Genomic DNA, 46,416 nt, shown 5'->3' on the forward strand with positions numbered 1-46,416 from the left:
TTCTAATTGATTATTAAACACTTTTAAGGCCTCGGTTAAATCCTTGTTTTGCATTCGTACAATTGTATGACGAATCAGTACAAATACAAAAGCAATACAATTTCCCGTAATCAATGTAGCTGAAGAAGTTTGTTCTTTCAAAGTAAAGCCAATTAAGACTGCAACTGCAAGATAAGGAAATATGACAAGAAGTTTCTCTCCAAATGTTGGATTGACAATAAAATAATTTCTTTTAGAAGAAGTATTCTTTGGAATTGTAGCAGCAATAGCGATAAATAATAGGAAAACTCTATACAAACACCTTAATAATATAACTGAACGATCTGACAAATCATCTTGTAAGTAAAAATATAAGTAGTCCGTAATAGCCAATCCAGTTAATACTAGGATAAAAATAAACAATTTACTTTTTGCATTGAAAATAGCAGGTCGAAAGATTAGTGTAACTCCAAGTAATAGAAGCAATAAATCTATAATCGGAAAAATAAATGAAAGAAAAACATCTCCAATTGAAAAGAATAAGATATTTGCAGAAGGTTTATTAAATAGGTACCACTCTAATGTAAAAATAGCAGTAACAACAATGCATAAATCACAAAGTAAATACGCTTTCTCCCATTTGTTACATTCCATCATAATTTTATAAAAAAACGCAAAGAGAAAGAAAAATAAGAAAAACAACAAAAATACATCAGAGATACTAAAATTTTGTATTGGTAATTCTACATTAAGTACTTGAAAAGCAGATATGAAATTTCCTATCAGGAAACACCCTATCGCAATAATTATGCAAATCCAGAATACTCCTAACTTAATTTTTCTGGATAATATAGAATACAGTAATGAAATAAATACAGTAGTTTCAACAACTAAAGATGATAGCCGGATATTAAAATCTGATACGAAATAATGATTCGGAAGAACAAATAAAAATATACAGCAAAAGCTTATATAAGCTATTAAAGCCAATATCAATACATAAAATTGCACATATGCATGTTTACGCAATGGACTCACCTTCTTGAGTTTTTTCTATACTTTTATTAAGAAATGTCTTGATAGTGGCACAACTCCTACTAATTAAAATGTGTGCTACCTATTATCCATATTATGACCTTTTTAAAAGATTTTTTTCTACATACAACAGTCTTATTAACTTTTTGTAGATTTTTACAATTTCCAATACTGAGGATTCCAAAAAGGATCAGTTAAAAAATGTAGTTTTTCAAGTATTTGTGCATCGTAAATTTGGATTGTACAACTTATCTACTCTTTAAATATGAGATAAAATCTAATCCTCTATTGAATTATAGTTAGTTGCTAACTGTCACACTTAAAAAGGAATGAAAATATACTATCTTTAACATAGAAATTCGAATTAGTTTTCGAAACCAACTGTAACAATTATAGTTACAACTTAGATTGATGTCAATTTCATCTTTCCTCCTTACTCAAAGAATTATAAATAATCTAGGATTAGGTGAAGCTGATATTGCATCTCTCTAAAAAGAATGTTACTCTAAAAATAGAATTATGAAAGGAATGATGGATGAATAATGATTAACTAATTTATATTTTAAGTTGAATTTTATAACTTCAAACTACAAAATATAGGGTTAGTCTATCCATTTTTAAAATTCAGTTCATACTTTATTTGTCATGATTCAAATGATTAATAAGTACTTATTAAGTATAGACGAAAGACTAATCCTTCCGATTACAATTGGGGGATTTTTTTATTCCCGTTTATGTTAGTTGGAACTTATTAATTGTTAAATGTACCTAACAAATAAAGGAGCGAGAAAAATGAGTACTTCAGACACTATTGTTACACATGTAATGCTCTATATAAGTCGTTAATATCCATCAAACTTATATAGAGCAATTAAAAAATGGATGGATGTTCCGACTTTATACGAAACGTTTCGATATATAAAGGAGGAATTATTATGTCAATGATAAAAGTCCAAGATTTAACTTTTTCATACCCAGGTAGCTTTGATAATATTTTTGAAAGTGTAAACTTCCAAATAGATACGGATTGGAAGCTAGGATTTATCGGTAGAAACGGACGAGGTAAAACGACATTCTTTAATTTATTGTTAGGGAATTATGAGTATGGTGGGAAAATCCTTGCTTCGGTAGAATTCAATTACTTCCCCTACTCTGTTGCAGATAAGAACAAATTCACTCATGAAATCCTTGAAGAAATTTGTCCCCAAGCAGAAGATTGGGAATTTCTGCGTGAGATATCCTATTTAAATGTTGATGCTGAGGTCATATACAGACCATTTAAAACATTATCAAATGGGGAACAAACAAGGTGTTGCTTGCTGCACTGTTTTTAAATGAGGGCCAATTCCTATTAATTGATGAACCAACAAATCATTTAGATACTGATGCACGAAAGATAGTCTCTGATTATCTAAGGAAGAAAAAAGGATTTATTTTAATTTCACATGACAGAATCTTTTTAGATGGGTGCGTTGACCATATCCTATCTATAAATAGAGCAAATATTGAAGTTCAGAGTGGTAACTATTCTTCTTGGAAGTTAAATTTTGATAGACAGCAAGAGCACGAAGAGGCTACAAATGAGCGTCTACAAAAAGACATAGGGAGATTAAAACAGTCTTCCAAGCGTTCAGCAAGTTGGTCTCATGATGTGGAAGCTTCAAAAAATGGAACGAGGAATTCAGGCTCTAAGTTGGATAAGGGGTTTGTAGGTCATAAAGCAGCCAAGATGATGAAAAGAGCAAAAAACCTTGAATCAAGACAACAAAAAGCTATTGAAGAAAAGTCAAAATTACTAAAAAATGTGGAGAAAACTGAGTCCTTAAAATTGGAACAATTACAATTTAAATCAAATGAATTGATTACTTTGGTTGATGTGTCCGTTAAGTACGATAACCAAATTGTGAATGATTCGATTAGCTTCATAGTTGAACAAGGTGACCGAATTGTACTTGATGGAACGAATGGGAGCGGAAAAAGTAGTATCCTAAAACTAATTCTAGGACATCCGATACAGCATACAGGCTTAGTTATTTTAGGTACAGGACTCATCATTTCCTATGTCCAACAAGATACTTCTCATTTAAGGGGATCGCTATCAGACTTTATTGAACAGCACAAGATTGATGAGACCTTATTTAAATCCATCCTACGTAAGATGGACTTTGACCGAATTCAATTTGAGAAAGATATATCTCATTATTCTGGTGGACAAAAGAAAAAACTGCTTATCGCTAAAAGCTTATGTGAAAAAGCTCATATATATATATGGGATGAACCACTAAATTTTATAGATATCTATTCCCGTATGCAAATCGAAGAGCTTATTCAACAATTTAATCCCACAATGGTTATTGTTGAGCATGATAAAGCATTTCAACAAACAGTTGCAACAAAAACTATATCTATGTAGCTCAAAACGAATATTTGAAAATATAATCAGCAAATTGAGTCATTGAATTATAAATACTTTAATGACGTGTTGAAAAAAGCCTAATTTCTCTACAATACATTGAGAAATTAGGCTTTAAATAGTAATAATAGAATTCATATACACTGAATAATTTACACGTTAGGTTTATCTGTTAATGCAGTAACAATCCTGTTCACTAAGTCTTCTGGCATCCATTCATGATTTGTATCATTCGTTTCATTTGGCCCTAAAGAATCAATAAACTTTTTAAACTTTGGAAATAAAACAATAGAAGTGATCCAATGTATCGTATGATTTATGGAGAAGAAATGAAAAACTCCTTGCTTTTCACCCTCCTGTAATATTTCTTTTAACTGTTCAAAATTACCTATGAAATACGGTTTAATCTTTTCTAATCGTGCACTTTCCTTAATAATCTCCTCATATGCCAATGATCCAATTTCAGGGTTCTCTTTTATATGTGTAGTAAAAACCGTTAAATATTCTCTAAGGGCATTGATAGGATCAAATTGATTCTTCTCAAGAAAATTGGGTAGCTCATTAGCAAGACCATATTTCTTAAACACCTCATAATATAGGTTTTCTTTCCCATTAAAATAGTAAGAGGCCATAGCAACATTCACTTTCGCTTCTTTTGCAATTTCTTGTATGCTCGTACCTTCGTAGCCACGCTCTCCAAATTTTTTCTTAGCAGCCTTTAAGATATTTTCCATCGTCTGCTCTCGAGATTTCCCCATTTCACACACCTCAAATAGTATATATTTCACTTCAAAAACCCAATAAGGACTTTGAATAGAGTATCTTTTTAATGAAATTTAATTATATATTTAAAGTGATAACTTAACAACCGATGAGGTTCTGATTACTTTAAACAATATCCCCTTGCGTAGCATCAATAGCTTTCAACTACTTTACGCTCTTTTCTAATTGAGTAAAAGAATAGACAAAAAACATCTAATTTCATCTTAATTTCGTGCGCGAATAAAAACATAATAAGGACCAAAGTTTATTTATTTTATAGATAAACTTTGGTCCTTTCGTTACATTATACAGATTTAAAATAAAGTGAAACTTTAATCAGTGGGGGTTTTGTTCATCCCCCACTGATTATTAGGTGAACCAATCGGGCTGCCCGTTAATGCGGGATAAACTAGTATACTCGTATCTTGATGAGATAATTATCCATCAATCGTCCATCATTTTCTGACTAAATCTGTTTAATCTCGATATAAGGTCCTTTAATGTTTAATTTGTTAATATCATTAGATATATTGCCTACAGTTGATTTTTCATTAAAAGTATAGACCTTTTCACCATTTACAAAGATACCCCAATTTTTATCTTCGTAACTGATACCATAACCAGCATTGCTAGACGTAGCTTTGAGTTGATTTCCATTCATTGAAAGAGATAATTTCCCTTTTCCTTTGTTAAGTTTATCATTCACGCTGTTGATACTATTCATTTGTTCTTCAAGGGCTTTTTGGTTATCAAGAGTAACTTGATGATTTTTCCAGTCTAATTTATAGTGGTTCGTAAAGAATTCATTATATGTATCTTTATTATTTGTTCCCCACCATTTTGAACTTACCCATTCGATATTGTACTGATCTGAAATTCTACGATTTGTTATTTTTAAATCTGATGTAGTTTCTGTTTTATCAGCAGTAATAACCGCTACTACGTTTGGAGAAAAACCATATCCTGTTAAAGCTGGTACTGTATCTTTTGAAACAAAATTATTCGTTCCTTCATTATAACTACGTGATTTCATAAATAGTTGATTACCATAGAAAGTATTGAATGAATCACGATTATAAATTCCCCACTCTGGGAAATTAAATGATTGGAATCCTACTTTCCAATTTAATTTTTTATCTGTGTGAGTCTCTAATACCGTTTTATAATCTACTTGATCATAAGATACACTTTCTTTCCAAGCAAAGCTACCTGTGATACTTGCATCGGCATTTGGCCCTTTATCATTTACTCCTACTTTAACACTTCCACCAAGTGTATACCCTACCTCAGAAGTGACCTTTGCTGAAGTCATTGTATTAACTGGGGCAGCTTTATGGAATTGAGCACTATCACCACTTGTTATTTCTGCTTCAGTATGATAGGCTGATGGCCATTTTAAACCTGCGTTATAGTATCCGCTATTAATTGTATATTTAGCATCTATATTACTACCATCAGTGGTAACAATTGCAATCTTTTTATCTGCGTAAGGATCCTCAATAAAAGAAACTTTTATTGAATTTTTGATATTCTGCTTCATGTCATAAGTAGTTTTAAAACTATTATAGACCTTCCCACCATTTTGAAGATTTTCCACAGTTCCTTTAGAATCTGCAAATGCAGATGTTGCTTGTAAACCAAATGATCCAGACATAATAACGGACACTACCGCAACGCATTTAGCTATTTCTTTTGCTTTTTTCATACAGACAGCCACTCCTTCTTAAACATTTAAAAGATATAAATATATTATTTCTAGTTCACAAAAATAGAGATAGATTCATAGCCATACAATATAGAAATTCATTAACTTTTATGACACTAACTAAAAACACATGTTTCACTAATCTTCCTCTCACTATTATTGATAACTATTATCAACATTATTAAAACATAAAATAACGATTTAAACAACAATTTTAAATACAAATTTAAAATTGTTGTTTGAAAAACTGCAAAAAAATTATAGAATTCTTCATTTCGAGAATTACTATATTTTCAATTACTTATTACAGCCTATATTCAGATACATTATTTCCTTTCCATTCATAATAATCTAAAATTCCTTCATAAATGGCTTCTGCTGCAATTTGTCTGCCATTTTCCGTAGATAATTTACTGTAATCAATACCATTATCTATAAACGCCAGTTCCGTCAACACAGCTGGCATGTCATTTTCTCTTATAACATGAAGGTCTCCATGTTTAACTCCTCTATCTCGTGTTTGAAGTGCCTCTACTAAACGTGTTTGAATTTTTTCCGCTAAAACACGACTTTCTTCCACATGAGGATTTGTTTTTTCGGATTTAGAAGATTTATAGTAATATGTTTCTGTCCCTTTTGCATTACCATTAAAAGCATTTGCATGTACGCTTATAAAGATATCACCCTGATTTTTCTTAGCAAATTTAACACGTTCCTGTAAAGAACTTTTTTGATCATGTCCTGGTCTATTATCAGATTGACGAGTTAATAAAACTGTAAATGGTGTATGCTTTTCAAGTAATTGTTGTAGACGTAAAGAAGTGTCTAGTACAATCTTACTTTCAGGTAATCCCTTTGTGGATTTCCCAGGATCTTCGCCACCATGTCCAGGATCAATAATGATTATTTTGCTTTCTAATGGGTTTTTTGGACGATGTTGCATCATATCTGTTTTTGCAGTAAGTTGAGCAGCTTCAGCACGTGTTATAAATCTATTTGGTTGCCAACCGTTCTCAGTACCATTAGAAATTTTCAAACCGATTAAAATATTGGCATATTTTTCTCCCCAATGGCCTTTTAAATCTTCAAATTTAACCTGCTCGTTATGATTTGGTGTGCTTTGTAGTTTATATGCATTTACTAGCATCGTAGCCATAGCAGCGCGAGTTACTTTTCCGGATGGATTGAAGATTCCATTACCCTCACCTTTAACAATACCAGCTTTTTCAGCAGCAGCAATATACGGAGTAGCCCAGTGGTTTTGTGAATCTGTAAATGATGGTTTTGCATTAGAGTCAATTTGTATACCTAAAACTTTTGTCATAATTTTTGTAGCTGAAGCTCTGTCTAATGAGTCATTTGAACCGAAAGTTCCGTCTGGATAGCCATTCAATACCTGTTTATCAACTAAATAATTAACGGATTTGTCCGCCCATGCAGGAACATCTGGGAACTTATGAATATTTGCAAATGTATTAGATGAGTAGGATAATAAACTTCCAGCAAGAATTCCTGTAGCAATTAATTTGTATTTCAAAATGAACACCTCTATCAAGTTATTACAATTTGGTAAATATATCATTTATAATTAATCTTTAAATAATACGACCTTGAATAAAGAATAGATTAATTCGTTAATATTAATATATAACGGATAACGAATTTAAAATCGAACTATTACTCTAAAAATAATCCTCGGACATACACTTATAGATAGAGATTATTAAATATACTCACCAACATCGTGTAACCAGTATAGTTACTTATACATACGAGTGTCAATTAAAATAACCTTACAATTTTGTAAGATAACCACCTTAATAGTAAACCAAGTAATTATTAAATATTATAAATAGTTACTAGATATAATAAAATAACAATCTTAAATTTTGAACAAAGACTAATTATTTTAATAGGAAAATAACTTATAACCACCGCATTTTCAACAATGCTTTTGAATCCTACTTTACTCTATAATTCTCTGTTATATCCCAACGTGAATGCTCCTATAATATAGGCGATTGCTGCAATGAATACTAGTATTTCCTAAAAAAACATCTCTAGAAGCCACCTAAAGTAGCCTTTATTAATACACTCACACAATCCATCTTTTCACTCCCTTAAGACATCCTCAAATTTTACAAGGACTGAAAAAAGAAGAGGGATACCTTCCCTCTTCACCAAAAAATTAAAAAACACCTTAATTTATATCCCCTGCCTTTTACAATCTCACGTCTATTGATAGCCAGTTTAATTCTTCAATTCTATTTTCATAGATTCATGTATTCTTCTAAAGTCTGCTTTTGTTTATATATATTTTCAGCAATATCTCCTACATAGCGAATATGCCAAGGTTCATAGGCATAACCTGTAATACTTTCCTTTCCCTTAGGATAACGAATGATAAACCCTGCGCGATGCGCGTTTTCTTTCAGCCATTTTCCTTCCTTCGTATTAGCAAAGGATAACTCTAGTTCATTGTTCGCACTTTTAGAAGAAACGTCCATTGTTAACCCTGTTTGATGTTCGCTATGTCCTGGTTTTGCCGAGAAGCGATCCGTATGCTCTTGTCCTTTTCTTTTCACATTGTTTGCATACAGTCGTTGTTGATAGTCATAGGAACGAAATCCCGAAACAGCATTTAACTGAATCCCCTCCTGCTTTGCTAAATCAAATAACTTTTCCAGTGCTTCTGCCGCCTCTTTACGGAGGTGGCTCTTTTCTACCGTTCCACTAAATGAGAATGGTACATTTGGTACAACTAAATCCTCTGGTTTATAGTCTTCGGGTAATCCATATTCCTTATTAACTACAGCCTGTATACTAGCAAAAGAACTTTCATTGTATTTTGATTGCCCTTTTCCTCTACTATCTTTCTCTTTATTTATGGAGTTTTCACGAGATTCATAGTTCGTCTTATCTGGTTCTTTACCAATAGATTGATTGGTGTAAATTATAAAGATACCTAACATCATAATTACACAAATGAAAATCCCTACTAATTTAAGTCTCATTATTCATTTCCTTCCTGCAACTCTTACTATTTCTCGTTCATAATATCTCAACCATATCAAATTCATATTAATTTGAAGTGAACTTTTGTTCTTACCATATTTCTTAATAGAAAGACTGTATATCCTTCTATTTGTTTGACATCATTAAGATGCTCACAAATATAAATAAATTCTATTCCTACATATAGATAAAAAATCTAAAAATTTATATAATAAGATTAGAAGTGTAGCGTATTATTATTGAAGGGTCTTGGTATAATGCTAGGCATTAATGTAAAAAAAACAAATGAAGAGTTAATTATTTCATGGCAATTGGCGGAGATTACAATTCCATTACGTGATGTGATTGAGATTACCGAAGATGCTACCTATGCTGGTGTTGAGGAAGTAGATGTCATACGTATTGGAACAGCTTATGGAACAACAGACCGTATTTTAATTAAAACAGTAAAACAAAATTATGTATTATTTACTACAAATAAATTTGCTATTTTAAATGCCATTCACGCTTAAATATAGGAGTCTTCTTGGCTAAAATGATAAAAATAAGCACATCTTGTTATAAAAACAGATGTGCTTATTTTTTAATTTCTATGCATTTTTACGTTTTAAGAAAATCACTCCACCAACAATTAACAGTAATGCGCCTGCAGCCATAGAGATCCAACTTGTAAGATTAGTACCTGTTTGCGGTAACCATCCAATTTTAGATTGAATTTCTTGCTTAGGTTGTGGTTGTTCTTTTACTTGCTCGTTAGGCTGCTCTGGTGTTGGAGTATTTTTATCTGAATTTGGCTGTTCTGGTTTAGGTTGTTCCGGCTTTACCTCTTTAAATTTCACTGTTTGTCCCTTATCTTCAATTTCAGCGTGGATAGCTACTAATATATTATCTTGATACAGTTCTTCAAACACTACTACTTCTTTACCTTGTAATGCAGAAGCATTAAATGTGAAATCTAGTGTGATAGAACCATTCTTCTCTTTAGCAATAAACTTAGATTCTACTGTTACTTCTTTACCATCAACTAATAATGGCTTGTTTGTTGCTTTATCCATTAGTTTACCTTTTACAACATACTCTTTACCCACGATTAAGTCTTTGTATTCCACTTTATCTTGGATTGTTACAGATTTAGAAGCGTCTAACTCTTTAGAACCATCAGCTTTGTTTATAGCTGTCGTTTTAATAGAAGGTTCTACAAATCGAACTGTTTGACCTACATCGTTAATGTCAGCATGCATTGTAATTACTTGCCCTTCATGTAATAAGTCTTCAAACACGACTACTTCTCTTCCTTGCTGTTCAGCACCAACAAAAGTAAAGTCTAATGTTACAAAACCGTTCTTTTCTTTTGCAGTAAACTTCGTTTCAGCTGTTACTTCTTTTCCATCAATTAATAATGGTTTGTTAATAGCTTTGTTCATTAGTTTACCTTTTACAGTGTACTCTTTACCTACAACTAAGTTAGTATACTCCACTTTGTCTTGAATAGTGATAGAATCCTTTGAATGAATCTCTTTTCCACCATCAGCTTTGTTTGTTGCTGTCGTTTTTACTGATGGCTTAACGAACTTAACTGTTTGACCTTTATCATTGATATCAGCATGTGTTGTAACAGTTTTTCCTTCTTTCAATAACTCTTCGAATACTACTACCTCTTTTTCTTCTAAACCAGTTGCATCAAATGTGAAGTCTAATGTAATAGAGCCATTTGCTTCTTTTGGTGTAAACTTCGTTTCAGCTGTTACTTCTTTACCATTTACAACTAATGGTTTATTAGTCTCTTTATTCATTAATTTACCTTTTAAAGTGTATTCTTTACCTACTTGTAGGTCTTTGTATTCCACTTTATCTTGGATTGTTACAGACTTAGACGTGTGCATTTCTTTTGTGCCATCTGTTTTATCAGTAGCTGTTGTTTTTATTGAAGGAATCTTTTCATCTTTGACAATGTGTTTAATGATTTGACCATTCTCTTTAATTTCAAAAGAGAACGTTTCTTCATTTAATACATAACCTTTTGGTGCAACAGTTTCTTTATATGTGTATTTTCCAAATGGTAATTTTTCAAATTTAGCGATTCCTTTATCGTCTGTTTTTCCTTTTACTACTTCTTTTCCTGTTTCGTTATAAATCGTAAATTCTGCATTTGGAAGCTTGTTATTTCCATCAGCTACATCTACCTTTGTAATTTCTAGATCACCTTTGATAAGATGATTAACTGCCAATAACTCAATAATCTTCCCATGTTCCTTTATTTCGAACATAATTGGTTCTTTAACAAGAACGTAACCATGTGGAGAAGCCTTTTCTACAAATGAATATTTACCATACGCTAAATCTTTGACGTTAATCTCGCCATTTTTATCTGTCTTATATTCCCCAACTACTTTTCCACTTTCATCTTTCAATTCAAATACTGCACCTTCTAATTTTTTGCTAATATCTTCATTATCTACTTTTAGTAATTTTACACTACCTTTCACTTCGGTATTTTCCACTGTAAAAGTAAGTGTTTTATTGTGCTCTTTAATTTCAAAAGGATACTTTGTTTTATTTCCAATATATCCATTAGGTGTTTTTGTCTCTAAGAAATAATACTTACCATACGTAAGACCTTCAACGTTTGCAATTCCATTTTCTTTTGTTACTACTTTTTGCACTTCTTTTCCATCTTCAGTAAAGACTGTGAATTCAACATTTGGTAAAACCTTTCCTGAATCACTGAGCTTTTTAATTTCGATGTTACCTTTTACTTTGTTATTTACTATTTGGACAGCTCCTGTTTCTCCTGTCTTAACTTCAATAGTTTGTGGTTTATCATCTGAAACATAGCCTGTTGGTGCTTTAATTTCTTTTAATGTGTAAGTACCAATTGGTAAGTTGTTTAATTCTGCCATACCATCAGCACCAGTCGTAATTTTTCCAACTGATTCATTATTTGCATTAAAGACCTCAAATACTGCACCAGCTAAAACTTCTCCACTTTCTCCAACCTTTTTAATTTTTAAAGAACCAGCTGCTTCCCAATTTACTGCAAGATCACTACTAAGCTTTTCTTCATTTCTTTCTAATAATACTGTAGCGTTCTGAACAGTATCCGTACCACGGTAAGCAATTGCTTGAACTTTAGTTAAATTAGCAGCTACACTTAAATTAAATTCACCCGTTTTTGTATTCTTAGGAATTTGGATACGAAATTTTTCTCCAACTGAAAGCTGATCTTTCACTTCTCCATTTTCACTAACAATTCTAACTCCATTAGGTGCATTTTTCGCTACTACCTTATAAGAACCACTCTTAGCATTTGTTTGTACTGAATATAGATTTGTTTCGAAGAATTCACCCTTTAATTCTGCTTTTTGCTTTTCAGCAGGAATCACATTCATAAAAACATCTTGAGTCTCTTCACTATTGTTAGCATTACTAATAATAGCCTTAGCTGCTTTTTCAACATTTTTATTCTCATGTTTTAATTCATTTACATCGAGTTGACCTAATGCATTCCAAACCGCAAGTTGCGTTGCATAATGCGCTTCATTTTTATTAGCTACTCCCAGCTGTTCAGCACTTTTTTGTGGGAAACCATTTAATAAGACTCTATATACTACATTATCTGTTTTCCCCATTTCAGGAAGATCTTCACCATTTGGTGATTTTAATCCAAGAGTTAAGCAATAAGCAATTTGACCACTTGAATTTTTAATCATTTCAGTGCGAATGTACTTACCTAGACTATTACTATAACTCCAGTCCATTGAATATTTCTCATGCGTCATAACCTCTGCACTAGCCCTAGGTAAAAATACATTAAGGAATAATGCCAGTACTGATAATAATGTAAAAACTCTTATAATGACTCTCTTACCCAATTTTGTAACCTCCCTAGAATAAATTAATCCGAGTATATATCGCAATATCTAAAACATTCACGATCGACCCGATTATCATTATAAAACAATAAATTACAAATATTAAATAATTTTAATGAAATAGTCAAAAAATTTACACATTTTATTATTTATCAAGTTTTTTAACGAATTTACTATATACAAATTCTAAAACACGCCTACAAGTTAAAAGACAAATATGTATGTTAAATATATAAATAGCAATTCCTTCACTTCAGTTATTAAGCTTTCCCACTATTAAAAATAGCCTTTTCATTTTCTGGTTAATCCGAGTAATTTATACACCTCTTTTAATCTATTAATTCTCTATTACGCTCCTTCATTGAGATATAAGGGTGACTCCTCATTTTAAGAATAAAGTAAAACTTTATTCAGCTCGATCCCCATCTAACTTCTTTACTTTCATTGAATTTTTGGGCGTGAGTCTTACTGCCCACAAATAGCGGGATACATTATGCAACATTGCATTTGATAATCATTTTCAATGTAACTATAATGATTACAGGGTTACTGTTAATCCAATATTCTACATGGAGGTTTTATTATGTTTAAAAAAATTATTGTATCTTCTATGGCGCTTACTATGTTCGGTGGAGCTGCAACTATGCTAGAGGTACCTACTGCTCAAGCAGCTTCTTATAACTCAACATCATCCTCTTACTTTGATGTTACTCCTGAAGAGGCCGTGGCTTTCTATCAATCTCAAGACTATAAAAAATTAAAAGTATTTTTGGATGACTTTGAAGCTAGAAACCCTTATACTCCTGGTGGAGGCTACGCTCAAGGTAGTGTACGTATGCAAAAATTCAACGATGCTCTTAGAGATGCCAAATTAACAAATGTCTACCAAGAATTTATTAGAATCTCATACTACAATCATTATCCAGAACCAAAATAATAACAACGGATAAAGTGAAACTTTAATCAGTGGGGGTTTTGTTCATCCCCACTGATTATTAGTTGAACCAATCGGGCGTTTACTGGCAGTTGATGCGGGATTAAATGTTTATTATTTCTATAACTTAGCCTAATTTTAAATGTATAATCTAAAAATAATTACTAAAAACCACTCATATAAGGGTGGTTTTTCTATTTCCCCATATCATTTAGCGGAATGTTACATCATCTTTATTTTGATATCTTTTATAGTAGACATTCTCTCGTTGACACAATCTAGTAGGTTAGCAATGGAAATATCAAAATGTATTTATAATTGTTTTCTGTTTAATAGCAAAAAACGAACACCCTCTCACAATTAGATAAGGTGCTCGTTTTCATTTTTATCGGTAATTCTCAATTCACTTTAGCTTCTTTCCAATAAGTAAAGATTAAATTAACTTAAAAACAAAGCGTTTTAAATTTAATTCATAGATCTTACTGAAACTTGGAATTGCCCCTTAGAACCATCATCATTTGAAACGTAAATTTTATATGTTCCATTCGGTAATGGAGATAAAGCATTCCGTACATTTGTAACATTAATTTGTTGTTCTCCAGGTTTTATATAACCACCAACAATTAGCTCTGTATTTGGACCTTTTACACTATATCCCATTGTATTTTGACCATTATTTTTCATAGAGAAGCTTAAGTCAGTACTCCCATCATATACGAAAGAAGTTTCAGCCTCGCCACTATAATCCATTGTTTGGGTTAATAATAAGTCTGCAGAAACATGTTCAACTACATCAATTGGATCATTCGTTTTGTGTACTTCTTCAGCATAAGTATTATTCCCTAACACACCAAGTGTTAATGCTGAAACTACTCCACAACTAAGCACTAGTTTATTTAACTTCATTTTAAGTTCCCCCTTGATGTTTGTATTCTATTACCATCATACATCCTTTTCCAAGTGCGTTTTTATGTAATAATTCATATCTATAAACCTATATATCTTAACTTCTCATCTTAATAGTTATTAAGAAACCCACATAGATAAAGCTACAATATTACGCTTCATAAAAAACATGTAAATTTTAAAGTCTTTTTCTAACAAAGTTTTATACGAGTAAGTACTAAAATACTCACATAAATAGCATTTCTATTTCAGATAAAATGTACTAATAAAATTTTTCTAAAATTTCACTTTGTAATTTGATATATTCCATGTTAATATAACGAAGGCTACAAAACAGGAGTCACCACGCATATCATTTTCACAGAATATTCATACTTAAAAAACCTTATTTTATCAGTAACTCAATCCAAATTTTACCTATACAAAAGTTAGTTTATAATTTCATATGTACATAAATTTAAATAGATTTTTTCTATTTTCCTTATCAATTTTAATACGAGTAATATAACAGCATGTTTTTCAAGTACCCTTCCTTTTTTAGATAAAAAGTCTACTAATACTAAACATCTATGTCCAACTCATACATAATTCTACTTACAAACTATCGGAGATGCAAAACTATGGGAATTTCTACTCTTTTATTAAATACCTTTATTATAATAATTTGTATCCTTAGCTATCACGTATTTTGGCTAGAGTTTAAAGAAAAAACAACATGTAATAATATGTTATTTTCTATCCTTTCCTCCATTGCTATTATTTTTTGTATGACTTTTCCTTTTCATTTACATGTGGGATTTATTTATGATTTACGTTTTATTCCTATAATATTAGTTTTTCTATATGGAAATACAAAAAACATTGTTTTTATAGGAATTTTATATCTTTCTTATCGGTTTTACTTAGGCGGAAATGGCGTTCTTCCATCATTTATTATCTTCACTATTATTTTTGGTATAACAATGCTCTTTCGTTACTTATTACCTATGTATGTTAAAGAAAAAAAAGTATTATTAAGCTTATTCCTTATTTTAGTATGTACAACTTCCCTTTCTATTTGCGGTATTGTAACTCAAATAAATACAGGAGGGAAAATAGACTCTACTCTCATAGAATTTTTATTAAATTACATAATCATTAATATTTTCACAGTATTATTATCAGTTTATTTAATAGAGGGAATGATCGAGAAATATAAAATGAAAGAAAAGCTACAACGGGCTGAAAAATTTTATATAGCTAGCGAACTAGCAGCGTCAATTGCACACGAAATCCACAATCCACTAACCACAGTACATGGATTCACTCAATTATTAAATGAAAAACATGCCTCAAAGCTATCTCAGGATCAATACTTAGAAATCATGTTAATTGAAATGCAGCAAATACAATCTACTATTAATAACTATTTATCTTTAACCAAACCACAGAACACCCTAAAAGAGAAAATAGATATTAATCACATTTTAAATCAGGTGAAAGATACTATTTCGCCACTCGCTCTATCATACAAAGTTGAAATCAAACAAAATAGTACAGATTCCTTTTATATAAACGGGGACCCCGAAAAATTCAAACTCTGTCTAAACAACATCATCCAAAACGGAATTGAGGCTATGAAAAATGGTGGATTATTACAAATAAATATACAAAAAGTAAAAGGAAATATCATAATTGATATTATTGATTCAGGAATTGGGATGTCATCTCAACAAATAAAACGAATTGCTTTGCCATTCTATTCAACAACAGAAAAAGGAACTGGACTTGGTACTATGATTGCTTATAGTATTATTAAAGAATTAAACGGAGATATAGAGATAGAGAGTAACTTAGGTAAAGGGACACGCTTTTCTATTAGTATCCCTTACTAATGCGATAAAAATTTTCTGTTTAGTTAATTACATAAATGAATTTTAAGAATCCCGCTAGCGCTAGCTTACTTATTAATTATCTTAAATTCATGTGTGTTAATTAAAAATAATAAGGATCAGGGCTTATCTATTGTTACAGATATACTCTGATCCTTTAGTTTAATTCAATTAAAAACACTTAATATTTATAACTTTTCTTACATCGTGATGAAATACTAGTTCATCGACTTTATCTCATTTACTGATTAGATTTGTTTAATGTAAATATAACATCTCTCGACACTTAATTTGTTATTATCATTATAGACATTTCCTACAGTTGTTTTTCCATTAAAGTACAGACCTTGTGCCATTCATTGAAAAAGACAACTCCCTTTTTACTACTTCACTTCCACCGTATAATTCCCTGTCCCCCCGCCATACTGATACACATGTAAATAATACTTCCCTGGATACGTGTAGTAACTACCTACTAGTTTATTCCCTTGCTGCTGAGCATACGTAACATAATTATTTAAATCTGCTTCAGAATAAAGTACCCAGTTCATTCCGATATTATTTTCATTCGTTACGTTAATTTGAAGGTTTTTAGCAGTCTCCACATTAATTTCAAAGAAATCACTTGTATCGCCATTTCCTAAACTAGCACGTAAGACTTGATTTAACTGCAGTTTGTTTGCTGTTTGGAATGAGTTATTCGGTTCTTTTTCTACACTGTTATCTTCTTTCTTTTGAACAGTTACAGTCGCTGTAGCAGTATTAGTTGCTCCTTTATCGTCTGTTACCGTTAATTTCGCCGTATACGTTCCTTCTTTTATATATACGTGAGTTGGATTTTGCTCATTACTTACAGTACCGTCTCCAAACTCCCATTTATATGAAATAATTTTCCCGTCTTCATCTTTTGATCCGTCGCTTTTAAATGAAATTGCTTCATTTACATTTCCACTATACGGACCGTTTATAACCGCAACTGGCGCTTTATTCTCTGCACCTTCTTCTGTATTAATACCGTGGAACACAACATCATATTCAAATTGTCCTGATGCATTCACGCGATAATTTACGAAGTATGCTGTTACTGTTTTATAACCTGTCCATTCTTTTGCACTTAAACGTTTTAACGTATCATTAACGTTTTGTGTAATTGTTTTCCAGTCTTCATATTCTCCTTTTGCTGCAGTTCCTGTATATGTTCCTTGTAGTGTGAATGTATTAAAGAACTGTGATTTATTTTTCTTCACTGATACATTTTTCAATTTTGCTTCCGCCGTTATTTCTGCCGCAATATCTGAAACTGGTTTCGGTGCATGATTTGCTAAATAATCGTCTGATACTAATGGCACGTTATATTTCTCACGATTATCAACTAGCATTTGCATATAGTCTTGATATTCTTTATTTAAATTCGCATCTTTACTTAATGTAGAGCGATATGCATCATATGCTGTTACATCATTTTTCCTAATAAGATCATGTATTTTATCAAACATATCATATCTCTTATTGTACATATAAGATTGTAAAGCAAAGGAATAATTATAGAAATCCCACGTTCCATACTTTGCATTTAACGTTCGCTCTGCCGTATAACGCTCTGCTGGATTTGAAGATAATCCTCCTATAATACTCTTTCTCGGTACAACATTATCCGTTCTCGTTGCCCCTGCAAAAAATTCAGCATTCCCTTCTTCAAACCAAGATAATCTTTCATTTTCATATATTTTTCCTTGTCCCCATAACCCTGGTACTTCATATCTACCTTGTAAATAATGTGTGAACTCGTGTCGGAATAATTCTTCTAAACTATAAATACTTTCTTCTGGCGTACGCTCATAAGTAAAGAACGTACCTATTCCTTCTATATAAAGACCACCGTTATTCGTTTCATATCCGTACAATTGACGATTAAATTGATATTCTGCTGGGCTATTATAAATAACCATCGTTAATACATCATCAGGATTTCCTTTTTCTAAAGGTTGATCACTTTCAACCGTACGATGGAATTGTGCCTTCACTTCTTTTGCCGCCCAATATAAACGTTTTACTTTTTCTTCTGTCACTTTATCTCCAGCTTTTAAAACAATTGCCCCATCATCAAACGTATACGTTTTTGGCAAATATTTTTTCTTTCCATCTTCTCTTATTTGATCTAAATTCACCACTTTACCATTTGCATCTTTTCCGCCATAATTCGTTGCGATTTGCTCAGCAGCTACGAAATATTGCTCCCCTAAATACGGATAAATTTTCATCGCATCTGTTACAACTTGTAACCCTTTCGTTCCTGTACTATGGAACGTACCGAGTCTACCTGTATAATAAATGCCATTATTAATAAGCCAACCGTTTTTTGCTGTAATCGTTCCCATTAATGCAAAACGACTTAATTCATTAATATAACTATCTATTTTCTGATACCATACTGTATCTTTCGGTGCTTTCCTCGTATCGTACAAATACGATTGAATGTCGTAGTCAACACCTTGCATAATATCGTAAATAGCATTTCCAGCTGAAAGATTATCTACTAATGTAGAAAAATTATCATTATATTGTTTAAAAATTTTTGCAGCTGATGTTATCGTTTCCACATCACTCGAAGCGTTTCCTATTAACTTTCCGTATGATGATACCACTCTATTTTGCTCTAATGTACCCAGCTTGAAATTTGAATTGTTAGCCATCGCTTTTAATGCAGGTAAGCATTTATCATGATAACTTCGTTCATTTAATTTACTAAGTTCCGAATTATAAAATCCTAAATAAAATCCTGAACGTAATACCTCTACTAATGTCTCAATCCCTTTTGAATCATCCTTCGTATAGGCTTGTCCTTGCTGCTTCAATTTATCAATAATCGCCTGCATTCTACTATCATTTTGATAGAATGCTAGACTGTCTGTATTAAACTGAAATAACCCCGTAATCTGCTCCCAATCAATTGTTACAAGTAAATCTACTAACTGCTGATTGCTTAATTGATTTAACTCAGCAATTGTATAAGTTTTCGCTACAGCTAATTGCTTACTTTCCTTTTTTACCTCAGGCGGTCTTTGTGATAAATCGGCAAATTGTAGCCTTTTCTCAAAAGACTTGCTTTCGAGCACTTTCGATGAATGAGCTAATTCTTGTACTGGTAGTTGTACACCGACTGGCTCCATTTTGAGCACATTTCGATAAGAAACTTGCTCTCCCTTAGTATCTTCTGCCAAACTTACCCCTTGAAAACTCCCTAACATTAAACTAGCAAAACTTACCCCTACTAACATTTTTTTTAAATAGCCTTTCATACTCTCCCCTACCTTACATTTTCAGTGTCCCGCTCCATTATTTTACTATTTTTACTTTTTGTCCTGTATTGAGAAAAAATAAGGTAACGTTCACACATGTATCCATTCCATGTAAAATTAACGCTTGACTTTCCGTGCATTTTATATCAAAAAAAGATAGATAATAGCAAAATTCCTGCTACATCTATCCTCGTTTTCAACACTATGATTTTAACTTTATAAACGTAACTTCCGGTAATGTTTGCATATACTGAATAAACTCATTCTTTTCTTCTGACGATATATTTTTCAGTTGCATCCCTACCTTATAAACAGTTTCTGTACCTTGCTGTGAAGCTTCTACTTCATATGAAAGTATTGGAATACCTTTCACCTGTAGTGTTTCTAATATTTGTTGTACTGCTTCATGTTTATTTACAAACATTTGCACTGTTATATTTTGTGGAAATAAAAATTGCACTTTAAAAATACGACTTACAATTTCTAAACCAATTAAAACGAGAATCGTCGCTCCAATCCCTACTACATACATGCCAGCCCCAATTGCTAATCCAATTCCTGCTGTGGCCCATAAACCAGCCGCTGTCGTTAATCCTTTCACCGCCTGCTTTTGAATAATAATTGTGCCTGCACCTAAAAAGCCAACTCCACTAACGACTTGTGCTGCAATACGACTTGGGTCTAGAGACATATGCTCTTCAAACACAATATCTGAAAAGGCATATTTCGAAACAACCATTATTAACGCACTTCCTACCGCTACGAGGAAATGAGTCTTTAATCCAGCTTCTTTCGATCGAATTTCTCTTTCAATACCAATCATTGCTCCTAACAAGCCAGCAACACCGATTCGTATAATAAAATCAAAATCTACACTCACGGGCACTTCCCCCTTTCATTCATTATAGATAGATAAAACAAAAATTATCACAAACATCCATTTATCGATACGAAAGAATACCACTAAAACAAACTTAATACTCCGACCGTTTTATGTTAATATTTTAAATATTAACATAAAATAAATAACTTCTAATTTTAAACCTCCACTAATTTTCTAAAAAAACAAAGGTGAATTACATGAAATTAGGTTGAGAAAGTTTAGAAAACGCTTTCATTTTGTGTCATAATTTTTTTATAAAAACTACATAACTAAAGGAGCTTACTAACAATGAACGTCTCGTTACTTACACCTACTACTGATTTACAAGAAGAATACTTAGATTTCTATAACGAATGGAAAGATAGCGGTGAAACAATGATCCCGTGGGTTATCACAAAAAATCCTGCCAACTTCCCAGCTATGGTTCAAGAACTTCTCGATGCGCATAACGGAATAAATATCCCTGAAACTTGGGTACCAGATTCTACATATTGGCTCGTTACAGATAATAATAGAATTGTCGGAGCTGTTAATATACGTCATCGTTTAACTGAACATCTATTTAACGCTGGCGGTCATATTGGTTATGGCATTCGCCCTTCTGAAAGAAGAAAAGGTTATGCTACGAAATTACTAGCATTATCATTAGAAAAAACGAAGGAATTAAACATCACGAAAGTACTTGTCGTTTGCGACGCAGTGAATACCGCTTCTGAAAAAACAATTTTACATAACGGCGGGATTCGTGATGATGATTTCACTGAGGAAGATGGGAATATAGTAAGAAGATATTGGATTGAGCTATGAATGATCAAAAAGAAGCGAGAAAGTGATTATACACTTTCTCGCTTCTTTTACACTGTTTCTATTTCAAACTGCACTGTAATACCACTTGGATCTACTACCGCAAACCCATTTGTAGTTTCATTTATTTCATGTTGTTTTTCTATTAATCTTTCTTTCACTTCATCTAATGCTTCTTTATGCGGTAGTACAATCGCATATACCTTTAGTCCAGTTGCATGTACTGGTGGGTGTGGATTGTTTACTCCGTTCCACGTATTTGCACCAATATGGTGATGATATCCCCCTGCTGAAATAAATAAGCAATCCTCTTCACGCTGTTGTACTTCAAAACCTACTGTTTCCACATAAAATTCATGTAATTTCTCTACATCAGCTATTCGTAAATGTACGTGCCCAACGACAGTATTAGCAGGCAAACCAGCAAACTCATAATCAACGAGTGTTGCCAATTCTTTTAAATCAAGTGGTGTACTTCCTCCTGGCCCTTCTCCCCATTGATCGCGCGGACGGTCTGCATAAATTTCAATACCATTCCCCTCTAAATCTTGCAAATAAAAAGCTTCGCTATATGTATGATCACTTGCACTATTAAACCTTGAAATTGGTAAAATTTCATTTGAATATGTATAACGCCCTTCTTGCTCAGCCGGGCTGTCAATTACATTCTTATTACGAAGAACCCCAAATAGCGTAGAAGCAAAAGCTTCACGAGTCGGAACTAAAAAGGCTACATGATATATACCAGTCGTACGCGGTTCTTGCAGTACCCCGTCCTCTAACTTTTCAAGAACAAGTAACGCGTTCTTTCCACCTTTTCCAGATAAATATGCTTTATTTCCCTCTTGCTTAATTACCTCTAAGCCTACAACATTTTCATAAAAAGCAATTTGACGCTCTAAATCTTTCACTTTAAATTCAACATGACCAATACGTGTTTTCGGATGAATTTGTACCATGAATAACTTCCTCTCTAGTTTCCTTTAATTTTTTATATCAGTTGATAGGCGATAACTCCATTCAACGAATACACCTTAATTTTGTTTTTTCGTAGCATCAACTTTTAGCCATTTTTTCGATATATCACTTAATGTGCCATCTTGCTCTAATTCTTTCAACGCTTTATTTATATCTTCTAACTTTTCACTCTTTTTTGCAAATGGAAATGCAATCTCTCCCCATTCAAGTGGACCAAATCCTATTTTGACGTTGTCCAATTTCGCCTTTGTTATAGTTGTTTCTACTTGAACTTTATCATTATAATAGGCATCGACGCGTCCAAGTCCTACTTCATTCAATTCCGCTGTCGGATCCTCTGAGAACGTTTTAATTGTAAAAGCATTATTTTTATTTAATGCTTTTAATTCTTGCTCTCCAGCTGTACCAAGCCCGACACCTACAGTCTTACCTTTTAAATCTTCTAGCGATTTAATGGTATGATTATCTTTCTTCACCGCGAATACAGAACCAGAATACACGTACGGAATTGAAAAATCATATTTCTTTTTTCTTTCCGGAGAAACTGATAGTTCATTTGCAATTGTATCAATTCGTCCTGAATCTAATAAGCCAAATAATCCCTCAAAATCAGAAACATTCCATTCTACTTTATACCCAGCCTTTTTAGCAGCCGCTTCAATAATTTCAGCATCAAAGCCTTTTACTTTCTCACCTTCTTTAAAAATAAATGGACTACGACCTGCAGATGTCCCAACTTTTACTACTTTTTCATTTGTTGTTTCGCTTGCTGTATTTGAACCACAAGCTGATAAAACTCCAACTGATACTGTTAATGCTAATGTTAGTAATAATGATGATTTCCTCACAATTCTTCCTCCTAAATAACGAAATGATTGCCTTCTTCTGAAGCATTCAATTGTCGTAAAAACTTTTTCGTACGTTCATTTTGTGGGTTTCGGAAAATTTCTTCTGGTGTTCCCTGCTCTACAATAATGCCATCAGCCATAAATATAACGCGATCCGCCACCTCTTTTGCAAAATTCATTTCATGTGTAACAACAACCATCGTTATGTGCTGTCTTGCCAAGTCTTTAATAACTTGCAATACCTCATTCACCAATTCTGGATCAAGTGCGGAAGTCGGTTCATCAAACAATAATACTGCGGGATTTAAAGCCATTGCCCTAGCAATACCTATCCTTTGCTGTTGCCCTCCTGATAACATTGTTGGATAAAAATCTTCTTTATCAGCTAAGCCTACTTGTTTTAATATTTTTCTCGATATTCCCTTTGCCTCTTCTTCACTTTTTTTCTGTACAACCGTTAATGCCGTTGTAATATTTTGCAATGCTGTTTTATTTTTAAATAAATTATAATTTTGAAAAACCATTGCCGTTTTTTGACGCAATTGTATTATTTCTTTTTTATAAAGTCTCTTCGCATAAATCTCTAAATCTTCAATTCTAATACTGCCATCATTCGGTTGTTCTAATAAGTTTAAACACCTTAATAATGTCGATTTACCCGAACCAGAAGGTCCAATAATGACTACTACTTCTCCCTTATTTACAGTAAGTGAAATTCCTTTTAGTACTTCATTATGTTTGTAAGACTTATACAAATCTCTTATCTCAATCATATATATCACCTCATTTCTGTTACAAATATGGTGCATCCAGTTTCTTTTCTAACTTTTTCTGTCCCCAGCTAATTACGATTGTAATAATCCAATATACTATCGCTACCGCTAAATAACTTTCCATATAACGATATGATTGTGCCGCTAGCATTTTCGCTTGTGCTAAAATTTCAGCCACCCCAAGTGCAAAAGATAACGAAGATTCTTTTAACAATCCAACAAAATTATTTCCAAGTGACGGTACTGCGACACGAATAGCTTGCGGAAAAATAATTTGTCGCATCGCTTGCGCCTTTGTCATTCCAACTGATAAACAGGCATCCATTTGCCCTGATTCCACAGCATTTAATGAACCTCGAATAATCTCTGATAAATAAGCAGCATTATTTAAACTTAGGCCAATTAAAGTTGCTTGCATAGCTGTAAGCACTGTAAATGTTGGAAAGATTTGTGGTAATCCGAAATATAAAACAAACAATTGAACTAATAACGGGGTTCCTCTAAAGAAAGAGATATACACTCTTGCAATTGAATATAAATATTTCGTTTTATTTTTCGTTATGATCGCCAAGCCGATCCCTATAACGAAGGAAATAATCATTGAAACTACAGTAATCCCTAAAGTTATGTATACATATTTAAATAATTGCGGAAAACTTTCTAAAAAATACGTTACATCAAACTTCACTCTATCCCCCCTCTCTAAACAAAAAACTCTTCTTACGCATATAAGAAGAGTTAAATGTGAATCCATTTCTCCTCATCTTTCAAACGCCTATTGCGTTCGCTGGAGTTAGCACAGTACTTTGATACAGCCTGTTGCTGAGATTTCATCGGGCCAGTCCCTCCATCTCTCTTGATAAGAAAACCAATAAATTTTTCCATTTATTTAGTTGTTATTATGAAGAATACACCCCATTACTAATAATGTCAATAAGAAAACTATGAATTAAATTTAATGCTTTTTTTAGACTGTCTTACTCCTATTAAATTTCCTCCTGTTCATTATATCTTGAGGTGTAATATTGATTGCACAAAAAAGCCATTAATTCTATCAAACTTAGAAATAATGGCTTTTTTATAAAGGTATTATACTTATCTCATTTTATGTACTTCAGCAACTAGCTTTCCACCCTGAATGCCCATATAAAGCTTCACAGGTGCATCATTCGTATTTTCAAATACTAAATCTAAATATGGATATGCAATTGTAGCATCTCTTCCTTGTGGAACATAACCTACCGTTTTAGAATGTGTAGTTCTCTCCACCATTTTCAGGCCAGCTTGATCTGCTGCATTGTATAAAGTTGAAGATGTTTGACAAACACCACCGCCATATCCATCTACTAATTTACCATCAACTATTTCTTTCCCTAATTGATATCCTTTATCTGGTGTTGTATCACCGATTAATGAATTAAAAGAGAAACGGTCTCCTTTTGCTAACACAACTCCATTTATGCTCGCTGCTGACAAACGAATATTCTCAATACGGCCACCTGTTGAACCACCTAAGTTCGTTTCATATCTACCAATTACCGCACCATTTCCTTGCGCATCACTTAATGTTGCGACTGGTTTTTTCTCCACGATCGGCAACTGATACGTAGCATCCCACATACCAACATTTAACAATTTATCTACTAATTCTTTTTCCATTAATTCATAAGAAGGTTTTCCTTCTTGCCAACTTCCATCAGGTGCTATACGTGAAGGAACCATTTTTTTGTCGACGCTTTTTCCAACCTCACCAACAACCTTTGTTACAGACTTTTTAAATTTCGCTTCATCTTCGAAATAGCCTAAACCAGATAAATCTAATTTTTTCACTTCAGTACCAGTTCGGCCATCAACTAAACTAATAGTATCCTGCACTTCTGCTTTAGCCTCTACAGTGTGCCCACCAATATCACTTACCAATGCAACATCACTTACTTTTGCACCACAGCCACTCACTACAGCTACACATAACACCCCAACTAATATACCCTTTACTTTACGGAACAATATACTCTCTCCCTTTCCCCAACATCACTATTATGTATTTATTTCATTTTTATGTATGTTTTGTTACAATCATTTTACAATATGTTTATAAAATGTTACAAGTTATTTTTCACTCTATATAAATTACTCTTTTCTTTTATAAATGTCTATACATATTTACATAAAAGTTTGAGTTTGATAGAATTGTAACTTTTATGTAAACTCTCCCCTTTATCCAGTATATACCATTAAGCAAAAGAAATTCAAATCAAAAACCTTCAAGCTATTTTTTATAAAGTGAAACTTTAATTAGTGGGGGTCTTACTGCCCGTTAATGCGGGATAAAGAGAAATCTCATCAACATAAATAGGTATTTGCCGTGCCACCGCTCCGCTTTTGCACATACATTATGGTGAATTCAACCTATTTTAAAGAAATGGAGGATGTTATTATGTATCCCTACAATCCATATGATCCATATAATCAATATGCATACCAACAACCACAGTATGACTTACAAGCACAATATCAATCTTATATAGATCAAGCAGAGCAAACGAATCCATATGACCAAAATAGACAATTCCAACTTCCAATCTCTTTTCCTGGCACTGGAAATCGTCAATTAGAAAGACGCGTAAATGAGCTTGAACAAAGAGTACGTCAACTAGAAAATACAGTTGAGCGCCATACACGTAGACTAAACCGCTTAAACCAACGTTTACGTACGGTAGAAAACAGACTAAACATTCCATTCGCAGCATTAGAAGACGGATTTTAATCAGAAAAATAAAATTTATATAAGGAAGGGGCTCCCCCTTTCTTATATAAATTGACGAAAGTTTTTTCCATCTCTATACTGATAAGAGTTAATGAAATGAAACAAGGTGATAAATATGGATTTTGAAATAAATTATCTTTCCTTTTATGTTGTACAAGTAGAAGGAAAAGGTGAAGCAGTTGATAAACGCTACAAACATTTTCAAACTTTAGACGCTGAAGAATATGAAGATAGCTCCTTAAAAGAATTTTTGAATGGTGAGTTATTAAAAATATCGAAGCGAAAAGTAGAACGTCATGCAAAAACAGAACAAGCCCCAACAAAAATTGGTCGCTTTATTGTAGAGGAGGGGCACGAACTTGATTCAAACCCTCATTACAACCTTTTTAATCGTATTCGCTTTGCAGAAACAAAGGACAACTTTAAAGATATGAGCGAACCTCTCGTTTATACATATCTTGACACAAGCGCTGTACGCGGTGGTGTATTTTTAATTGCTCAGGCAAAACTACGCAAATACTTTGATGACCCATTCGTATTCGTAATGAAATGCGACTTCGAACCAAAGGTTGCTTCTATTTCTGATGAATCAACACTGATTCGTAACGTTGAAATGGCCATCACAACAAAGAATATGAAATCTATCCAGTATCCATACATGCCTGAAGAAGGTATGGTTGAAGTAGGCGAACTAAAAATACACCAAGCATCACATGCCCGCTACTTTGAAGACTTCTTAAAATTCGTCGAATATGAACGCTCTATGCCTGAAATTATGAAAACACAGGTAATGGACATGGTATACGACCAAATTGAAGATGTATTTGAAGAAGGTACGGAAGAACGCGAACAATTCGACCAAGCGATGGAAGTATGGGCTGCCAGTCCGAAACGCGAAATTATGGAACAATTTTCAACCGAAGAAGTAATGGAAGCAACTGCCCAAATCGTCGAGCACGCTCCTGAAGTGGAATTAAAACTAAAAGCAGATCATATCTCTGTGAAGGCTTTACTTGCTGATTTCGGGGATCAAATACATATTGCGAAGGTAAATGACCGATATGTACTTATGATTGAAGCAGACACACTTACGTTTGAAAAGGGCTTCTCTCCTATTGAGTTTCTGAAGCCAGATGAGCTGCAAGATGTGATTGAGCGAATTGAGAATAAGCAACAGTATTCTTATGATCCGAACGGGATTGAATAAATCCTTCCATATATCTGTCTTTACTGGGCGCTTTTAATAAGCGCTCTTTTATTTTGAGCTTAGTTGATGTTTATATTAAAAAACGATTCTTAATAGAATCGTTTTTCCTGATTTATAACAAAAACATGCTTATTTTTAAAAATTATTATTGATCCAAGATATCAATTGTCGCAGAATCAAGTAAATTCCTTCCTTGTTGTACAAGCGTATTTCCATTAGAGTAGTCACTATATATGTTGGTAAAATAAAAACTTCACTTCACTACCTCAAATTTATTATACTCGTAAAAAGATAATTGAAAACGATATTCTGGATGCTCTCTCACCCAATCATAGGCTTCTTCTAAAATATCCATTTTGTTTTGCAAGTCATTAAGTTCACTACATTCGTCCCTTTTCTGTTTGCACAGAGGGCAGAATCCATTCACTATGTCGGCACTTGTCGCCCTAATAGTTTTACTTTTTAAGTCAACTACTAAACGAAGAAGAAAAGAATGCTCAGCTTTTGTAGTCACCGTCATTTCAGCAACCCCATCCTCATTCCAAAAGACACCGTTTAATTCCATTTGTACGGTGACGTCTTTAATATCCAAGTCTATCACTATCACACCTCCCTTGTATAAAACTCATATATTACTCTTCGATTTTAACCTTTAATACACCACGCTTTAAAGATATATTAAGCTTTTTCCAATTCTTCTTCTTTGCTATGAAAGGAAGTATAATTCCTGCTGATAGCGTGGTAAATATTATCCCCAAAACTACAACTGTTACAATGTTAAAGATTGCTTCCATTTAACTCTATCCTCTTTCATTTCTATGGGCTCTAATTTTATGAATGTATTTAAAAATACTTACGACCCCTTAATTTTCAAAGCAATTATAATGGCCCAATCACAACAAATCAATTCCTATTTAATATGAATACTTTATTCATCCATCAGTATAATGATGTTAAATTTATGTAGCTAGAAATAGAGGAGAATGTCATTTAACCTCTACATTCTCCTCCATCTCAGCCAAATACCTAATCTGCCGTTCCGCTTTTCTCACTGCCGTACGAAAATGTTTTTTCAGGAGTTCTACTGTATTTTCACTTATATAATATCTTTCCGTTATACTTTCCCACGTGTCGCTACTTTCAAATGTACTCCATTCAAAAGGGCGTTCTGTATTTTTCTTTAGTTCTTTAAACACCCATTTCCGCATCTTTTTTTTCGCTTTTTCTGTTAGTTTTCCGTTTTTTACAAGTTCAAGTTCACCATGTCTTTTGTATCGCTTATTAATATCTCTCTCGCTATACACTTTAAGAAGTATATTTGCTGTATTTTCGGCATCTGCTAAAGCACGGTGCTGTTTCCCTTCCCACGTTAAAGCGAGCTGTTCTACCGCAAATTGTAAACTTGGCGTATGTTCAAACAATTCCTCATATGCTTGGAAAACAAATTTTTGCAAATCAATTCTACTTTCTTTTTCTATACTTGGGCATTCAACATCATGTAATGTACAATCATGAGATAGAAAGCGATAATCTTCTTTTCCCCATGAAACAAATATAGAATCTTCGCCGATGAACTGAATAAATTTCTCTATAATTTGAGGGAATTTTTCTACATCCATTAAATCTTTCTTCGTAATACCGGTTAATTTTGTTGTATGACGAGTTAATCTTGCACTTGGTTTTATTAACTCTGAAAATTCTTCAATTATCTTCATTGTACCTATTTCTATTTTTACAGCTCCGATATCAACTATTTCTGACGGATCTTCTGATTTATACGGTCTGAAATTCCTCTCAATATCAAACACAATGAAATGTGTAGCGTTTTTCAATTTATTTACCTCTTTCTAAATTCCTTTTCACACAAACACTTTATTTTCAGTATTTATTTATTCATGTACTTTATACAAAAATACTACGAATAAATAAATGAAAATTCAGTCTTGTTATGATATGTAAGTAGGAGGACATCTATAAAAATGCAAAAAAAAAGAAGGGCGAGCCCTTCTTTTTTCAAAAATTACTTCTTGTTTACGTTAGTAGCTTGAGGTCCACGGTTACCTTGTTCTACTTCGAAAGTAACTTCTTGACCTTCTTCTAAAGTTTTGAAGCCTTCGCCTTGGATAGCTGAGAAATGAACGAATACGTCTTCTCCGCCTTCAACTTCGATGAAACCGAAACCTTTTTCTGAGTTAAACCATTTTACTTTACCGTTTTGCATGAAAAAAATCCTCCTACAATGTACCTATATGTACATATTCATTTTCAACCACCTTACAATAATAAGCCAGATATTAAAAAACTGCAACCCCTGAGGAGATTTAACATTGCTATCCTCCTCGGAAGTTACAGCTCATTTAAATCTCTATATTATTAAAAGTAAAATGGTTTAAACATACTATATCATATCAATATAATAAAAGTAAAGTTTTTTTCTCAAATTATTTTTTGTTCCCACTGCATTGCTTTTAATTCACCTGATCCAGCTACTACATAACCATCTTTTTGATTAACAATGCGCCATCCGTGCCCTTTAACTGAATCACATACTGTAACAATACCTTCGTCAAGAAGTACACGGCACACACTACTAATACCCGCCTTATTTTGCGTTGAAGTTGTATATAAGACATGTTGGTCTACACTTAAGTCTAAATAACTACTTGCTTTCTGCTCACTTTGACATGTATGCCAATATATTTTTTCACTCGCAATACTATCATCTATTTTACAATAAGAAATATTCCCGCTAACTCCCTTGCACGATCCACTTGCCGCTACTAAATAAGAATTGTGTAAAGTCAACGCAGAGATCATTTGATTCATCGCAATTTTAATCCTCTTTAATTTACGTGTCTTCAAATCAAAAAGCCAAACACCACCATATTTAGCATGTATTTTCGTACCAATAAATAAGTAATGTTTATATAAAAATAATGATCGAATAGACGGTGCCGCACTGCCATACTCAAGAAACGGATGAATAGTCTCCCATGTAGAACCGAAATTATTAGAAAGATACAGCGTTTTTTCTCCATGAGCAATGACAGTTCCTTGTACATTGCTACATACATTCCAACTCGTTGCTTTTGTTGGAAAACGCTGAATTGTCCAGTTCTCTCCACCATTCATACTACGAATAAAAATCCCTTCGTCACCTACACCATAAACTACATTATCTTCGCTATGTAAATCCCTAATTCGTTTTTGAAAACCATTTAAAATTCGTTTCCATTCTCCGTCTTGTTCAACAAATAAGCCATTATATGTAGTAGCTAACAACAGTTTTCCATCTCTTAACTTTGTAATAGCAGTTGCACTTAACATTGTCTCCACGTTGACACTCCCATTCTTAGAACTTCTCAGCAAATGCAATTGCAAAATTACTGCATTTTTCAACATCCTCTTCATCTTCTGGAGCTAATTCAATTTTCAGCCCTTCTTGTACAAGCTCTGCACCTCGTTCTACAAGGCGTTCTTCAAATATCGTTACCGCTTCACAAAACAGTTCATACGCCGTATCACCTGATCCGAATACCGCTACCTTTTTCCCAGCTAAATCTATATTTTCTAAGTCCTCATGAAAATCTTCCGCTTCAAATGGTAATTCACCATCGCCCCACGTATAAGATCCTAAAATGATTCCATCATAAGCTAATAATTCTTCAGCATCCATGCCTTCCATCTCTTGCAATACTACTTCATGATCAAAAGCATCTAAACTAACTTTAATTAAATCAGCAATACTCTCTGTATTTCCTGACATACTTGCATAAGCTATTAAAATTTTTGCCACTTTGGCATCCCCCTCTAACAATAAATGATTCTCATTCTCATTATATTAATAATGAGAATCAATTTCAATTGATTTTTTCTACTTTTATTTACATTTCACATCTGACTATTTATATTTCATTTTAAACATCTACATTCATATTCAACTATTGCCAAATCTATCTTCAAACATTATTGTATTATCATCATTTCACCTTACTTATTTCAAATAAAAAATGTGTTTGTATCATGCTCAATCATTAATCAACTGTTCACTTTACAGAAAGAGGAGTCCTTATGATGAGAAAGTATTTTATTAAATTTTTAAAAGCAACCTCCCTTTTAACAATATCCTTACTAATAGGAACTGCTATTATTTTATTCGGTACTGCATACGGTCATAATTTACGTGTTATCACCGCCGAGAGTATTTTGACTTCTCAGCATCCTCAATATGCAAAATTCACGTTATTGTCTGATAAAGAATTAAATGATATTTCTCAATCCATCACAAATCCAAAATGGAAAAATAGTGAATTTTTAACTTCTAAACTTTCAAAAAAAGAGTTAGAAAGACGAAAAGATTTACCACTAGATGTTTCTATTGAAACAATAAAGAAAAAATATAATGACCATTTTTTTGAAGGGAAATTAATGACAATTAGTAATCCATTCAACGTAAAACTTGTTACCCAGCAAGGTTCAGAAGGTAAAGACGTCGGAGAAAAAATATACGTAATGGCAAAGCGAAACCATGCAGTTGCCGCTGTCAATGCCAGTGGATTTTGGGATGAAACCGGGCATGGTGGTGGTAAAACTGGAATCGGTATTGTTATTGAAAACGGTAAAGTTATAAACACTCCGAAGGATATTAATACCCCTACCCTCACTAGTGGTATTACAAAATATGGACAAATGGTTTCTGGGGAGTTTTCTGCTAGCCAATTGTTAAATAAAAATGTTGTTTCCGCTGCTGGATTTATGCCTCAGCTAATTGTAAATGGAGAAAAAATGATTACAAATGATGGTGGTTGGGGATATGGCCCTCGAAGTATTATGGCCCAGAAAAAAGATGGCTCGATTATGTTTTTCGTCATTGATGGTAGACAACCTCACAGCATTGGTGCTTCCTTGAGAGATTGTCAAGATATTCTTTATGAAAAAGGTGCTGTCAATGCGATGGCAATGGACGGTGGATCATCAGCAACATTATATGCAATGGGAGATATTTTAAATATCCCTTCCACCTTATCTCATAAATCACGCTATTTACCAAACGCATGGGTAGTTAAAGCGAACCCTAAGCAACAAGTTCATGTAACAATAGACGGTAATTCTGCGAGCTCTCAAAAAATTTCTGAATTAACAAGTACGACCGCTATAGCTATCAATAAATAAAAAAAGCACAGATGACTATACAATCATCTGTGCTTTTTTATTACTTTTTAAAAATACCAAAAGGCTTTCCTACTGGTAAAACAACTTTTCCGAAGTGTGTATTTAACACTGCTGCTGCTGAACCATAGAAAGATAATAATGAAATAAGAAGTTCAGAATATGCTGCTAAATTATGCATTGCGTGCGGCATAACACCTAAAGTACTTAATGAAAGACCAATAAATAAGAAATCAATAAGGACGAAGATCATAAATAATACTTTATGTGTTTCCATTGCACCAATCGTCATAAAGATTGTGAAAATCAAATATCCGATAAAGGCTACACCAAGCTGTTTTGAATCTGCAGCTTGTGCTAATTTTTCGCCAAATACTCCAAGTTGAATTAACCAAGTCATTCCAACACCTAACCAAAATAGGCCGTACGCACCAAATGCTGTCGTACCGAATGTATTGTTATGCTTTGCATCGTGAATGCAAGCAAAGATTTGTGCAAATCCTCCTAAAAAGATTGCCCATGGTAATACAAGTGAAACGCCATCTGTTAAGCCTAACTTTTGAGATGATGCTACAAGTGTTACCATCGCTAATCCAAATAGACCAATTCCAGATGGATCCGCTGTTGTCATTTTCACATGATGTGTAGTAGTTTGATTGCTCATATAAACCTCCTGATTATAAACATACTCGAATACAATACTTAAATCAGAGGCCTATGTCAATGGTTTTTTTTGTATGTTGTCAGACGTTATATTTTATAATGATTAAATATATTTCCGACCACTTCATAAGGTTTTATATTCACTTTTTCCAACTCGTTTATCGGTAGCCATAACGGAATATAACTTCCTCTATCTTCCCGCTGAAATTCCTCAGCTGTTCCACTTCCAAACACTCCGCCTGTAATATAGGCACCATAATAATATTCATTCCCTTTATATTTTACCTTTGCAATAAGGTGCTCCACTTGTATATGTACCCCTAATTCTTCGTATACCTCTCTTTTCGTTGCCTCTTCAGGCGTTTCACCTTCCTCAATCCCTCCGCCAGGAAAAACATAATATGTTTCCTCTTCTCGAATACGCTTTATAAGAGCGATTTTCCCTTCCTGTACAATGATAGCCGCCCCGCGATTTCTTATCATTTTATTTCCTCAATACGAATCGCGACTGTTCCCCACTCTTTTTCTTGTTCTTTCGTATATATTTTGTATGTACTTTCTAACATTTCCTCTAAACTATCATTTTCACAATCCAATAATTTTTTATCAATTTGTTCATACATAGATTTAAAGCTCTCGTATCGCTTTATTTCCGTTACTTTTACCGTCATCATTTCTGTTGTCGTAAGATTCGTAAATACGATTTCATCGCCTTTGTTTATTAGTTGACGTTTTTTATCGTATAGGCGTACTTCATATACTTTTTTTCCTGATTGAATTGACTGAAACGGTTTATTATATAAACCCATTTCGTATCGCATACATCCCACTCCCTTTTGGTCATTTCACCTATTAATACAGTTCACATTACTACATCTTGCATATAATATTCCATACGTATCACTTAATTAAGAAAGGAGGCTGAAGAAGCATGTTATATTTAAATCAAAAACCTGAATATAATAAATATGATATTGGTGATTATACTTATAGTAAAGTAGGGCCAACCATTTTTTCTTGGAACGATGAAACAAAATTAAAAATAGGTAAGTTTTGTTCATTAGCAGAAGAAGTCGTTTTCATACTTGGCGGTGAACATCGTGCAGACTGGATAACAACTTATCCATTTAATGCACTTTTTGATGAAGGAGCACATATTACTGGTCACCCTTCTTCAAAAGGTGATATCGTAGTCGGCAATGATGTATGGATTGGTTATCAATCCTGCATTTTATCTGGTGTTACAATTGGTAACGGGGCCATTATCGGCGCCAGGAGCGTTGTTACAAAAGACGTACCCCCGTATGCAATTGTAGCTGGTAATCCTGCAAAATTTGTTCGATATCGTTTCCCACAAGAAACGATTGACAAACTAGAGAATCTCGCATGGTGGGACTGGGACATTTCTGTTATAAAAGGAGCCATTCCATTACTACTCTCCGACAAAATCGACGAATTTTTCACCTCACCCGAAAATGAATCTATATGATTAAAACAGAAAGAGCATCCAATTATTTTTCAGGATGCTCTTTCTGTTTTTATTTTTTATGTCCATGCAAATGATTACACGGAGAACATTGAAATGGAATTTTATCTAAGCAATTAAAGTTTGTTTCACAAATTTGTTCAATAGTTGGAACAAATGGAATGACAACTATGTTACTTTCTACTATTTGTGTAACAGGTGGCAATACTGTGCCTACTTGATGTTCAAAACGAATACTCGCTTGATTTATATAATTTCCTGAACCATTTGGCGCACTCTGTACTGCTACTTGGAACGAAACTGTCCTTGCTTCACCAGGATTTAAACTTCCGATAAGAAACCCTACTGCCGGGCTTACATTCGGCACTGGCGTATTATCGACCGTTACACTTCCAGGAACAAATCGAACACTACTATCTAACATATCTTGAAAACGAATATTTTGCATTACAGTATCACCCGTATTTGTGATGACTGTCGTAAACGTAATGACATCTCCAATTGTTGCTGCCTGTAAATCTGCAGTTTTTACGACTGTCGTTGAGACATTTTGAGGAATAAACGGGATAACAACTGTATTACTATCACCTTCAACTACTACTGGCGGCTCATTCGGATTTACAGTTGCGAGCCCATTCGCTGTAGCAGTATTTGTAACTAAATTATTTATTTGCCCTCCTGTTATTACAACTTGGAAATTAATAATTGCTGCATCATTTGGCTGAAAATCACCTAACGGAATACCAGTATTCGGATTAGCGAATGGAAGAGGTACATCATTTACCGTTACCGTACCATTTATAAATAGCGTATTCGGATCAATGATATCTGTTAACACAATATTGGTCACAGGAACTGTACTATCATTTATAACAGCGATTCCGTAAGTGACAACATCCCCTATCATTGCTACTTCAAAGTTTGCTCCTTTTGCAACAAATAAGATTGCAGTATTTACCGTTACAATAACTGTATTGCTCGTGTCCATCACTGTAACTGGCGGCTCTCCTGGTACTAAAATATATTCTGCTAACGCTCCAGCAACGTTTACTACTGTTCCACCATCCGGAAAACTTGTAATCGTAGCTTCATATGTTACAAGTGCCGTCTCACCAACTGGTATATCAGGTATCGTAAATCCAATCTGCGGATTTAACCCCGGTTGCGGAACCCCATTTATTGTTACACTATTTGGAACGAAATCAGCTTCCTGAGATAGCACATCGATAAATTGAACATTCATTGCATCAGCAGTACCAGTATTTAATATACGAACAGTATACGTTACCGTTTCTCCTACACCAACAACTGAATGGTCTACTTCTTTTAGCATATCAAAGCTGCCTCTATTTACCGGCGTAACCGTCGTATTACTTGAATTTGTAATTGTAGACGGAGGTTCTTCTGGAATCAATTCGAAATCACCCGTTACTCTTGCTGTATTCATAATGCTACTAGAAGGCGGAACTGCGATTACATTTACTTCAAATGTAATTAATACACTATCCCCTACTGCAAGATCAGGCAATGCAAAGCCTACAAATGGATCTAAACCTACTTGCGGAATCCCATTTATTTGTACACTTCCAGGAACGAATTCTAAACTAGGTGATGGAACATCGATAAACTGAACATTCGTTGCTGTTACTGTTCCTGTATTTGTAACTTGCACACTATAAGTTAACGTATCTCCTAATCGTGTAGCTTCTTTATTTACAGATTTTATAACGCTGAATCGTCCTCTATTCACTCTAGTTATCGTCGTATTACTCGGCTCTGTTACTACAACCGGTGGCTCTCCTGGCACTAAAGTAAAGCTTCCTGTTATATTTGCAACGTTCGTAATTGTTCCTGATGACGGGATGTTTGTAACTGTCGCTTGAAACGTCACTATAACTGTTTCACCTACCGGTATATCTCCAACTCCAAATCCAGTAATTGGATTTAAGTTTGGTTGCGAGGCTCCATTTATCGTTACACTATTTGGTACAAATGACGCCCCTGCTGAAATGGTATCAACAAACTGAACAGCATTAGCTGTTACTGTTCCTGTATTCGTTATTTGAACCGTATACGTTAATATATCTCCAACGAGAGTAGCAACCCTATTTACTTGTTTAATAACATTAAATTGCCCTCTATTTACAGTTGTAAGTGTTGTATTGCTCGGCTCTGTTACTATAACTGGTGGTTCTCCTGGTACTAATACAAAACTTCCAGTTACATTTGCCGTATTGGCAATTGTTCCGTTTGATGGCGCACTAACAACAGTTACTTGGAAGATGACTTCTACACTTTCACCTGGATTTATATCTGGAAGCGGGAATCCGTTATTCGGATTGAATCCAGTTTGTAACACACCATCTATGGTTACACTGTTCGGCACGAATGCTATAGAGGAAGGTAATACATCACTATATTGAACATTCGTTGCTGGCACTGTTCCTGTATTTTGAACTACTGTTGTATATGTGATTGTATCGCCTACTGCAACAACCGGCTGACTTACTGATTTTAAAACATTCAAACCAGGCTCATTGATTTCCGTTAATGTCGTATTACTTGTCGTCGTTTCCGTAATAGGCGGTTCTGTTTCACTTACAGCAAATGTAGCTGTAACGTCTACAAAATTAACAATCGTTCCACCTTCTGGTATGCTTGTAACCACTTCCTGATATGTGACAAGTACAAAATCATCGACAGGTATATCTGGAACTGTAAAACCAATGAAAGGATCTAATCCTGGTGCTGGTACCCCGTTTATGCTCACACTTCCTGGTACAAATGCTACACCCGCGGAAGTAGTATCGATAAATTGAACATTCGTCGCTGGCACTGTTCCGAAATTAAAAATCAATACATCATACGTTAATATTTCCCCTACCGTCGCTACTTCTTTATCTACTAGTTTCAATGGAAAAATAAACGCTATATTAATTGTCGTAACGACTAAATTTGTTAATATCGTTTCCGTAATCGGTGGTTCCTGCGGATTTGGTTGTGAAGTAAATGTAACATCTGCATCATTTAATATGACTTCATTATCTGGAATTTCTGTAATCGTCACTTGGAATGTGACCTCAATACTTCCACCAGCGATTAATAATGGAGTAACTGTAAATCCTATTTCTGGATTTAAACCAAGTTGCTGCACTCCACCTATCGTTACACTATTGTCAACAAACGTCGTTCCTTCTGGTATGACATCTTGGAAGAACACATCTGTAACAGAGATAATTCCTACGTTTGAAATGAGCACAGTATACGTTAATACATCCCCAACGGCCCCAGTTGCAACATCAACTGTTTTTGTTGCAGTTACTTCACCAGGAGGAGGTAACGGTATTGTAACTACCGTTGTATTACTTGAATTCGTTGTTGTTACAGGTGGCTGTAAAGGATTTAATAAGAAAGTGGCTGTAGCAGATGCTGTATTTAATACTGCTCCACGTGTAGACGGTGCAACTACCGTAACTTGGAACGTTACTGTCAATGATGTTCCAGCTGCAATATTAGGAAGCGGGAAACCAACATTTGGGTCAAATCCAGGTTGTGGCGTTCCATTTATCGTTACACTATTTGCTACAAAAGTTGTTTCTAAAGCAATTGGATCAAGGAAAGAGACATTCGTTGCTGTTACTGTACCGTTATTTCGAATGACAACAGAATATGTGTAAGTTTCTCCAAGTGCTGCTTGTTGTACAGATGAAGATTTTTGTATATTTAACTGTGCTGTGTTTACTTGCGTCACTACAAAATTACTATTTGTAACAGTCGTTATTGGAGGGTTTGCTGGATTTATAAGAAAACTTGCAGTAACGTTCGATTGGTTTCTTATATTTCCACCGCTCGGAACACTCGTCACTGTAACTTGAAACGTAATCGTAGCCGTTTGCCCGACCGGAATATTTGGTACCGGGAAACCCGCCATAGGATCCGCACCTTGCTGTACGACTCCATTTATCGTCACACTATTTGCTACAAACGCAGTACCAGATGGAATTGGATCTTGAAAAACAATATTCGTTGCAGGAACAGTTCCTGTATTTTGAATAAGAATCGTATACGTTAACGTATCTCCTACACCGGCTTGTGGTGTATTTACACTTTTTATTACATTAATTGATCCTACATTCACTCGTGTCACAACGGTATTACTAATTGTTACAATTGTAATTGGTGGCTGCAACGGGCTTACTTGAAAATCGGCAGTTACATTTGCATTATTCGGAAGCGCCCTATTTGGTGGTACACTCGTGATTGTCACTTGGAAAGTAACTGTTACCATCCCTCCTACTGGAATATTAGCAAGTGGAAATCCAGTTGTTGGGTTTAAACCTGGTTGAGGTGTCCCGTTTATTGTTACACTATTCGCTACAAAAGTGGTTCCGACTGGAATCGGATCAAGGAATGATACATTTGTTGCTGCTACTGTTCCACTATTTTGTATACGAACTGTATACGTTAACGTATCTCCTACACCGGCTTCAGTAGCACTTACACTTTTCATTACATTTAACCCTGAAGAATTCACGACCGTCATAACAGTATTACTTGGTACTGTTACAGTAATCGGTGGCTCTGTTGGATTTACAAGGAAATCTCCAGTTACATTCGCATTATTTACGACATTATTTCCTTGGGGAATTTCATCAATTAATACTTCAAACGTAACAATAACACTTGCGCCAGTAGGCAAATCATTTAATGGGAATCCTAGTCCTGGATCTGCCCCCTCTTGTAAAACTCCATTAACCAATACACTATTTTCAATAAATAATGTCCCTTGCGGAATTGAATCTTGGAAAAACACATTTGTAGCTGGTACACTACCTGCATTTATAACTTCGATTGTATATACTAAAACATCCCCTACTGTTGCAACATCCGTATTCACTGCTTTCACAACTTCAAAGTTTCCTGATTGTATTGTCGTATTCACAACATTACTCGGTACATTGATTGTTACTGGTGGTTCATTCGGATTCACTTGAAAGCTTGCTGTTACATTTGCTTGATTTAAAATATCTTCATTTTCTGGATTCTGTACAATTACTACGTCAAATGTGACTACAACCGTTTGAGCCGCAGGAATATTCGGAAGAGAAAATCCTGTATTCGGATTCAATCCACTTTGCGATACCCCATTAATTGTTACAGAATTTGCAACAAATGAAACAGCAGAAGAAATAGCGTCTTGGAAAAATACATTTGTTAACGGAACGTTTCCTGTATTTTGAACTGCAATCGTGTACGTTAAAGTGTCCCCTACTGCCGCTTGCATTGTATTCACTTCTTTTATTACATTTAAACCGCCTGTATTAACTTGTGTCACAACTGTATTCGTTTGTCTATTAATTGTTATCGGTGGCTGATTCGGAATAACGACGAAATTAGCAGATACATTTCCGCGATTTGCAATCGTACCTCCCGATGGTGTAGATGTTACTCGTACTTGAAATGTAACAGTCCTACTTCCGCCAGGAGATATATTAGCTACCGTAAACCCAGTCGCTGGATTTACCCCAGGTTGTGAAACCCCGTCCACAGTCACACTATTTGCGATAAATGTCGTTCCAATTGGGATTGGATCTTGAAAAATAACATTTGTCGCAAGTACATTTCCTGTATTTTGAATTGTTACCGTGTACGTAAGAACGTCGTTAACCGTTGCAAAAGCTTTATCCACTGTTTTTCTCGTTGTTATATCAGCTATATTAATTGTCGTAACTACAGTATTACTTGTCGCTTGCCCTGAAACTGGTTGTTGACCAGGCACTGGAGTAAAGGTAAATGTTGCACTCGCACGGTTTGGAATTGGGTTGACAAGAGGATTAGATGTTACTCGAACTTGAAAGCGCACTACAGTCGTTTGCGATGCATTAATACTTCCAAGATTAATACTACTTGCTGGATTCGCTCCTGGACGCGCTACTCCATTTACCGTAACGCTGTTTGCGACAAATGTTGTTCCTGCAGGAATACTATCAACAAAAATCACATTGTTTGCAGCAACATTCCCATTATTTGTGACATTAACCGTGTATGTTAATACATCATTAAGTGTTGCCGTCTGTAAATCTACAGATTTTTGCATACTAATAGTTGCTTGGTTCACTGTCGTTTGTACTGTGTTTGAAGAAGAAGTACTTGTAATAGGAGGACTACCAACGAAAGGACGGAATTGATATGACACCATTGCACGATTTAAAATAGGATTGGGATTCGGGAATGATGTTATTCGAACTTGAAATGTAACAATTCTTTGCGTGTTATTTGGGATTATACCTAAATTAATTCCATTAGCAGGGTTTGCATTCGGTTGTGTTACTCCACCTACTGTTACACTACCTGCTATAAACGTCGTTCCGTTCGGAATACTATCACGTAATACAACGTTTTCTGCACTTCCTGTCCCTGTATTTGGGACCGTAATCGTATAAGTGAGAGTATCCCCTACCCCTGCGACTGTTCTATTAACCGATTTAACAGGATTAATAATTGGACCTGTTGCATCAATTTGAACACCAAAACCAGCTGCAGCGTATCCATCTCCATTTGTAACAAATCGAACTGTTGCTGACGTTTGATTATTTACTAATGATGCAGAGGCATTTACATTCGTAATATCCCATCCTTGTCTTCGGACAGCTAAAGCTATCCCTAACGGCTGATTCAAATCTCCAAATGTCCCGGTTGTATCTAACTCTCCAATGTCATTACAAATTTGAGACTGGAAGAAATTATTCGCAGGGTTTCTCGGTCCGAATAATGCCACTGTAGCATTTGCATTCGGTCCAAAGCGAAGTTGATCTCCAACAATGTTAGAATCGCCTTCTTGAGCAGTTACGAGCACTCTTCCTGTAACAGCTCCTGTTGCCGGCGTAGCAAATCCTGAAATAGTAGCATCAACTGGTGGTGATGAAGCATCAATAATTTCTTGGCCTGCATATACTGACAAATTTCGAAGTGGTAAACTTGCATTTTGATACACAACCTCAAGCGTCCATCCAGCTGAACGACTGATTGTCGGGTCAGCTGAAGTTCTTGCAGCTGGCACGGCACCTGTTGTATATGTGCCTGCTCCACCTGCACTAACAAGATTCGTTACATTGGCAGAGCGAGCATAATAAAACTGGTTTCCTACTGAACCTTGCTGCGCGGTAGCAGGATCTGGCGTAACAGAAAACGTCCCTGCTGGCGTTGTAAATGTAATGTTATCATTTAAAAATGGTAAAACATCTTCCGTATCAGTCCGGAAAGTACCAGCCCAAACTAATTCTGCATATAACACACTGCTTCCCGCTGGAAGATTTAAAATTGCACTTGAAGAATTCAATTGCCATTCATCTGTTGTCCCTGCTGGGAATCCTGGTACTTGCAACGCTGTATTTACTGTCGTAAACACAGCAAGTGTACCAAAAATATTACCTGGTGCAGGTGATGTAGGGCTAAGCCCCAGCGTATTCCCAGTGAACGTGACGGCACCAGGTACTGTTGTCGTAAAACGATTTATAAAAGGCACACAATCATCTCATTTCATTTATAGTAAAAAGTGCTCTATACTATAAAATGTAGACAACCTATGGGATGTACGTTGTCCAACAAAATTCCGCACATATGAGAGGAGTTTATAAAACTATGCGCTACATTATTATAACAGGAACTTCACAAGGTTTAGGTGAGGCAATCGCTGCGCAATTGTTAGAAGAAAGTACAACTGTCATCTCTATTTCTAGAAGAGAAAATAAAGAGCTTACTAAACTTGCAGAACAATATAACAGCAATTGCATTTTTCATTCCCTCGATCTTCAAGATGTACATAACTTAGAAACTAACTTTAAAGAAATTATTTCATCTATTAAAAAAGACAATGTATCCTCTATTCATTTAATTAATAATGCAGGTACAGTTGCACCTATGAAGCCGATTGAAAAAGCTGAAAGCGAACAATTCATTACGAACGTTCACATTAATTTACTTGCACCTATGATTCTTATATCTACATTTATGAAACATACGAAAGACTGGAAAGTAGATAAACGCGTTATTAACATTTCATCTGGTGCAGGAAAAAATCCTTACTTTGGCTGGGGCGCTTATTGTACAACGAAAGCTGGTGTAAATATGTTTACACAGTGCGTAGCAACTGAAGAAGTAGAAAAAGAATATCCAGTAAAAATCGTCGCTTTTGCACCTGGTGTTGTTGATACAAATATGCAATCACAAATTCGTGAAACAAATAAAGAAGACTTCATAAATTTGGACCGCTTCATCGCACTAAAAGAAGAAGGAAAACTACTATCACCTGAATACGTTGCGAAAGCAATTCGTAACTTACTAGAAACTGAGAATTTTCCGCAAGGTGAAGTAATTCGAATTGATGAATAACAAAAAGGCACGCTTTAATAGCGTGCCTTTTCATTTTATTTCTCTAAAAATATAAGTACAGACTCCATCAACTTCTCATAACCAATCTCTTGATAAATTTTATTTGATGTTGGATTTGCCAAGTCAGTATATAATGTCGTTGTTTTGTAACCTTCGCCTAACATACGTTGACTAAGTGCAGCGACACAACTAGATGCGTACCCTTTTGTCCGTTCTTCTTTCGGCGTATATACGAAATTAACTGTTATATTATTTGTAGTTGGTCTCGTTTTTGCAGCTACAGAAACAAGTTTCCCGTCTACTTCTAGACCAAAAAGACGACGATTAGTAATTAATGTATGAGCGGTTTGTTTCGCTTCTTCTTTCGTAGTAGGAAGCTTCACATCTTCGCAAAATTGATATATCCACTGTTCTATTAATGGTAGCTCCTCACTACTTACTTCTCGAAAGATTCCATCTCCGTTCCACTTTTTCTTTACTTGTTTTAATTCATATACACCTTGCTCCATTGCAACAGTAGTTTTTTTCTGCTCTAACGTCGCAATCTCTTCCGCTAATTTCTGTACAATTTTCTTATTACCAATTAATCCAGGAACATTTGGATATACTTTCGTTAATTTTTTTGCAAGTTCCACGATGTCCTCTTCCACAATTTCAGACGTAGCAACAATGATTTGTTTCTTCTCTTCTGTTTGCAGAAATACAACCGCAATGTCTTCTCCTTGTTTCGCTACCCCATAAATATCGGTTCTTGAACCATTTGTAATACACCTAATATGAGATTATTTTCCTGCTCATTCTTTTCTAGAAATGGTGTAACATCTTCTTTAAAATGAAAAATCTCTTCATATACATGTAATTGAATCATCGACAATCTCTTCTCTCTATTTATATTTTAATTAAGTATTGGCGATTAATTCATTAAATCCTTCTTTTACGATTCAATAATATTCAAAGCTAATGTATTCAAGGCATTTTCAGCTTGTAAAATTCTCTGTTTTTCCTTTTCAAATACATCTTCTTCTTTTCGAAATGACTCTTTTCGATTTTTAATCATACGCTTCATTTCTTTTTTACTCGGTCCACCGTATACATTTCTTTTTTGAATAAAAGCTTCTGGCGATATAATTTCTTTCCACTCTTTTTCTAATAAATTTATTTTAAAATGTTCTTGCAAATACATATTTACATCTTTGAAGTGTAATTCATGTAGTTCTTTTTTCTGCTCCAATGACATATTTGCAATAGCACTTGCTGCATGATGAGCATGCCGAAATGGAATTTCATAATTTTTCGTTAAAACATCGGCGAAATCCGTTATCGTTATTGCATGTTTATAGGAACGACTTTTTAACGTTTCTTCTTCTACTTTCATCGTTCGGATCACTGCATTCATCATACAAAAAACACGAATTGCCTTTTCAATCCCTTTATATAAATATGGCTGCAAGTCATCTTCCGTATCGACAATATCACCAAATGGTGTATTATGAATCATTTGAAATACTGTAAATGCTTCTCCTAAAGCACTACTCGTAATTGCACGAGCGTGTTCAATTGAAACTGGATTTCGTTTTTGCGGCATAATACTACTAATTTGTACATATGGCTTTGCAACAGTAATACCGTCATATTCTTTCGTTGCTAACAACAAAAAGTCATGAATCCATCTACTCGTATTCGTCATCATTACCATAAGTAGCGAGCTAACTTCTAATAAATAATCCGCTCCGGCAACAGCATCATATGAGTTCTCAATTACAGCTGTAAATCCAAGTAGATAAGCAACTCGTTCTCGTTTAATCGGGAAACTTGTTGTAGAGAGTGCAGCCGCCCCCATTGGAGACTGATTTAAAAGCTGGTATGTTTTTTTCATTCGTTCTAAATCTCTTTGCATCGTATCATAAATTGCTAAAGTATAATGACCAAATGTTGTTGGCTGTGCCGGTTGTGTATGTGTATAAGCTGGCATGATCGTTTCCTTATGATCAGCAGCAAGTTGCAGTACACTTTCTTGCAATAGCAAATAATGTTCCATTAATCGTAATATATACCGCCTTAAACTCATGCGATACATCGTTACACCCATATCATTTCTACTTCTACCAATATGCATATTACTTACAAAATCGCATTTCGCTTCTTGAGAAATTAAATGTTCGATTAAAAAAAAGAGGTCTTCATGCTGCTCTGTATATACCAATTTATCTTTTGGTATTCGCTCTACTTTTCTAAGTGCGTTTAATATAACTTTAGCTTCTTCTATTTTCATTAAACTTTCTTCAGTCAGCATCGTAATATGTGCTTTATGCACTTGAAACATATCTTTCAATAAGTAATTTCGTTGAAAATCAAATACATGTTGTAATACACAATCCACATATGTTTTTCCAGGGAAATCAGCGCCTTCACTCTTTATAAACTCTTCCTTACTCTGTTTCATCACCTTTTCCCCTCTCACCTAAGTATTACTACCCATCATACCCATTGATAGAAAAAAAGTGCTTGTACATAAAGTGAAACTTTAATCAGTGGGGTTTTCTTCATCCCCCACTGATTATTAGTTGAACCAATCGGGCTTTTACGGGCAGTTGATCCCCCACCTAACTTCTTTGCTTTCGCTGAATTTTGAGGTGGGGGTCTTACTGCCCATTAA

General features: G+C 34.3%; 33 protein-coding genes, 3 pseudogenes and 1 riboswitch. Of the genes and pseudogenes, 10 read left to right on the forward strand and 26 right to left on the reverse strand.

What is annotated here, in order from left to right; translation table 11 throughout:
- A pseudogene (locus RT27_RS24920) lies at positions 1–1,008 on the reverse strand (GGDEF domain-containing protein); the annotation flags it as partial.
- A gap of 941 nt (positions 1,009–1,949) precedes the next feature.
- Between RT27_RS24920 and RT27_RS24925 the strand changes: the two are divergent.
- Positions 1,950–3,427 (forward strand): annotated as a pseudogene (locus RT27_RS24925) (Lsa family ABC-F type ribosomal protection protein).
- Positions 3,428–3,579: 152 nt separating this feature from the next.
- Here the strand turns inward: RT27_RS24925 and hlyIIR are convergent.
- The 4 genes from hlyIIR to RT27_RS24945 form a co-directional block, all read right to left on the reverse strand.
- Positions 3,580–4,185: a hemolysin II regulator HlyIIR gene (gene hlyIIR / locus RT27_RS24930; protein WP_016080734.1), complete on the reverse strand. Its 606-nt coding sequence runs from the start codon at positions 4,183–4,185 to the stop codon at positions 3,580–3,582.
- A 470-nt stretch (positions 4,186–4,655) separates the two neighbouring features.
- The gene (gene hlyII, locus RT27_RS24935; RefSeq protein ID WP_043937930.1) at positions 4,656–5,894 is read right to left on the reverse strand and encodes a hemolysin II HlyII; all 1,239 of its coding nucleotides are present in this window, start codon (positions 5,892–5,894) and stop codon (positions 4,656–4,658) included.
- Positions 5,895–6,198: 304 nt separating this feature from the next.
- On the reverse strand, positions 6,199–7,431 hold the full coding sequence (locus RT27_RS24940) for an N-acetylmuramoyl-L-alanine amidase (RefSeq protein WP_043937931.1): 1,233 nt from the start codon (positions 7,429–7,431) through the stop codon (positions 6,199–6,201).
- A gap of 733 nt (positions 7,432–8,164) precedes the next feature.
- Positions 8,165–8,908, reverse strand: coding sequence for a M15 family metallopeptidase (locus tag RT27_RS24945; RefSeq protein ID WP_029442983.1), 744 nt, complete (start codon positions 8,906–8,908; stop codon positions 8,165–8,167).
- A gap of 258 nt (positions 8,909–9,166) precedes the next feature.
- On the opposite strand from RT27_RS24945, the gene RT27_RS24950 reads away from it, so the two are divergent.
- Positions 9,167–9,421, forward strand: a complete 255-nt coding sequence (locus tag RT27_RS24950) for a hypothetical protein (protein ID WP_000900689.1) — start codon at positions 9,167–9,169, stop codon at positions 9,419–9,421.
- Positions 9,422–9,499: 78 nt separating this feature from the next.
- On the opposite strand, the gene RT27_RS24955 is transcribed toward RT27_RS24950, so the two are convergent.
- A complete protein-coding gene (locus tag RT27_RS24955) occupies positions 9,500–12,781 on the reverse strand; it encodes a VaFE repeat-containing surface-anchored protein (RefSeq protein ID WP_043937932.1) in 3,282 nt (1,093 codons plus the stop codon).
- A gap of 583 nt (positions 12,782–13,364) precedes the next feature.
- Here RT27_RS24955 and RT27_RS24960 point away from each other — a divergent pair.
- Positions 13,365–13,718 (forward strand): hypothetical protein, encoded by a 354-nt coding sequence (locus RT27_RS24960; protein ID WP_016080730.1) that lies wholly within the window; start codon positions 13,365–13,367, stop codon positions 13,716–13,718.
- 462 nt (positions 13,719–14,180) lie between these two features.
- On the opposite strand, the gene RT27_RS24965 is transcribed toward RT27_RS24960, so the two are convergent.
- Entirely contained in the window at positions 14,181–14,621 is a 441-nt protein-coding gene (locus RT27_RS24965) for a hypothetical protein (protein WP_043937934.1), read from the reverse strand.
- Positions 14,622–15,241: 620 nt separating this feature from the next.
- Between RT27_RS24965 and RT27_RS24970 the strand changes: the two genes are divergently transcribed.
- Complete coding sequence (locus RT27_RS24970) at positions 15,242–16,495, forward strand: HAMP domain-containing sensor histidine kinase (protein WP_043937936.1); 1,254 nt, start codon at positions 15,242–15,244, stop codon at positions 16,493–16,495.
- 380 nt (positions 16,496–16,875) lie between these two features.
- Here the strand turns inward: RT27_RS24970 and colA are convergent, their stop codons facing one another.
- Together colA and RT27_RS24980 are read right to left on the reverse strand one after the other, a co-directional pair.
- Complete coding sequence (colA, locus tag RT27_RS24975) at positions 16,876–19,791, reverse strand: collagenase ColA (protein ID WP_043937938.1); 2,916 nt, start codon at positions 19,789–19,791, stop codon at positions 16,876–16,878.
- Between the two features lie 202 nt (positions 19,792–19,993).
- A complete protein-coding gene (locus RT27_RS24980) occupies positions 19,994–20,671 on the reverse strand; it encodes an MgtC/SapB family protein (protein WP_016080727.1) in 678 nt (225 codons plus the stop codon).
- A 291-nt stretch (positions 20,672–20,962) separates the two neighbouring features.
- On the opposite strand from RT27_RS24980, the gene RT27_RS24985 reads away from it, so the two are divergent.
- Positions 20,963–21,481, forward strand: a complete 519-nt coding sequence (locus tag RT27_RS24985) for a GNAT family N-acetyltransferase (RefSeq protein ID WP_029442988.1) — start codon at positions 20,963–20,965, stop codon at positions 21,479–21,481.
- Between the two features lie 47 nt (positions 21,482–21,528).
- On the opposite strand, the gene RT27_RS24990 is transcribed toward RT27_RS24985, so the two are convergent.
- The 5 genes from RT27_RS24990 to RT27_RS25010 all read right to left on the reverse strand — a co-directional run bounded on the left by RT27_RS24990 (position 21,529) and on the right by RT27_RS25010 (position 26,084).
- A complete protein-coding gene (locus RT27_RS24990) occupies positions 21,529–22,437 on the reverse strand; it encodes a VOC family protein (RefSeq protein WP_043937940.1) in 909 nt (302 codons plus the stop codon).
- Between the two features lie 75 nt (positions 22,438–22,512).
- A complete protein-coding gene (locus tag RT27_RS24995) occupies positions 22,513–23,304 on the reverse strand; it encodes an amino acid ABC transporter substrate-binding protein (protein WP_029442990.1) in 792 nt (263 codons plus the stop codon).
- A gap of 11 nt (positions 23,305–23,315) precedes the next feature.
- Positions 23,316–24,077 carry an amino acid ABC transporter ATP-binding protein gene (locus tag RT27_RS25000; protein WP_016080723.1) on the reverse strand — a complete coding sequence of 254 codons (762 nt, stop codon included), beginning with the start codon at positions 24,075–24,077 and terminating at the stop codon, positions 23,316–23,318.
- A 19-nt stretch (positions 24,078–24,096) separates the two neighbouring features.
- Entirely contained in the window at positions 24,097–24,765 is a 669-nt protein-coding gene (locus tag RT27_RS25005) for an amino acid ABC transporter permease (protein ID WP_000667177.1), read from the reverse strand.
- A gap of 69 nt (positions 24,766–24,834) precedes the next feature.
- Positions 24,835–24,943: riboswitch (SAM riboswitch) on the reverse strand.
- A gap of 229 nt (positions 24,944–25,172) precedes the next feature.
- Entirely contained in the window at positions 25,173–26,084 is a 912-nt protein-coding gene (locus RT27_RS25010; protein WP_043937942.1) for a VanW family protein, read from the reverse strand.
- A 430-nt stretch (positions 26,085–26,514) separates the two neighbouring features.
- Here RT27_RS25010 and RT27_RS25015 point away from each other — a divergent pair, with 430 nt between their 5' ends.
- Both RT27_RS25015 and RT27_RS25020 read left to right on the forward strand, forming a co-directional pair.
- On the forward strand, positions 26,515–26,844 hold the full coding sequence (locus tag RT27_RS25015; RefSeq protein ID WP_000283711.1) for a hypothetical protein: 330 nt from the start codon (positions 26,515–26,517) through the stop codon (positions 26,842–26,844).
- A 115-nt stretch (positions 26,845–26,959) separates the two neighbouring features.
- On the forward strand, positions 26,960–28,051 hold the full coding sequence (locus RT27_RS25020; protein WP_000345035.1) for a DUF3900 domain-containing protein: 1,092 nt from the start codon (positions 26,960–26,962) through the stop codon (positions 28,049–28,051).
- Between the two features lie 253 nt (positions 28,052–28,304).
- Here RT27_RS25020 and RT27_RS25025 read toward each other — a convergent pair whose 3' ends face one another.
- The 6 genes from RT27_RS25025 to RT27_RS25045 form a co-directional block, all read right to left on the reverse strand.
- Positions 28,305–28,652, reverse strand: a complete 348-nt coding sequence (locus RT27_RS25025; protein ID WP_029442991.1) for a hypothetical protein — start codon at positions 28,650–28,652, stop codon at positions 28,305–28,307.
- Positions 28,653–28,683: 31 nt separating this feature from the next.
- Positions 28,684–28,845 carry a hypothetical protein gene (locus RT27_RS35375; RefSeq protein WP_082044956.1) on the reverse strand — a complete coding sequence of 54 codons (162 nt, stop codon included), beginning with the start codon at positions 28,843–28,845 and terminating at the stop codon, positions 28,684–28,686.
- Positions 28,846–29,037: 192 nt separating this feature from the next.
- A complete protein-coding gene (locus RT27_RS25030; RefSeq protein WP_043937943.1) occupies positions 29,038–29,883 on the reverse strand; it encodes an exonuclease in 846 nt (281 codons plus the stop codon).
- A gap of 188 nt (positions 29,884–30,071) precedes the next feature.
- Complete coding sequence (gene cspB, locus RT27_RS25035; protein WP_001179150.1) at positions 30,072–30,272, reverse strand: cold shock-like protein CspB; 201 nt, start codon at positions 30,270–30,272, stop codon at positions 30,072–30,074.
- A gap of 215 nt (positions 30,273–30,487) precedes the next feature.
- Complete coding sequence (locus RT27_RS25040; RefSeq protein ID WP_029442992.1) at positions 30,488–31,387, reverse strand: hypothetical protein; 900 nt, start codon at positions 31,385–31,387, stop codon at positions 30,488–30,490.
- 16 nt (positions 31,388–31,403) lie between these two features.
- On the reverse strand, positions 31,404–31,847 hold the full coding sequence (locus RT27_RS25045; RefSeq protein ID WP_001062758.1) for a flavodoxin: 444 nt from the start codon (positions 31,845–31,847) through the stop codon (positions 31,404–31,406).
- Positions 31,848–32,125: 278 nt separating this feature from the next.
- Between RT27_RS25045 and RT27_RS25050 the strand changes: the two genes are divergently transcribed.
- A complete protein-coding gene (locus RT27_RS25050; RefSeq protein WP_043937945.1) occupies positions 32,126–33,223 on the forward strand; it encodes a phosphodiester glycosidase family protein in 1,098 nt (365 codons plus the stop codon).
- A 40-nt stretch (positions 33,224–33,263) separates the two neighbouring features.
- Here the strand turns inward: RT27_RS25050 and RT27_RS25055 are convergent, their stop codons facing one another.
- From RT27_RS25055 to RT27_RS25065, 3 genes are all read right to left on the reverse strand, one after another.
- Entirely contained in the window at positions 33,264–33,884 is a 621-nt protein-coding gene (locus RT27_RS25055) for a GPR1/FUN34/YaaH family transporter (RefSeq protein ID WP_000070938.1), read from the reverse strand.
- A gap of 86 nt (positions 33,885–33,970) precedes the next feature.
- Complete coding sequence (locus RT27_RS25060; protein WP_043937947.1) at positions 33,971–34,366, reverse strand: NUDIX domain-containing protein; 396 nt, start codon at positions 34,364–34,366, stop codon at positions 33,971–33,973.
- Entirely contained in the window at positions 34,363–34,704 is a 342-nt protein-coding gene (locus RT27_RS25065) for an ASCH domain-containing protein (protein ID WP_001268365.1), read from the reverse strand. The genes RT27_RS25060 and RT27_RS25065 overlap by 4 nt, the downstream gene beginning before the upstream one ends.
- 110 nt (positions 34,705–34,814) lie before the next feature.
- On the opposite strand from RT27_RS25065, the gene RT27_RS25070 reads away from it, so the two are divergent.
- On the forward strand, positions 34,815–35,372 hold the full coding sequence (locus RT27_RS25070) for a CatB-related O-acetyltransferase (protein ID WP_000966308.1): 558 nt from the start codon (positions 34,815–34,817) through the stop codon (positions 35,370–35,372).
- A gap of 49 nt (positions 35,373–35,421) precedes the next feature.
- Here RT27_RS25070 and RT27_RS25075 read toward each other — a convergent pair whose 3' ends face one another.
- Positions 35,422–42,894 (reverse strand): DUF11 domain-containing protein, encoded by a 7,473-nt coding sequence (locus tag RT27_RS25075; protein WP_043937949.1) that lies wholly within the window; start codon positions 42,892–42,894, stop codon positions 35,422–35,424.
- Positions 42,895–43,010: 116 nt separating this feature from the next.
- On the opposite strand from RT27_RS25075, the gene RT27_RS25080 reads away from it, so the two are divergent.
- Complete coding sequence (locus RT27_RS25080; protein WP_016080716.1) at positions 43,011–43,760, forward strand: (S)-benzoin forming benzil reductase; 750 nt, start codon at positions 43,011–43,013, stop codon at positions 43,758–43,760.
- A 35-nt stretch (positions 43,761–43,795) separates the two neighbouring features.
- Here the strand turns inward: RT27_RS25080 and RT27_RS25085 are convergent.
- Both RT27_RS25085 and argH read right to left on the reverse strand, forming a co-directional pair.
- A pseudogene (locus RT27_RS25085) lies at positions 43,796–44,628 on the reverse strand (GNAT family N-acetyltransferase).
- Positions 44,629–44,694: 66 nt separating this feature from the next.
- Positions 44,695–46,203, reverse strand: a complete 1,509-nt coding sequence (argH, locus tag RT27_RS25090) for an argininosuccinate lyase (RefSeq protein ID WP_029442998.1) — start codon at positions 46,201–46,203, stop codon at positions 44,695–44,697.
- Positions 46,204–46,416: the final 213 nt, after the last annotated feature.

The sequence above is a fragment of the Bacillus sp. L_1B0_5 genome (genome assembly GCF_000836715.1).
Taxonomy (GTDB): Bacteria; Bacillota; Bacilli; order Bacillales; family Bacillaceae_G; genus Bacillus_A; species Bacillus_A thuringiensis_S.

Bases quoted from the DNA above. Each gene is read 5' to 3' on its own strand.
- RT27_RS25015 (WP_000283711.1), top strand. From the start codon at position 26,515: ATGTATCCCTACAATCCATATGATCCATATAATCAATATGCATACCAA.
- RT27_RS25070 (WP_000966308.1), top strand. From the start codon at position 34,815: ATGTTATATTTAAATCAAAAACCTGAATATAATAAATATGATATTGGT.
- RT27_RS35375 (WP_082044956.1), bottom strand. From the start codon at position 28,845: ATGGAAGCAATCTTTAACATTGTAACAGTTGTAGTTTTGGGGATAATA.
- RT27_RS25060 (WP_043937947.1), bottom strand. From the start codon at position 34,366: ATGATAAGAAATCGCGGGGCGGCTATCATTGTACAGGAAGGGAAAATC.
- RT27_RS25065 (WP_001268365.1), bottom strand. From the start codon at position 34,704: ATGCGATACGAAATGGGTTTATATAATAAACCGTTTCAGTCAATTCAA.
- RT27_RS24950 (WP_000900689.1), top strand. From the start codon at position 9,167: ATGCTAGGCATTAATGTAAAAAAAACAAATGAAGAGTTAATTATTTCA.
- RT27_RS24960 (WP_016080730.1), top strand. From the start codon at position 13,365: ATGTTTAAAAAAATTATTGTATCTTCTATGGCGCTTACTATGTTCGGT.
- RT27_RS25055 (WP_000070938.1), bottom strand. From the start codon at position 33,884: ATGAGCAATCAAACTACTACACATCATGTGAAAATGACAACAGCGGAT.
- RT27_RS24945 (WP_029442983.1), bottom strand. From the start codon at position 8,908: ATGAGACTTAAATTAGTAGGGATTTTCATTTGTGTAATTATGATGTTA.
- argH (WP_029442998.1), bottom strand. From the start codon at position 46,203: ATGAAACAGAGTAAGGAAGAGTTTATAAAGAGTGAAGGCGCTGATTTC.
- RT27_RS25020 (WP_000345035.1), top strand. From the start codon at position 26,960: ATGGATTTTGAAATAAATTATCTTTCCTTTTATGTTGTACAAGTAGAA.
- RT27_RS25050 (WP_043937945.1), top strand. From the start codon at position 32,126: ATGAGAAAGTATTTTATTAAATTTTTAAAAGCAACCTCCCTTTTAACA.
- hlyIIR (WP_016080734.1), bottom strand. From the start codon at position 4,185: ATGGGGAAATCTCGAGAGCAGACGATGGAAAATATCTTAAAGGCTGCT.
- cspB (WP_001179150.1), bottom strand. From the start codon at position 30,272: ATGCAAAACGGTAAAGTAAAATGGTTTAACTCAGAAAAAGGTTTCGGT.
- RT27_RS24970 (WP_043937936.1), top strand. From the start codon at position 15,242: ATGGGAATTTCTACTCTTTTATTAAATACCTTTATTATAATAATTTGT.
- hlyII (WP_043937930.1), bottom strand. From the start codon at position 5,894: ATGAAAAAAGCAAAAGAAATAGCTAAATGCGTTGCGGTAGTGTCCGTT.
- RT27_RS25000 (WP_016080723.1), bottom strand. From the start codon at position 24,077: ATGATTGAGATAAGAGATTTGTATAAGTCTTACAAACATAATGAAGTA.
- colA (WP_043937938.1), bottom strand. From the start codon at position 19,791: ATGAAAGGCTATTTAAAAAAAATGTTAGTAGGGGTAAGTTTTGCTAGT.
- RT27_RS24965 (WP_043937934.1), bottom strand. From the start codon at position 14,621: ATGAAGTTAAATAAACTAGTGCTTAGTTGTGGAGTAGTTTCAGCATTA.
- RT27_RS25080 (WP_016080716.1), top strand. From the start codon at position 43,011: ATGCGCTACATTATTATAACAGGAACTTCACAAGGTTTAGGTGAGGCA.
- RT27_RS24985 (WP_029442988.1), top strand. From the start codon at position 20,963: ATGAACGTCTCGTTACTTACACCTACTACTGATTTACAAGAAGAATAC.
- RT27_RS24990 (WP_043937940.1), bottom strand. From the start codon at position 22,437: ATGGTACAAATTCATCCGAAAACACGTATTGGTCATGTTGAATTTAAA.